Here is a 57,112-nt window from a genome sequence, read left to right on the forward strand (position 1 = left end):
GGCCACCACCTGCTCCAGTTCACGGGCTTCGAAACGCACCACGTGGAGGATGGGACCGAAGTTTTCCTTCTTCAGTTCGTGAATGCCGCCGATTTCAAAGGCCACCGGGGCCACGAAGTGACCGTCCAGACCAGCAGGCAGCGCGGTTTCGGCAATCAGCTTGCCCTCGGCCTTGAGCTGGGTGATATGGGCCAGCAGGCCGTCCCGAGCCTCGGCGTCGATCACCGGGCCGACGTCACTTTCACGCAGATGGGTCGGACCAACCTTGAGCTCGGCCATCGCGCCCTTGAGCAGATCCAGCACGCGCTCGGCGATGTCGTTCTGCACATAGAGCACCCGCAGGGCCGAGCAACGCTGGCCAGCGCTGGTAAAGGCGGACTGCACGGCATCCTTGACCACTTGCTCGGGCAGCGCGGTGGAGTCAACGATCATCGCGTTCTGGCCGCCGGTTTCGGCGATCAGCGCGGCAATCGGCCCGGCCTTCTCGGCCAGCTGACGGTTGATGATGCGCGCGGTGTCGGTGGAACCGGTAAAGCACACCCCGGCGACGCGGGCATCGCGACAGAACACGCCGCCCAGGGTGGCACCGTCGCCAGGCAGGAAGGCGATCACATCCTGTGGCAGGCCAGCTTCGAACATCAGTTCCAGAGCGCGCGCGGCGATCAGGCTGGTCTGCTCGGCCGGCTTGGCCAGTACGCAGTTACCCGCAACCAGAGCAGCGGCGATCTGGCCCAGGTAGATGGCCAGCGGGAAGTTCCACGGGCTGACGCAGACGAAAATGCCGCGGCCTTCATGGAACAACTCATTGCGTTCGCCGGTGGGGCCCACCAGCTCTTCGCGGCCCAGACGCAGACGCGCCTGCTGGGCGTAGTAACGACAGAAGTCCACGGCTTCGCGCACTTCGTCGATGCCGTCCTGCATGGACTTGCCGGCTTCCACGGTACACAGCGCCATCAGCTCGGCGCGGTTGACTTCGAGCAGATCAGCCAGGCGCTCGAAGATGCTCGCGCGGCTGTCGATGGCGGTGGCATTCCAGCGCGGCCAGGCGGCATGCAGGGCATCCAGAGCCTGGGCGGCCTGGGCGGCGGTAGCGAAGTCGACGCTACCCACCTGCTTGCTCAGCTCATAGGGGCAATGCACGGCGCTGCTGGTACCGCTCAGGCGCTGGCCGTTGATGACCGGGGCGGCCTGCCATTGACGGGCCAGGTGCGGCTGATAGGCGAGCTCCAGCTCACTCCACGAAGTGTGAATGTTCATATTGAGGCCTTGGGAATTTTTCCGCGCAGGGCCAAACAGCGCCGGCGGAAGAGGGATTTTGTCATTACCGAGGGTTTTGAACTTGCGCAGTTGCGTCACCGGGTGATCGAGAAGGGACTCCACTGGCACGCTGGGGTCGACCAACTGGTGAACGAACGAGGAGTTCGCGCCGTTTTCCAGCAGACGCCGCACCAGGTAGGGCAGCAGATCCTTGTGCGCGCCCACCGGGGCATAGATGCGCACGGTCTTGGCGTGTTTTTCCAGCACGGTGTCGTACAGCGCATCACCCATGCCGTGCAGGCGCTGGAACTCGAACTCGCGCGGCTGCTTCTGCTCAGCGGCAATCGCCAGGATGCAGCTGACAGTGTGGGCGTTGTGGCTGGCAAACTGCGGATAGATCACCCCGCGGGTGAACTCCGACAGCAGGAAACGCGCGCAGGCCAAATAAGAGGTGTCGGTGCCTTCCTTGCGGGTAAATACCGGGTAGCCGTCCAGGCCCTGAACCTGACACTGCTTGATCTCGGTGTCCCAGTAGGCCCCCTTGACCAGACGCAGCGGCATCTTCTCGCCGAGCTCTTTACCCAGCAGGGTGAGCCACACCAGCACCGGCAAGCAGCGCTTGGAATAGGCCTGTACCACCAGGCCGAACTCGCCCCAACCCTTGAGGGCCGGGTCGCGCATCAGCTTTTCGTAGAGTTCCAGAGACAGCTCGAGGCGATCGGCCTCTTCGGCGTCCACCGAAATGCCCACGCCCAGCTTGCGCGCCCGCACCGCCAGTTCCAGCACATTGGCGAACAGTTCGCTGAGCACGCGCTCGCGCTGGGCCACTTCATAACGCGGGTGCAGGGCCGACAGCTTGATCGAGATCGACGGCTTCGGCCCCGGGCCGACCTGCGGCTCGGCACCGACGGTGTCGATGGCCTTGCGGTAGTCGGCCATGTACTTCTCGGCATCTTCGGCGGTCAACGCCGCTTCACCGAGCATATCGAAGGAGTAAGTGTAGCCTTTTTCGCGCTCGCCACGGCCGTTCTTCAGGGCCTCGGCGATATTGCGGCCAAGCACGAACTGCTTGCCCATCAGCTTCATGGCCTGGTTCATCGCGGCGCGGATCACCGGCTCGCCGGAACGCTTGATCAGCTTGCCGAGGACGTTTTTCGGCCGGCCATCGGCGGTATCCGGATCGACCACCTTGCCGGTCATCACCAGGCCCCAGGCGGCAAAGTTGACCAGCACGCTATCGCTCTGGCCGAGGTGACGCTCCCACTCGGCGGCGCTGAGTTTGTCGCGGATCAGTGCATCGGCGGTGGCGGCGTCGGGTACACGCAGCAAAGCCTCGGCCAGGCACATGAGCATCAGCCCTTCCTGGGTGTCGAGGCTGTACTGACGAAGAAGTGCGTCGAGGGTATCGACGGCGTTGTCCCGGCTACGTACATCCTGAATAAGGGTACGGGCACCGCGGCTGATGGCCGCAATGCCGGTCTCGCCGGGGTCGGCGAGCTGCAAGAGCTCAGTGAGATAGGCTGCCTCGTCAACGCTGTAGTTAGCGCTGATGACAGGGAAAAAATCGGCGGCCTTGGCGGCAGAGATCCGGTTAAGGAACTCGTCCTGCAAGACGTGACTGGCTTTAAACATCACGCCCATCCTCTTGTGGAGACTGTTTGTTATGGGTCTAGCGCAACATGGCTGATCTGACCAATGACAACTGGGCCAAAACCTGCGCACCGCGCCAGTGGATGGACGAATTTAGTTGCAGAACCATGAACGCTTCTTGCTGAAAGCTCTGGAGTTTTTGCGGAATACTCCAAGTACGGGAACTAATCGCGAACGGTTGTTTGAATAACCAGCGAAAGCTGGGCCAGCTGATGATACCGGCCGTACCGGCTGCGTCACCGCAGCTTGCCTTCCGGCCGCATAGATGCCTGCCATGCATCCGCAACGAACCGACCGGCACAATGAATTGCACGGCAGCCCTCGCTGTATTTCAACGAGCCGGCCTATGTCGTCCCGGCCACTGATCGCCTGCACTACCCGGCACCATCGCACTGCCTACACTGACGACATACCGGCGGGGAGCAGATCATGTCGAGCCATGAAGTATCCGAATATGCCATCTACCGCCAGGTGGTTTCACAGCTGATGCAGGGCGAAGAGCAATTACCCAGCCTGCCTACCATCACCCTGGACATTCGCCGGGCGCTGGTCGAACCCCAGACGACCGTCACACAGCTGGCCAGGCTGATCAGCCGCGACCCAGCCCTGAGCGCTCTGCTGATGAAATATGCCTGCAGCACGCTGTACCGACAGAGCCGGCAGCCGCAAAGCCTGCACGAGGTAATTCAGCTACTGGGCATGCGCGAGGTGGATCGCATAACCATGGCGCACAGCATCAAGAGCCTGTTTACCCTGCACAGCCCGACGCACAAGCAACTCTTTATCGACTCCTGGCAGCGCCTGGTGCTCAAGGCCAGCATCTGCTCCATGCTCGCCCGCCTGCTTAGCCGCATTGCCCCGGAGCACGCCCTGCTGGCCAGCCTGCTCAGCGAAGTGGGCACCCTGGCAGTGCTCTCAGCTTTCAAGGATGAGGATGCCATTCCCTCCAGCGAGCTGTACTTCAAGCTGTGCCGCGAATACAGCAAGCCACTGAGCATCATCGTGCTGAAAAAATGGGCCGTTGATAATGAGTACATCGATGTGATCCGCAGCACCGGCCACTGGCATATCAGCCGTGGCCAGAGCCTGAACCTCACGGACCTGGTCAACCTGGCGCTGTATCACGCACTCAAGGAGCGTGATGCCGCGAGCCATCTCCCCCCACTGACAGAGCTTGCCGCCTACCAGAAGCTATTCCCGCCCCAGGACTTTATCGGCGAGAACGGTGAACTGAGCCTGGTGATCCAGCACCGGGGCGATATTCAGGCCATTGCCCAGACGCTGCACTGACCCCAGTCGATCTCTGCCACAAACCGCCACATGCTTGGCCTAGGCTACGAACTCGATGTCCCGGGGAGCCCCCTTGAACCGTTCGCACCCCACCTGCGCAAGACCTTGGACACGGTTGCCGCCAACAACGAATCCGCCGCCATCGCCGCGATGCGCGCCGCCGAACGCATCAGCGATAAACGGTTCATTGCGACCCAGCGCATACCTTGGATGTTGTCCAGTTGCGCTACGCCCGGCCAGCAATCTGCGCTGCTAACGATCAATAATCTGCCCGCGCATGGGTGCCAGCCTGGCCAGTAGGCGGTTCTGTGCGGGAATGGCAACGCCCTGCTCGGTCATGGCGGCCTGCAGGTTTTCCACCAGGGCGTTGAAGTCGCTGGGGGTGAGGTTCAGGCCGGTGTGGCTCTCCTCCATACTGTCCCCCGTGTAGGTGCAAGGCCCGCCGGCCTCCATGCAAAACTGCTCCACCAGCTTGTCGCGCACGCGCTGGATATCGACATCCTCAAAGTGATGGACGATGCGCTTATCGCTGGCGATCTTCAGCAGCATGCTCTCCACCACCGTTTCGATCCCGGCCTGCTCACCCAGGGCACGGTAAAGGCTGTCGTCCTTGGGCGGTTGCTGGGCGCAGGCGCTGAGGGCCAGCAACAGGGCAATAAACGACAGGCGCATGTTCAGAAACTCCCCTGTACGGACAGATAAATCCCATCCTGATTATCCAGCGTGGCGATTTCACCCAGGCGGGCATAAGCCAGCACCACGGCCAGGTTCTTGTTGGGGAAGTAACCGAGAAACAGATCAGCCCAGTCGCTTTCGCCGGCAAAGCCCAGGTTGTCCGGCTTCTCTCGGTACTCCACGCCCAGGGCCCAGTGCGGATTGAGCAGCACGGCGATTGAGCCTTCCTTGAGCACCGAGTGGCGATCGCGACGGTCACCGCCGAAACCCAGCAGGCCCTGCTCGTTGGCCCGGCTATAGCGCAGGCCGCCGTTGAGCAGCAGGTTGTAGCCGAAGGCACCGCCGAGAATCAGCCGGCTGGCCGTCAGATAGCCTTCTGTATCCGAGCTGCGCTGCGCACCCACCAGGCTGGGAATCAGAAAATTGCGCTGGCGCTTGTGCTGCACGCCCAGGGATACCTGGGGCAGCGGATCGTAGATCAGATCGCCAAACAGGCGCACCTTGAGGCCGAAGATGTCTTGGCTGAGGCTGCTTTCCGGCAGACTCAGGTTGCGCGCCAGGGTGCCCAGATCGAAGCGCTGACGGGCATAGGATAGCTCGATGCGGTTATCGAACGAGGCGGCGAGACCGGCCACATCCAGACGGTAGTCGCCGGTCTCGACACGGGTTGCGAATACATCCGCGCCCCATTCGCCACGCTCGCCATAACCGGCCAGCACCGCCCAGGGGGTGATGCCGCCACCGGCGCTGCCGTCAATGCTGCTGGCACCACCGGTAGCTAGCAGGCGGCCATCAGCCAGGCTTAGGCAGGAGAACAGGCCAAGGCCCAACAGGCTGAGTATTCGCATCATGACTGAACCTCGCGGTTGGCTGCCTCGCGGTATTGCTCCAGCCAGCTTTCAAAGGCCTTGGCCGCCAGAGGCCGGCTGATCAGATAACCCTGGGCGGTGTCACAGCGCCAACGCTGCAGCAGGTGCAGGCAACGCTCATATTCAACACCCTCGGCCACCACCTTAAGGCCCAGGCTGTGGCTCATGTCGATGGTGGAGCGGACGATCACCGAGTCTTCGCTGGCCTCGTCCAGATCGCGGATAAACGACTGGTCGATCTTCAGTTCCTGCACCGGCATGCGCTTGAGCTGCGCCAGGGAGGAGTAGCCGGTGCCGAAGTCGTCCACCGACAGGCTGATGCCCAGCCCATGCAGCTCGTGCAAGACCTGCAGAGCCAGCTCGGGGTTGCGCATCATGCCGCTTTCGGTAATCTCGAAAACCAGTTGCTCGGTCGGCACCTTGTAGTGCGCCAGCAGCTGGGCCACCCGCTGCGGCAGTTGTGGGTCGATCAGATCGGCGGTGGAGATATTCAACGACACCTGCACCCGCAGGTTGCGGGCGCTCCACTCACGGAGCTGACGCATCACCTCTTCAATCACCCAGTTGGTAAGTAGCTGGATGCTGCCGGTGTGCTCGGCCAGGGGAATAAATTCCGCCGGCGAGACCATGCCCAGCTGAGGGTGCTGCCAACGCAGCAGCGCCTCGGCCTGCCGCACCCGGCCGGCGGCGATATCCAGCTTGGGCTGGTAGTGCAGCAGCAGCTCGCCACTTTCCGGGGCGCGGCGCAGATCGCGGATCAGCAGCATCTGCCGCTGCCGGGCATCGTCACGACCACGCTGATAGAGCTGCATGCGCCCCGGCTGCTGAGCCGCGTCCTGCATAGCAATGCCGGCACGGCGCAGCAGGTCTTCGACATTATCGCCATCGCTGGGGAAGGCGGCGATGCCGAAGCGGCAGTCCAGGGCCACCTCCTGTGCGCTGATGTGCAGCGGTTTGAGCAACAACTGCTGGAGTTTGTCGGCAATGCCCACGGCACTTTCACTGTCACAGTTATCTAGCAGTAGGAGAAACTCGTCCGCCACCAAGCGCGCCAGGCTGTCTCCGGGGCGCAGTACGCCCTGCAGGCGCTGACCCAGCTGCTGCAAGACTCGATCACCGCCCTCCTGACCGAGGCTGTCGTTAACCGTGCGGAAATTGCCGATGCCGATATGGATCAGCGCGGTGCTGCGTCCGGCGGTGATGGCGCTGCCTAGCCGCTCCAGTGCCAGGGTGCGATTGGGCAGGCCGGTGAGGGCATCATGCAGGGCGTTGTGCGCCAGTTGCCGCTCGCGCTCGGCGATCCCCGTCTGCATGGTTTGCAGGGCCTTGGCCAAACTGCCCAGCTCATCGCTGCGCTGCATGGCAATCGGCACCTGATAGTCGCCCTGCCCCACCCGCTCGGCCACTGCTGCCAGTTGCTGCACCGGCTGCGACACATTGCGCGCCAGCAACAGGGCACCGCCGAGGGACGCCAGCAAGGCCGCCAGGGCAATCAGCAGGATATTGCGATCCAGCCCGGCGAAGGCCTGTTCGGCCTGAGTCAGGGATTTGTGCAACACAGCCTGGACAACAAAACCTTCACCTTCGGCGAGCAACAGGCGCTCGCCCAGGTACTGCTGTTCGGCCAGGGTCTGTACCTGATCGAAGGACGGTGCCTGCAATACGGCCTGCAATTGCTGGCGCTGCGGCCCACTCAGTGTACTGATCCAGATATCCGCCTGGTCTGGCTGGCTGGCCACCAGGGTCAGGTCCAGATGGGTCAGCTCACGCAGCTCCGCGGCAAAGGCCTCATCCACCTGAAAGCCCATCATCACCCGGGCAATCGGTACGGGAGCATTGACCGTGGCCTGCACCAGCAGATAGAGGCGCGCGCCCATGGGCATCAGAAACACAGCTCCCCCTTCACGCTGACGCTGCATCATCTGCATGCTTAGCCATTGCGCGGTCTGCGGGCTGATCTGGCGGTCGGTACTGACCTCAAGGCTGCCATCCAGGCCGAGCATCATCACCGCCCCGGCATTGATCCGCGCGCCGTGGTTGGCCAAGGCCGAGCGGATGGTGTCGCTATCGCCGCTGGCCACAGCGTCCTTGAAGCCGAAGTCGGCCACCAGCACCTGCACCGCGTCGTGCAGCTGGCGCCCGCGCACCTCCAGCAGCTGTTGAAACACCAGGCTGCCGACCTCCAGCTGCTCGCGCGCCTGGGCCCGCACCGCCGCATTGGTGGCCGTCTGCACCGCGACATACAGCGCGGCGATCACCACCAGCAGCAACAGCACCAGTACGCTGGCGATCCGCCCCTGGAAACTACTGCGCAGCATCGCGAGCCTTCTTGAATGCATCGCCAAAGGCATTTTTCGGCGCACTGGCTGGGACGACCTCGGCGGGCTGTACGGCCAGGCTAAAGCGCTGCTGAGTGCCCGCCTCGCCCAGTTGCAGTTCACCGCCGGGCTGGCTCAGCATATCGGTCAACTGCGGGTGCCAGAGGCTGACCTGATAGCGCCCGGCTGGCAGCCCTTCGAGCTGCACGCGGCCCTGCTCGTCACTGACGGCAAACCAGGGATCATCAGTGACATACACATAACCCAGCATCCAGTCATGGATATTGCAGCCCAGCGCCACCACCCCCGGCGTATCGAACAGCACCGGCTCACTGGGCGTGCCCTTGTACAGGCGCAGCTCAAAGCGCTTGGCCGGGGAGAAGGAATAGACGTGATGACGGATATCGTCGCTATTGGGGAAACTCACCGCGCTGCCGCTGCGCACCGCCAGCACATGGGGCATAAATTGCTGAGCCAGCTGATCCATCACCCCGGCCGCTGCCGGCGGCGCGCCATCCAGCGGCCCCTGCAGGGTCAGCACGGCGTTGGCCAGGGGCTGACCCGCAGCATCGACCAGCTCAGCCTGCAGGTTGGCAGCCCAAAGCGGAGGCGCAGCGAGAACCAGCAGGCCCAACCATAACGGTCGGAAAACGGACGTACTCATAGACGGTACTCATATGGGACGCAGGCTGGCTTCAAGCTCGCGGCTTGCCCCCACCACTTCATGCGCCGGTGCCATGCAGCTTAGCCGGGCAACCACGGAACTGCACCCAAGCAATAGCGCCCGAAAGCCATTAAGCAGGCGCAAGCCTGATATAGCAGGGCTGTCGATACTGCAGGAATATGTTGCGGGTTTTTACTCGGCACCGCGCAAGCGCTTTGGCGTCAGCCCCAGGTAACGGCGCATGGCCGTGGTCAGGGCGCTCTGGCTGGAAAAACCGCACTCTTCGGCGATACGAATCAACGGCAAGCCGCTTTCACGCAACAGCCTGGCGGCGCGATCCAGCCGGGTTTTCAGCAGATACTGGTGCGGCGTCAGGCCCACACTGTCCTTGAACTGGGCATGAAAATGACTGGGGCTGAGGCAGGCCACCTGGGCCAGTTCGGCGACGCTGATACGCCGCGCCAGGTGCTCACTGATATAGCCGTCCAGACGCTCCAGGTTCAGCGGCCCCAGCACCCGCGCATGCTGCTCGCCAAACAGGCGCAGGTGCAGGGCACGCAGCAGAACGCCGCCCAGGGCACGTGCCAGCAGGGGGTCGGAACCGTAGCGGTCCAGTTCGGCCCCGGCGTAGTTCAGCAGGTTCTGGAAATCGGCATCCAGTTGCGGGTAACGCGGGGTTTCAAACAGATGGGTGAGAAATTCCAGGTCTTCGCTGGAGGTGCCCTGCTCGTTCAGGTCGATGATCAGCATGCGGTTATCGCCGATGCCGGCGAACTGATGATCAGCATCACCCGGCACCAGGCAGGCCCGCATGCGACATACCTCGCCGCCACGGCCATTGACCTCAAATTCCGCACGCCCAGCCAGCGACAGCACCAACTGGTGGTGGTCGTGGGTATGTTCGTGGGCCTGATCATCCAGGCACAGCAGACGGGCTTTGAGCATCGCTACGGCAATCCGCGGTGGTGTGCTGGCACTTTAACCAGTTGCGCGGCCTGCTGTAACCCCCACTGACCAGCGGCTGGCCGGGGTTGCCGAGCGCCAGCGACCCGACTCGTCAGACCTGGAGCACAGTTCGGGGGCAACCCAGCAGAAAACATGCACTAAATTAGCCACACACAGCCATCGACGCACGAAAATAGCGCGACTACAGCGCACATTGCCGGCTCCAAAGCCCGCTGCAGCGCGGTTTTGCCCAACTGGCAGGAGAGTTGCAGGCCCGCCATGCACGCTTTTCGTGCTGCCTGCCGATTCGAGGAGTCCTGCCATGGAACTCAGCATTGCCGTTGCACTGGCATTGGGCCTTTATCTACTGGGCCAGTGGTTGCACAGGCGCGCCAGCCAGCGCCATTACCAGCACCTGAACACGCTACAGAGCGCCACCCTGCAGCGTGCCCTCGAACTGTTGCAGCACCTGCAGAAACACCGCGGTCTGGGGGCGCAACAGGATATCGTCAGCGTCAGCCAACGTAACGCCATCGCCCGCCAACTCGATCAGCTCTGGCTGAACTGGCCCGGGCCCAGCCTGCAGCTGGCCCCACTGCAGGAAGACTGGCCCAGGCTGCGGCGCAATCCAGCCGATTTTTCCGCCCACTGCCAACTGATTGAAGGCCTGCTGAAAGTTATCGACCAGCTCGAGGAACGCCTGTGCCTGGCCGCGGGCGAACTGGGCGGCCTCGGCCAGGCCTGCCGGATACTCGAAGACCTGGCGCGCCTGCGCGGTCTGGCCGTACGGGCGAGCAACTACAAACACTGCCCGACAGGGCTGCAACAACAGATGCGGCAGCTCTGCCAGAAGCTCGACCAACCGCACAATACGGCCCCATTGCAGCAACTCCTGCAACGCATCGAGCACGATCTGATCGCAGCCCCACAGGTGCAGCTTGCCCCTGGTGAGTGCTTTGCGTTATTCGCCCCAGCGATTGAGGAGTGCGCCCAGCGCCTGCGTCTGCCCAGCGGAGCCCTTGGTCAGGGCTAGGGTTACGCCCGCCAATCTGCACAGCTATGCTGGCAAGCACTGACCACCGCCTGGAGTTGACCATGACTGCCCTCCGCTTGCCGTTACTACTCGGCCTTGCCCTGTTAAGCGCCTGTGCGCAGAAGCCCAGCAGCGTGACCCTGCAACAGAACCAGCAGAGCAAATGCCCGCTGACCCTGTACAGCGGTCAGCAGATGATTCTGCATATGCCGAGCAACCCCACCACCGGATTTCGCTGGCTGATCCGCGATTCCGCCTCCAACGTCCTGCAGAGCCTTGGTCCCGAGGTCTACAGCAACCCGGAAGACGCCGGCCTGGTCGGCAGCGCCGGGCGCTCGACCTGGCGCTTCCAGGCCAAGCAGCCCGGCGAAGGCCGCCTGCTACTGACCTATCAGCGCCCCTGGGAAGTGGGTGTGGTACCGGCGCAAAAATTCGACTGCACCATCAAGGTCAAGTAACCCGGCAGCGCGGGCGCGGCCCTATGGGTTATCGCGGCCGCACCGTTGCCAGGCCCCACGCCAGTGACGGTCGCGGCCGCCGCTAATCAACCGCAGCGCTGTGACCGGCTTAACAAGCAGAGCGGCAAGATATCGACTATAGAAGAGAGACACCCCTTCACTCAGGAAAACCAACATGACGGACACTGGGTATGCAGTTGGCCTATTCCTCATGCTGACCTTGCTTGCAGGCTGCAGCAGTCTTCTGCCCAGCGAGCAGGAAGAAGCCCTTTCCCCATTCGACGACTACCTGGATGCAGAAATCCGCTACGCCCAGGCCATCCCGGGAAAAACCACCCGCGCCGAGCTGTTCGCCCTAGGCTTTGACCCCTTGGCGGAGGGTAACGGCAAGATGCTCTCCTTTATCGACATCCGCCTGATGTTCGTGCAGCCCAATGTGCCCATCGACTACCTGCCCGAAGGCCTGCTGCACTGCCTGGAAGCCAAGGACCGCTGCGTCGGCTACTCCTTCGAGTTCAACAAGACCGACACCCAGCGGGTGGGTAACTTCTGGGCCGACGCCTTCAATTTCCGCAAGAAGAGTGAGCTGCAAGGCTGGATCTTCCGCTCGGTCTTCGTGCTGGTGGATGAGGTGCTGGTGCACAAACTCAGCAACGGCGAGCCGAACATCCGCCGCTACGAGGTCAAGCGCAATCCACTGGGGCCGCTGCAGGGTGCCGGCGAGTTCTTTTCCGACCAATTGAAGTAATCATGGTTTGGCTTGAGGCCGCACTTGGCTAAAATGCCGGCCTTTCTCGACCAGTGCGCAGCCACCGTGACCAAACAGCCCGACCGCCTCTTCGCCCAGCCCCTGGCCCAGGTGCCCGACTTCGCCTTCAACGAGGATGTGGTGCGGGTGTTCCCGGACATGATCAAGCGCTCGGTGCCGGGTTACCCGACCATTGTCGAGAATATCGGCGTGCTCGCCGGCCAGTTCGCCCAACCACACAGCGTGCTGTACGACCTGGGTTGCTCCCTGGGCGCGGTGACCCAGGCCCTGCGCCGCCATGTGCAGATCGAAGACTGCCGGGTGATTGCCGTGGACAACTCCAGCGCCATGGTCGAGCGCTGCCGCGAATACCTGCATGCGCAGGATTCGATGTTTCAGGAGCTGCTGCCGGTTGAAGTGATCGAGGCCGATATTCTCAGCCTGGAGTTTCAACCCACCTCGCTGGTGGCGCTGAATTTCACCCTGCAATTTATCCAACCCGAACAACGCCTCGAATTACTGACGCGGATCCGCCAGGCCCTGCTGCCCGGCGGCGCGCTGATCCTCTCGGAAAAGCTGCGCTTCGAGGATCAAGCGCAGCACGACCTGCTCGGCGAACTGCATATCGCCTTCAAGCGCGCCAATGGCTATAGCGAACTGGAAATCGCGCAGAAACGCAGCGCCATCGAGAAGGTCATGCTGCCGGACAGCCTGGAACAGCACCGCGAGCGCCTGCTGGCCGCCGGCTTCAGCCAGGTGGTGCCCTGGTTCCAGTGCCTGAACTTCGCGTCACTGGTTGCCCTGCCATGATCCATCGCCTCGACCTCGACGCCCTGCAAGCACAACTGGCCGGCACCCCGCTGCAGGACTGGGCAGCCGACCTGCCCGGACAGATCGACGCCAAGCTGGCGGTCGGCCATGGCGACCTGCCGCGCTGGTACGGCGCAGTACAGGCGCTGCCGCAACTGAACGTCGAACAGCTCGAACTGCTGCACAGCTTCAGTTTCAACGGCCACTGCGACGAGCCGACCCGCGCCGCATTGAAAAGCGCTTTGCAGGGCCTGATCCCGTGGCGCAAGGGGCCTTTTCATCTGTTCGACGTGCATGTCGACACCGAGTGGCGCTCGGACTGGAAGTGGCAACGGGTCGCCCCGCACCTGGAGCTCAAGGGCAAGCGTGTGCTGGATGTGGGTTGCGGCAACGGCTACTACATGTGGCGCATGCTCGGGGCCGGTGCTGACAGCGTGGTGGGCATCGACCCCAATTGGCTGTTTCTCTGCCAGTTTCTGGCGATGAAGAACTACCTGCCCGACCTACCGGCCTGGCACCTGCCGCTGGCCTTCGAGGAATTACCCGGCAAGCTGCAGGGCTTCGACACGGTGTTCTCCATGGGCGTGCTGTACCACCGCCGCTCGCCCATCGATCACCTGATCGACCTCAAGGACTGCCTGGTCAAGGACGGTGAACTGGTGCTGGAAACCCTGGTGGTGGAAGGCGACGCCCAGCAGGTGCTGGTACCCGAGGACCGCTACGCGCAAATGCGCAACGTCTGGTTCCTGCCCTCGGTGCCCGCGCTGGAACTCTGGCTGCGCCGCGCCGGCTTCGTCGACGTGCGCTGCGTGGATGTCAGCACCACCAGCGTGGACGAACAGCGCTCGACCGAGTGGATGCGCTTTCAATCGCTGCCCGAGTTTCTCGACCCCGCCGACCACAGCCGCACCGTCGAAGGGCTGCCGGCCCCCTGCCGCGCGGTGCTGGTGGCGCGCAAGCCCTGATCACTGTTGTCCGTCGTCACCGCGACGTCGGGCCGCCCTGCGCGCGGCGATTTCCCGCAGAGGCGCTGCCGCCCCCTGACTGACCGCATCCCGGGCATCGCCCAGGCGGGCGAGCCCACGGGCTTCGAGCTGCAGCAAATGGCGCATCTGACGCCGCCAACGCCACGCGCCCAGCCAGTCGACGATGGCATTCTGCAGGTCCATCGGCCACATGGCCGGCATATAGAACTCCGTCTCGCGCAAATCGTAGGCGCGGCGGTTGACGGGTACTTTGCGATCCTCTGAATCGGTCATGGCTGACCCTCCCTATAAATGACAGCCGCACCTGAACCTGCTGCATGCAGGTATCGACACGACTTGAATCAAGGGTGAATCGCGCCTATCGTTCAGACAAACGACAATTTCATAACACTAAGTTAATAAATACTTAAGGCTTAAGATGAGCATCCAACCTATCGCATCCACGCCAATGTCGCTGCCGTTACTGGAAAGCGATGTGCTCAGGACCTTTGTCGGCATCGCCGAAAGTGGCAGCTTTACCCGCACCGCCGCACAGGTTTACCGCACCACCGCGGCCGTCAGCATGCAGATCAAGCGCCTGGAAGAAACCCTGGGGCGCAATCTGTTCGTGCGCGAACCCAGGCGGGTCCGCCTGACCCCGGACGGGGAAATGCTGCTGGGTTATGCGCGGCGTCTGCTCAAGCTCAACGAGGAAGCGGTCGCCCACTTTCTCGCACCGGCACTGGCCGGCCGCGTCGGTTTCGGCAGCCCGACCGACCTCGGCAGCCGTGTACTGCCTGGGGTTCTGTCGATGTTCGCCCGCAGTCATCCAGCCGTGCAGGTGGACGTCGCGGTCGGCCGCAGCGCCGATCTGATCGAGAAACTGGACGCTGGCGAGCTGGACCTGATCCTGATCAACGCTGGCAACGACGGCCAGGACGACTCACGCGGCGAAATCATCTATTCCGAGGCGCTGGTCTGGGCTGGGCGCGAAGGTGGGTTGGCGGTACAGCGCTCGCCCCTGCCGCTGGCCCTGGCGTATCCGGGCTGCGCCTGGCGCAGGACCGCACTGGACGCCCTCGACCGGCTCGACCTGCCTTACCGCATCGCCTATTCCTGCGAACAGTGTGCCGGGCAGGAATCGGCCATGATCGCCGATCTGGCCGTGGCCCCCTTTCCCCGCAGCCTGGTCAAGTCGCCACTAAGGCGCTTGGGCGAAGAACACGGCCTGCCGCCGCTGGGCGACTATCACATCAAGCTGCTGCGCGGCAGCAACCGGGGCGATGCGGCGGCTGCGCTGGCCGTCCAAGTGCTGGCGGCGTTCCGCGATCAGCACAATTGAGTGAGCTCATGGCGTGCCGATCGTGCGTAAACCCTTATCGTAGGAGCGGCTGGGCGGCACTCCGCCATGCCTGCGAACCGCATATCGCGGGCATGGAGCTAGGCGTCGCCCCCGCCCCTACAGGGGATGTAATCAGCCGCGCCCTGACGCCGCAACAATCAGCTGTTTCATCTCAACCACCGCCTGCTTAAAGCCGACGAACAAGGCGTGAGCCACCAGAGCGTGGCCGATATTCAGCTCGTTGATCCCGGCAATCGCCGCCACTGGCTCGACGTTGTGATAATGCAGGCCGTGGCCGGCATTGACGATCAGGCCGTGCTGCAGACCGCAGGCCACACCATCGCGAATCCGCGCCAGCTCGCGCGCAGCTTCCTCTGGCGTATGGGCATCAGCATAACGGCCGGTATGCAATTCGATAGCCGGTGCGCCGACGCGCTTGGACGCCTCGATCTGCTGCAGGTCCGGGTCGATAAACAGCGACACTTCGCAGCCGATCTTGCTTAGGCGCTCGACCGCCGCGCGAATCCGCGACTCCTGCCCAGCCACATCCAGTCCACCTTCAGTGGTCAGCTCCTGACGAGTTTCCGGCACCAGGCAGACGTGTTCGGGGCGAATGCTTTCGGCGAAGGCGAGCATCTCCTCGGTCACGCCCATCTCGAAGTTCATCCGCGTCTGCATAACCTCCTTGAGCAGGCGTACATCGCGCTCCTGGATATGCCGGCGGTCTTCACGCAGATGCACGGTGATGCCATCGGCACCCGCCTCTTCGGCATCCAACGCGGCCTTGACCGGGTCCGGATAACGGGTGCCACGGGCCTGGCGCAGGGTGGCCACATGGTCGATGTTTACACCCAGCAGAATACGATTGGCATCAGTCACGGCTTGGCTCCTTGAGCGTCATAAACAGTTCGCGGCTGACCAGCGGTCGGCCACCTAAATGGGGGGCTAGAGCCTGGCGCATCAAGCGCTTGGCAGCGGCCAGGGCACCGGGCGCAGTCCAGTCCGCTTCGGCCATGGCCAACAACTCAGCCCCTTGAAAAGCTCCGGATTGCAACTGGCCAATCGGCACCAGCCCGGTTTCGGTATGCAGGCGATACAAACCAGCCGGGGCGATGGGCTGGCCTTCGCTGTCCAGATCCAGGGCGAAACCATAGCCCAGCTCATCGAGCAGGCGCCATTCAAAAGAGCGCAATAAAGGCTCTAGGGCACGGCCTTCGGCCAGCGCCAGCACAGTCATGGCGTAATGTTCGAAGACGGCGGGGTGGGGATCTTCGGCGGGAAGCAGGCGAATCAGCAGTTCGTTGAGGTACAGGCCGCTGAACAGCGCCTCGCCTACCAGCAGGTTGGGGATACCAGCAGGATCGAGGCGGCCGACATTCTTCAGCTCGCCACGCCCGCGAAACTCGGCTTCCAGCGGAATAAACGGCCGCGCCAGGCTACCAGCTTTGCCCCGCGCCCCGCGCAATACCGCACGCAGGCGGCCTTGCGGGGTAAGAAAGTCCACCAGCGCGCTGCTTTCACGGTAAGCGCGGCTGTGTAGAACATAGGCAGGCTGGCCAAGGGCAAGCATGGGGCTTACTCACAAAAGCGGGCGCAGGGCGCGCCCGAGGGCAACTCAGATGTTGTCGTAACCCAGGGAACGCAGCGCGCGCTCGTCATCCGACCAGCCACTTTTGACCTTGACCCAGAGGTTGAGCATGATTTTGGAGTCAAACATCACTTCCATATCCTTGCGCGCTTCCTGGCCGATGCGTTTGATCCGCTCACCCTTGTCGCCAATGATGATTTTCTTCTGGCCATCACGCTCGACCAGGATCAGGGCGTGGATATGCAGGATGCGCCCGTCGCGCTTGAACTCCTCGATTTCCACGGTGATCTGGTAGGGCAACTCGGCACCCAGCTGACGCATGATCTTCTCGCGCACCAGTTCAGCGGCGAAGAAGCGGCTGGAGCGGTCGGTAACCTGGTCTTCCGGGAAGAAGTGCACACCTTCTGGCAGACGCTCGCCCACCAGCTTTTCCAGAGTGTCGAGGTTATGCCCATGCTGCGCGGAGACCGGCACGATCTCGGCATTCGGCAACTGGGTGGCCAGCCACTCCAAATGCGGCATCAGCTCGGCTTTATCTTCAATGCGGTCGGTCTTGTTGATCGCCAGAATCACCGGGCCTTCGACGTACTGAATGCGCTCCAGCACCATCTGGTCTTCATCGGTCCAGCGGGTACGGTCGACCACAAAGATCACCACGTCGACATCCTTCAGCGCCGACGAGGCGTTTTTGTTCATATAGCGATTGAGCGCTTTCTCGTTGTTCTTGTGCAGGCCGGGGGTGTCGACATAGATGGCCTGAACCTCGCCCTCGGTCTTGATGCCGAGCATGTTGTGGCGGGTGGTTTGCGGCTTGCGCGAGGTGATCGCCAGCTTCTGGCCGAGGATGTGGTTGAGCAGCGTCGACTTGCCCACGTTGGGCCGGCCAACGATGGCGACATAGCCACAGCGTGTAACAGGTGTATCAGTCATTGCCATTCTCCACACCCAGGGCGATCAGCGCGGCAGCGGCCGCAACCTGCTCGGCGATACGCCGGCTGGCCCCCTGCCCCAGGGTTTTGTCATTTAATAAGGTGATCTGACATTCGACCACGAATGTCCGACAGTGCGGCTCGCCCTGGATATCCACCACCTCGTAACGTGGCAGCTCACAGCCGCGTGACTGCAGAAATTCCTGCAGGCGGGTTTTCGGGTCCTTGTTGGTATCGACCAGGGTCAGGCTGTCCAACTCGGTGGTCAGCCAGGCCAGCACCCGCTCACGGGCCGCATCCATACCGGTGTCCAGGTAGATGGCACCGATCAACGCTTCCAGGGCGTCAGCCAGGATCGACTCACGGCGAAAGCCACCGCTCTTCAGCTCGCCGGAGCCCAGGCGCAGGTACTCGCCTAGATCAAAGCCGCGGGCCAGAATGGCCAGGGTCTCGCCCTTGACCAGACGCGCACGCAGACGTGACAGCTGCCCTTCGCGGGCCAACGGAAAGCGCTGAAACAGCGCCTCGCCAGCGACGAAATTGAGGATGGCATCGCCGAGAAACTCCAAACGCTCATTATTGCGCCCGGCAAAACTGCGATGGGTCAGGGCCAGGACCATCAGGTCCTGGTCTTTGAAGCTGTAACCGAGCTTACGCTCAAGACGGGCCAGGGAATCACTCACGGCATGCGCACACGAAATTCTTTATCGAAACGCACCACCAGATCGATATTCTGGATCAGTGGTTCACGTTTTTCGTACTTCAGGTGGGCGCGGAATTCGTTGTTTTCCAGCTTTACCTTAAGCGCCTCACGCAGGTCCAGGTCGCGAATACTGTTGACCTCCATGCCTTTTCCGACATGGCCGTAGAACGCGCCAACACTACTAACTTCCATGGATGGGTCAGCGTCCACCGAGGTAATAATTTTTTCCAACGACATATAGTCGAGGTAGTGCGGAAGCATTTTAAACACCGCACTAGCAAAGAACGCGATGAACGCCAGCACCATCAGCCAGCCCAATATCGACATACCTTTTTGCGAACGCGCAAATTTCATATTTGACCCCAAGTATTTGAGTTATCCGATAGCCATCAAGGCTGGAGACAAGACTATATATAGCCTGCGACGCTGCATTTAACAGCGTCGCAAAATTATCAGCGGGTCAGTGAATCAGACCGACGCGGGAGAAATTGGGCAGGTTGCGCGACTTGGGATCGGGCCAGCTCATCCATACCGCGAAGGCTTTGCCGACGATATTCTGATCCGGCACCATGCCCCACAGGGGTCTTGGAATAGCCGGATCATTCCAGTAGCGACTGTCGTTGGAGTTGTCGCGGTTGTCGCCCATCATAAAGTAATGCCCTTGCGGCACGACCCACTCGCGACCCGGTTCAACCCGGTAACGCTTCATTTCCTTACGGATCTGGTGCTCGGCCTCGCCCAGTTTCTCGCTATACAGCACTGCGCTGCCCAGGCTACCCGGTTCTTCGCCCAGTAATTGCTGGGCCACCGGCTCACCGTTGATAAACAGGCGCTTATCGCTGCTGTAGGCCACATGGTCGCCAGCCAGGCCGACTACACGCTTGATGTAGTTGATATTGGGCTCGCTGGGGTAGCGAAACACCATCACATCGCCGCGCTGCGGGTCACCCACCTCGATCACCTTGGTATCAAGCACCGGCAAGCGGATGCCGTAGGCGAACTTGTTGACCAGGATAAAGTCGCCCACTTCCAGAGTCGGTTTCATCGAACCCGAGGGGATCTGGAACGGCTCGACCAGAAAGGAGCGCAACACCAGGACGATGGCCAGAACCGGGAAAAAGGACTTGCCGTACTCGACCAGCAACGGCTCCTTGTTCAGCCGATCCACCACCGCGTCATCGGGCTCGCCGACCTGCCCATGGTAGTTAGCAATGGCTGCTCGCCGGCGCGGGGCCAGAAAGATCAGATCGAACAGCGCCAGCGCGCCACAGACAGCGACAGCGATAACCAGCAACAGCGGGAAATTTAGCGACATAGGACCTAACTATCCAACCTGAGCACGGCGAGGAAGGCTTCTTGTGGAATTTCCACGTTACCGACCTGCTTCATCCTTTTCTTACCGGCCTTCTGCTTTTCCAGCAGCTTGCGTTTACGGCTCACGTCACCGCCGTAGCATTTGGCCAGCACGTTCTTTCTGAGCGCTTTGACAGTGGTCCGCGCCACAATTTGCCCGCCAATGGCGGCCTGGATTGCCACATCGAACATCTGCCGCGGGATCAGTTCTTTCATCTTCTCGGTCAACGCACGACCTTTGTAGTGCGCGTTGTCACGATGCACGATCAACGCCAGGGCGTCGACCTTCTCGCCGTTGATCAGCACGTCCAGCTTGACCAGATTAGCCGACTGATAGCGATCAAAGTGATAATCCAGCGAGGCATAGCCACGGCTGGTCGACTTCAAGCGGTCGAAGAAGTCCAGCACCACCTCGTTCATCGGCAGGTCGTAGGTCACCTGCACCTGGGAGCCGAGGAACAGCATGTCGTGCTGTATGCCACGCTTCTCGATGCACAGGGTAATCACGTTGCCCAGATGCTCCTGCGGCACCAGGATATTGGCGCGCACGATAGGCTCGCGCATATCTTCAATCGACGAAAGATCCGGCAGTTTCGATGGGTTATCGACGTAGATCGTTTCGCCAGTCTTGAGCAACAGCTCGAAAATTACCGTCGGCGCGGTGGTGATCAGGTCCAGGTCGTATTCGCGCTCCAGGCGCTCCTGGATGATCTCCATATGCAGCATACCGAGGAAGCCGCAGCGGAAGCCAAAGCCCAGTGCATCCGAACTTTCCGGGGTGTATTGCAAGGATGAGTCATTCAGCGTGAGCTTTTGCAGGGCTTCGCGGAAGTCTTCAAAATCGTCGGAGCTGACCGGAAACAGACCAGCATAGACCTGTGGCTGAATACGCTTGAAACCCGGCAACACATCGACATCAGGTGTGGCAGCCAGGGTCAGAGTGTCGCCCACCGGCGCGCCATGAATATCCTTGATACCGGCGATGATAAAGCCCACTTCGCCGGCCTTCAGATCAACCGTGGCGCTGTGCTTGGGATTGAACACACCGACGCTGTCCACCAGGTGGATCTTGCCGGTGGATTTGACCAGCACCTTGTCGCCCTTCTTGATCCGCCCGTGGCGTACCCGTACCAAAGACACGACGCCGAGGTAATTGTCGAACCAGGAGTCGATGATCAGGGCCTGCAGCGGTGCCTCGATATCACCGGTTGGCGCGGGAATGGTCTGCACCAGGCGCTCAAGCACCTCATCGACACCCAGGCCGGTCTTGGCGCTGCAGGTCACCGCATCGGTGGCATCGATACCGATGATCTTCTCGATTTCTTCTTTAACCCGGTCCGGGTCGGCCTGAGGCAGATCGATCTTGTTCAACACCGGCATGACCTCGAGGCCCTGCTCGATGGCGGTGTAGCAGTTGGCGACCGACTGCGCCTCGACACCCTGACCGGCATCGACCACCAGCAAAGCACCTTCGCAGGCCGCCAGAGAACGGCTGACTTCGTAGGTGAAGTCGACGTGCCCTGGGGTGTCGATAAAGTTCAGCTGGTAGGTGATGCCATCTTTGGCCTTGTAGTAGAGCGTAACGCTATGGGCCTTGATGGTGATGCCGCGTTCACGCTCCAGGTCCATGGAGTCCAGCACCTGGGCCTCCATTTCACGGTCGGCCAGGCCGCCACACATCTGGATAAAACGGTCAGCCAGAGTCGACTTGCCATGGTCAATGTGGGCAATGATGGAGAAATTGCGGATATGACTCAAATCACTCACGGGTCAACACTCAAAAAGGCCGCAGGCGACTGCCCGCCGAAAATAGCCGCGAATTGTACCCGATTGGCGGCTGGCGGTCACCCGGCGAACAATTGCGCACCATGCAAAAGGGGCGGCCTAAGCCGCCCCTCCCGTTCAGGCACTGGGTAATCAGTCAGCCAGCTTGAAGGTGATAAAGCTGGCGCGCCCCTGACGCAGAACACGCATTGATACCGAGCGATTCTTTGGCAGCGCCTGGGCAACGGCGGCAAAAGTTTTCGCCGAATCGATGGCCTGATTGTTCAGGTGGGTGATCACATCCCCCGGACGCAAGCCGATCAGGGCCGCAGGCCCCTCCTGCACTTCGGAAATCACCACACCGCCTTTCAGATCCAGACTCTTCTTCTGCTCGGCGGTCAGCTCGACAACCTTGACACCTAAACGGTTACTGCTGCGCTCGACACCCGGAGCGGCAGCACTGGCCAGGGCTTCACCATCTTCCGGCAGCGCCCCCACCGCCAGCTTGAGCTTCTTGCGCGCGCCATCACGCACCACATCCAGCTCAGCCACGCTACCAGGTTTCAAAGCCCCCACACGGTGTGGCAGGTCCGCCGACATGATGATCGGCTTGCCATCCAGATTGAGGATCACATCCCCCACCTGCAGGCCACCCTTGGCTGCCGGACCATCTTCCAGCACTTGGGCGACCAGGGCACCGGCTGGCCGCTCCAGCCCAAAGGACTCGGCCAGGTCCTTGTTCACTTCCTGAATCACCACACCCAGCCAGCCGCGACTGACCTTGCCATCGCTCTTGAGCTGATCCGCCACATCCAGCGCCACACTCATGGGAATGGCGAAAGACAGCCCCATAAAACCACCGGAGCGGGTGAAGATCTGCGAGTTGATACCCACCACTTCACCGGACAGATTAAACAGCGGACCACCGGAATTACCCGGATTGATCGCCACATCGGTCTGAATAAAGGGCACATAGCTTTCATTGGGCAGGCTGCGCCCCTTGGCGCTGACAATGCCGGCCGTCACCGAGTGATCGAAGCCGAAGGGCGAGCCGATCGCCAGCACCCACTCGCCGACTTTGAGGTCTTCCGACTTGCCCAGCTTGACGGTTGGCAAGCCCTCACCCTCAACCTTGAGCAAGGCCACATCGCTGCGCGGGTCGGTACCAACCAGCTTGGCCTCCAGCTCGCTGCGATCAGACAGGCGCACGATGATTTCATCGGCATCGGCAATCACGTGGTTATTGGTCAGCACATAGCCGTCGGCCGAAATGATAAAGCCCGAACCCAGGGACTGGGCCTCACGCTGGCGGCCGCCACCGGGGCTGCGCGGCACCTGCGGAATATTACGCTCGAAGAACTCGCGAAACATCGGCGGCAGTCCTTCCAGATCAGGCACATTCAACTGCCCACTCCCAGCCACCGCCCGCTCCGACATTTTCTGCCGGGTACTGATATTGACGACCGCTGGCGAAGCCTGCTCAACCAGTTCGGTAAAATCAGGCAGGTTCGCCTGCGCGACCAGCGCCTGCCCCATCAACAACAAAGCGCAAAGCGCGGTAAACGACGTTTTCAAGCCAGGCATCGACATACAACTCCCCATCGAAACAAGCAAAAGACCTAAGACGTGACGGCGGCACCTGCCAGCAAGGCACGCAGCACCACCGGCTGCAAAGCCGGATCACCAGCCGTATGACGACTGCGCCAGCGCACCGCCAGACAGGCAAGGAAAAGACCGAACAGGGCACTGAAAATCACCAACGGCTCACTCAAGGCCAGCTGTTCGGCCAGCACCCCGGCCGCGAACAGACCCAACAAGGGCACCAGATAGACCAGCAAGGAGCCCCGCACCAGCAGATCCTCGCGGACACCTATAACCACGGCATCCCCCACCTCAAGACGCAGGTCGGACAATGCCCGGACATAGCCGCGCCGACCACCCGCACCAAGCTGATCAAGCAACCCCTGGCCGCAACCGGCCTTGACCGAACAACTGGAGCAGGTGCTCTTGCGCAGGGTTTCCACCCATACCGCACCGGCCTCTACGGCCACTACCCGCCCCCGCTCTTCGATCACGGCTCAGCCTGCGACTCGGTCATACGCATCGACAAGGCAATACGCTCGGCCGTACCCAGGGGAATCTCGCCCACCACGGTAACCATTACATCGCCATCACTGGTTTTCAAGCGCCGAGAAACGGCAACGGTGGGGCCAAGCTGAGTACGCAGGTCTTCAACCGCCGCACCACGTAGCGGCTCCATAAACACCGAGAAGCGCGCCAAACCATCACCATAAACCTGACAGGCCACGGGCTCATCGGAGGCCGGGCTGCGCCGTACGGTGGTGGAGTTCAGGCTGAAACCTGGCGGCAACCATTCGGAGGTCCAGGCATCGGTAGTTACCGGCTGCGCCGCAGGCAAGCGCACAGGCCGACAGCCAACACCCGGCTCGAGCATCTCGGCGACAGGCGCAGCGGTATCAAAATGAGTGAACTGAAAACGCTCCAGCAACTGCCCCTTGTCATTCAGCAGCAAGGATTTCAAGGGCAGCGCCGTCTTCTGATCGAGGTGCAGTTCGATGCCGTAGCGATGCTGATCCCGCGGCACCAGAGCCAATACCACGGTAGCGCGGCCAGCCACGCGGGACTTGCCCAGTACGCTCAGGGTGTACCACTGCCCCAGCTGCTCGGCATTCAGCTCACGCGCCGGCCACAACTGACTGTCCACTAGCTGATCGGCCAGAGCACCGCTGGCGCAGCTAACACGCCCATCGACCCGCAGCACTTCCTGCGCAGAACCATCGAGCTGCAACAGACGCTCACGCAGCGTGCCGCCCTCCTCAACCCGGTGCCAGATGCTGTGGGTTGAAAAACTGCCGTTACGCTCGTAGACAAAGGCTCCCTGAAAGTTCTGGCTGCGTTCAGCTGCGGCCAAACGCTGCAACCAGGCCTGCGCATCGGTAGCAACAGCAGGCAACGCCAAGCAACTGCCGATCAACAGGACGGCAAAGGGGACAAAGCGCATGCGCCTCCTTAACGACTTTCCAGGCTCGCCGCACGCGCATAGGGCAGCGCGCTATCAGTCGATTTCATCGCAGCCTGCTGGGCATGCTGACGCAGATATGCCGGCAACCGCTGCTCATGCCAGCCAGGCTGCCCCTGACCAACTGCACTGGCAGCCGGAGCGGTCTCATCCGCCGCCGTATTGAAGCCCGCCAGCATGGCGGCCCCACTCACTGGCGGCACCAGCGATGGCTGGGTAGCCTGCTGCGCCAACTGAGCCCCGGCCAGTTCATCCTGATTGTACAAGCGCACACCAGCCAATACGGCCAGGGTAACCGAAGCAGCGACCGCAAGGCGACCGATAGAACGCCACGAACCAGCAGGTTTGGCAGCCGTCACTGGCAACGCCTCATCGGCCAATGTGGCAGAAACCGCGGCAGCGATATCAAGGTGCGGCTCTAGCAACTCCTTGTGCATCACCGCCCGGGCAATCTGGTAACGCGACCAGGTTGCACGCAACTCGGGATCATCACTGGCTGCAAGGACCCGACGCACTTCCAGTTCGTCGGCTTCGTTATCCATTACCGCGGACAGTGATTCCTGTAAGGTTTCACGACTCATAGCGGTTCCTCTCTTTGGCTGACGCCGCTGTCTCAGGCATCCTGCAACAAGGGCTGCAGGGATCTGTCGATGGCCTCGCGAGCGCGAAAGATCCGCGATCGCACAGTACCAACTGGACACTGCATCACGCTCGCAATGTCTTCGTAACTCAGACCATCAAATTCACGCAAGGTTAGCGCCGTACGTAAATCTTCTGGCAACTGCTCAATACTGCGATGCACTGTGGCCTCTATCTCATCACGTAGCAAGGCGCGTTCCGGTGACTCGATATCCTTGAGGGCATGATCACCATCATAGAACTCGGCATCCTCGGCGCTCACATCACTATCAGGAGGTCGCCGACCGCGCGACACCAGATGATTTTTCGCCGTGTTAATGGCGATGCGGTACAGCCAGGTATAAAAAGCACTGTCTCCGCGAAAGTTCCCCAACGCCCGATAGGCCTTGACGAACGCCTCCTGCGCCACATCCTGTGCTTCATGGGTGTCATGCACGAAACGCACGATCAACCCGAGAATCTTGTGCTGATACTTCAGCACCAACAGATCGAATGCTCGCTTGTCGCCACGTTGTACGCGCTCAACAAGCTGCTGATCCTCTTCCTGGGCTAGCATGAATACTCCTCGTTAGGTTCGAAGGAGCGTAACGCCAACCAGCGAATCGGTCTGCCAAAGTAGACCCGGGCTTTACGCAAAAGTTCTCTCCTTCAAACGGGTGTCCTGGAGGACTCTTTTCAGTCCTGCACGGAACAGCGCAGCAAGAGGCCTCCCCTGCTGCGCGGATAGTCTGAATCATCTGCAGGCCACATATGGAACTGCAGACCCGTTACGCAAGCGCCTTGCTGCAGGCCGGCTTGCGCTCTAACGACCTACAATGGAACCTGAAATAGCAAAAAAGTTCCCGAGTATCACACTTGGTCATAAGCCGGCTATTGTGCCGTCGCCCCCCTCTATATACTAGAGGCCGCCTCTTGCGGAATCCGGACATGAGCCAACACTACCAACACGACGTTCTGGTCATCGGCAGCGGTGCAGCCGGCCTTACCCTGGCCCTGACCCTGCCAGCCGACTTGCGTATTGCCGTACTCAGCAAAGGCAACCTGTCCAATGGCTCGACCTACTGGGCGCAAGGCGGCGTAGCTGCCGTGCTGGACGACACCGACACGATTGAGTCCCACGTCGCCGACACCCTCAATGCAGGTGGCGGCCTGTGCCGCGAAGATGCCGTGCGTTTTACCGTAGAACATAGTCGCGAGGCCATCCAATGGCTGATCGACCAGGGCGTACCCTTCACCCGCGACGACCAGACCGCCCGCGAAGACGGCGGCTTCGAATTCCACCTGACCCGCGAAGGCGGTCACAGCCACAGGCGCATTATTCATGCCGCCGACGCCACCGGCGCGGCGATTTTCAACACCTTGCTCGAACAGACCAGGCAGCGCAGCAATATCGAACTGCTGGAACAACGGGTGGCGGTCGACCTGATCACCGAGCGCAAACTCGGCCTGGAAGGCCAGCGCTGCCTGGGAGCCTACGTGCTCAACCGCGCCAGCGGCGAGGTCGAGACCTTCAGCGCACGTTTCGTGATTCTTGCCACTGGCGGCGCGGCCAAGGTCTACCTCTACACCAGCAATCCCGACGGAGCCTGCGGCGATGGTATCGCCATGGCCTGGCGCGCCGGCTGCCGGGTCGGCAATCTGGAATTCAACCAGTTCCACCCGACGTGCCTGTACCACCCCCTGGCCAAGAGCTTTCTGGTCACCGAAGCCCTGCGCGGCGAAGGGGCGCTACTCAAGCTACCCAACGGCGAGCGCTTTATGCCACGCTTCGACGAGCGCGCCGAACTGGCTCCGCGCGACATAGTCGCACGCGCCATCGACCATGAGATGAAGCGCCTGGGCGTGGATTGCGTCTATCTGGACATCAGCCATAAACCCGCCGATTTCATCAAGACGCACTTCCCCACCGTTTATGAGCGCTGCCTGGGCTTCGGCATCGATATCACCCGCCAGGCCATTCCGGTGGTACCCGCCGCCCACTACACCTGTGGCGGGGTATTGGTCGACCAGCAAGGGCGCACCGACGTGCCAGGCCTCTACGCCATAGGCGAAACCAGTTTTACGGGCCTGCACGGGGCCAATCGCATGGCCAGCAACTCGCTGCTGGAGTGCTTTGTCTACGCCCGCTCGGCAGCGGCCGATATCCTGCAGCAACTGGAGCAGATCCAGCCGCCCGGCGACCTGCCCGGCTGGGATGCCAGCCAGGTGACCGACTCGGATGAAGACGTGATCATTGCGCACAACTGGGACGAACTGCGGCGTTTTATGTGGGACTACGTTGGCATCGTGCGCACCAACAAGCGCCTGCAGCGGGCCGAGCACCGCGTGCGCCTGCTGCTCGACGAAATTCACGAGTTCTACAGTAACTACAAGGTCAGCCGCGACCTGATCGAGCTGCGCAATCTGGCCCAGGTGGCCGAACTGATGATTCGTTCGGCCATGCTCCGCCACGAAAGCCGCGGCCTGCATTACACCCTCGACTATCCGCAGCTGCTGCCCGAAGCCCACGACACTATATTGGTGCCGCCCACCTACGGCGACTGAACTTCAGGCGCACGCGCAAGCGCCGGTGAGTATCAGCCGGCAAGCTGTCCCGAGCGATGCACAGCGCCCGCACCCGACGCTGCCCGGCCAGACGAAAGCGCAACACGATAATCAGTGGCAACGCCAGGCTGTCCGGGCGCAGCTGGATGGGCTGCCAACCCGCGGCGTCGCTGTATAGCTGCCAACCCTCGGCAACATGGCGCAAAGCGCTGTAGCAACCAGGGCCACGCAGCAACAACTGCCGCGGCACAACCCAGCCGGCATGGGCCAGGCAACACGCCATGCCGAGTCCACGCGCCCACAGCGGTATATCTACCAACCACAGGCTGAGCAGGGCCAGCAGCTGAATCAGGACATAGAAGGCCAGCAACAGCCGCGAGGGCTGCCAGCTGCACTCGAAGACCTCACTTGGGCTGGACACGATCCAGAATCATCCGAACCATGCGCTTGAGATCGGCGTCCTCAGGTTCGTTGCGCTGCATAAACCAGCCGAACATATCCTGATCCTCGCACTCGAGCAGCTTGCGGTAACGCTCGCGATCCTCGGCGTCCAGGTTGGGATAAACCTCCTTGACGAAGGGCACCAGCAGCACATCCAGCTCCAGCATGCCGCGCCGGCTGTGCCAAAAAAGACGATTGAGTTCAACCGAGTCGACCATGGGACTGCTCCTTCAATAAGGCGCGCAGTATAACAGTCCGCCGCACCCTGCCCAGACAGGCGTACGCCGGCGCGCCGTGAGCTTTTTCTTGGCTTTTACTTAAAGCTTGTAGCTTGAGCCTTGCGGCTGCTTTTATGATGGCCCCTAACTTTTAGCCAGCGACCCACTATTGCCCATGGCCGATCCCGCATTTTTCTGCACCCTCAGCCACGAAGGCATCCTCGCCGTGCGCGGCCCGGACGCCAACAAGTTCCTGCAGGGGCAAGTCACCTGCAACCTCAACTATCTGCACGACAAGCACTCCAGCCTGGGCGCACGCTGCACCCCCAAGGGGCGCATGCAGTCGAGCTTTCGCATCGTCCAGGTCAGCGATGGCTACCTGCTGGCGATGGCCGGCGACCTGCTGGCGGCGCAACTGGTGGACCTGCAGAAATATGCCGTATTCAGCAAGTCCAAGCTCGGCGACGAAAGCCCCGCCTGGGTACGCTTTGGCCTGAGTGGCGCAGATGAGGTGTTGCGCGACTTGGGCCTTGACCTCCCCCTTGAGACCGACAGTGTGGCCCAGGCCAACCAGCTGCTGGCCCTGCGCCTGGCCGATGGCCGCGCCGAACTCTGGGCTCCGGCCGAACAGGCCTCTGCCCTGCAGGCGCGACTGGCCAACCAGTTAGCCGAGGCACCGCTCAACGCTTGGCTACTGGCCCAGGTACGAGCCGGCATCGGCCAGGTGCTGGGCAGCACCCGTGAACTGTTTATTCCGCAGATGCTCAACCTGCAGGCCCTGGGCGGCGTCAGCTTCAAGAAAGGCTGCTACACCGGCCAGGAAATCGTCGCGCGCATGCAGTACCTGGGCAAGCTCAAGCGCCGCTTGTACCGCCTAAGCCTGGCCGGCGAACAGCTGCCCGAACCGGCCACTGCACTGTTTTCCCCGGTGCACAACTCCAGTGTCGGCGAGGTCGTGCTGGCCGCCCGCAGCGACAGCGGCATCGAACTGCTCGCGGTGCTGCAGGAAGACGCGGTACAGGATGGTCGCATCCACCTCGGCACGACTGAGGGCCCAGCCCTGAGCCTGCTGGATTTGCCCTATACATTGGATACAAATCGCGAGATTCAGCGCTGATCGTCGCGCGGCACACGTTCTGCGACCCGCTTACTACACTGATTGATAGTCTTTAAAAGAGAATTGCCCATGAGCAAGCTTGCCGAGAAAGTCCAGAGGGAACTGATCCAGGCCATCGACAACGATGAACTGGTGCTGCCGACCCTGCCGGAAGTCGCGCTGAAGGTTCGTGAGGCCGCCGAAGACCCGGATATTGGCATCGCCCAGCTGAGCAAGGTGATCGGCAACGATGCCGCGCTGACCGCGCGCATCGTCAAGGTGGTCAACAGCCCGTTGCTGCGCACCAACAAGGAAATCACCGACCTGCAGATGGCGGTGGCCCGCCTGGGCATCAACTACACCTGCAACCTGGCCACGGGCCTGGCCATGGAGCAGATGTTCCAGGCCACCAGCGACGTAGTTGACCGCAAGATGCGCGAAGTGTGGAACAAGAGCACGGAAATCGCCGGCATCTGCCACGTTCTGTGCAAACACTACACCCGCCTGCTGCCGGACCAAGCGACCCTGGCCGGCCTGGTCCACCAGATCGGCGTACTGCCAATCCTGACCTATGCCGAAGACCACAGCGAACTGCTCGCCGACTCGATCAGCCTCAACCATGTGATCGAGCAGATTCATCCGATCATCGGCGACCGGATCCTGCGTACCTGGGAGTTCCCCGAGCAGATTGCCATGATTCCGAGCCAGTACCTGGACTTCAGTCGCGACAGCGCCAAGGTCGACTATGTCGACATCGTCCAGGTCGCCACCCTGCAGAGTTACCTGGGCAGCGAGCATCCCTACACTCAACTGGACTGGAGCCAGATTCCGGCCTTCCGCAAATTGGGCCTGGACCCGAGCCAGAACCTCAATGACGATGAGGACCTGTCGGCCGCCATGGAAGCTGCCATGAGCATGCTCCAGTAACCCCTCACGCGCATGTAGCCGAATGCAACTAGACTGAGCGCAGTCCCCGCACTTCTGGCATACGGCTTATGCGCACACTGCTGTTATCCGCCCTATTTAGCCTGTTTTTCGCTGGCTTGGCCGCCGCCGAGTCAGTGCGCCTGACCAACGGTGAATGGCCGCCTTACCTAGGCGAACAGCTGCCGCACAAGGGCGTGGCTTCACGCATCGTCGCCGAAGCCTTTGCCCTGCAAGGTGTGACCGTCGATTGGGAGTTCCACCCTTGGGTGCGCTCCCTGCAACTGGCCGAACGCGGCAAACGCGACGGCAGCGCCGTGTGGCTACACAGCGCCGAACGCGAAACGAAATTCTTTATCAGCGACCCCGTGGTGGAAAGCGGTTACTACCTGTTCCACCGCAAGGGCTACAGCTTTGACTGGAAGCAGGTTAGCGACCTGCAAGGCCGGCGCTTGGCTGGCACCCGTGGCTATGACTACGGCGCAGCCTTCCAGCAGGCCGAAGCCAGCGGACAACTGCGAGTCAACCGGGTCACCAGTGATGAAACCGCCTTTCGCCAGCTTCTGGCTGGCCGCGTCGACCTGTTCCCGATGGACAAGGTGGTCGGCTTCGACATGCTGCATCAGCACTTCAGCGCCGCCGAGCGCGCGCAACTGAGCTTTCACCCCACGCCCCTGCGCAGCGACAGCCTGCATCTGCTGCTCTCGCGGCAAGTACCCGGCAATGCCGAGCTGATTGCACGCTTCAACCAGGGCCTGGCGCAACTGCGCGAAAGCGGCAAGGTCGCCCAGTATCTGCTGGAGATCCAGCAGCCGCTCAGCCTGGCACCTTGATTCAAATCCCTGCGCTGACGAATTCGACACGCACCAGCAAGCCCTGCGGCTGCGCCTGATGCAGGCTGATTTCGGCCTGATGCGCCCGGCAGATCTCACCGACAATCGCCAACCCCAACCCCGCCCCTGAGCCTTTGTTGCTGCGCCGATAGAAGCGCGCAAAGACCTTCTCATGCTCATCCGGCGGTATCCCCGGGCCATCGTCCTCAACCTCAAGTACCCCGGCCGGCAAGACCCGCAGAATCACATTGCCGCCTACCGGAGTATGGGCCAGGGCGTTATCCAGCAGATTGCACAGCAGCTCATTGAGCAGGGTCGGCTCGCCGCTGACCCACACCGGTTGTTCGGCTTCCAGCGCCAGGGCGATACCCCGCGCATGCGCCAATGGTGCCAGCGCCATGCCCAGCTCACGGGCCAACTGGCTTAGATCCAGGCGCTGCGCGCCGCCCTCGGCAATCGCCCGCGCGCCACTCTCGATACGCGCCAGGGACAACAGCTGGTTGGCCAGATGGGTGAGCTTGTCAGTGTTCTGCGCAGCCTCCTCCAGGGTGCTGCGCCAAACCTGCGCCTCCTGCGCGCGCAAGCCTAGTTCAACCCGCGCCTTGAGCGCCGCCAGTGGGGTGCGCAGCTCATGGGAGGCATCGGCGATAAATTGCGACTGCCGCTCGAACAAACCGCGCAGACGATCATTGAACTGGTTGAGCGCATCGATCAGCGGGCGCAACTCCCGCGGCATCTGGGTATCCGGTAGCGGCCGCAGATCGTCGCTGGCGCGCGCCGCCACGGTGCGACGCAGGGTTTCCAGCGGGCGCAAGGCGACGGTGACCGCCAGCCACACCAGCAGTAACGCGCTCAAGGACAGCAAGCCCATGCGCAGCAGGGTGCCGAGCAATAGTTCCTGGGCCATGCGCTCGCGCGCGCCCTGGGTCTCCGCCACACGGATCTCGGCCACACCGTTAACCCCCGGCTCGCTGACCGGTTGCAGCAGGCTGACCACCCGCACGCCCTGGTTGCGATATTCGGCATCGTAAAAGTGCGCCAGCGCCGGGTAATCCTCGGTGCGTTTGGTCCCCGGCGGCGGCGGCGGCAGGTCTTCATAACCGGAAACCAGCGCGCCCTGCACATCCAGCACCTGGTAGTAGATGCGCCCAGCACTGTCATAGGCGAAGGTGTCCAGGGCCACATAGGGCACATTGGCGTTCAGCCGCTCGGCCGTGGTGTACAGACCATCGGCAATCGCCCGCGCCGAGGCCAGCAGGGTGCGGTCATAGGCGGTATCGGCGGCCTGCCGGGCGCTCCAGTAAGCACTCAGACTGCTGAGCATCAGGATCAGCGCCAACAGCACCGCCAGCCGCCGCAACAGGCGACCGCGCAAGCTGCCCGACTCGTTGGCCGAGCGCAGCCAGTGCTCACTCACTGACCGCCTCCAGTAGATAGCCGAGACCGCGGAAGGTGACGATCTTCACCCCGCCGCCTTCCAGTTTCTTGCGCAGGCGATGCACGTAGATCTCGATAGCGTCGCTGCTGGCGTCCTCGTCCAGACCAAACACCTGGGCGGCCAGCTGTTCCTTGCTCATTACCCGCCCGGGCCGGGCGATCATCGCCTCCAGCACGGCCTGCTCGCGCGAAGTCAGGGTCAGCAGCGCATCGCCCAGGGTAAAGCGCCGGGTGTCCAGGTCATACAGCAACCTGCCGCAACGCTGCTGCCGCTCGCCGCCGAGCACGCTGCGGCGCAGCAACGCCTTGACCCGCGCTTCCAGCTCACTCAGCTCAAAGGGTTTGGCCAGGTAATCGTCGGCCCCCAGATTGAGGCCATGGACCCGGTCCTTGACCTCGCCGCGGGCCGTCAGCATCAGCACCGGCAAGGTCTTGCCGCGTGCGCGCAGGCGCGCCAGCACCTGAAAGCCATCGAGGCGCGGCAGGCCGATATCGAGGATCGCCAGGGCGTAATCCTCGCTGCTAAGGGCTAAATCGGCGGCCACGCCGTCGTGCAGCATGTCCACGTTCAGCCCGATGCCACGCAGGGCCTGGGCCACGCTTTCAGCCAGGGGCAGATGGTCCTCGACCAGCAGGATTCGCACGGTAATGACACTCCACGAACTTGTTGTTATGTGCCCAGTGTAACGGGGCAAAGGCCGCTACGAACGCCCCAGCAATTTTCTTTCAAGCTGAAAGCCTGGCGAAAGCTTGCACGCCTAGGATCGGTTTCAGGTGGCTCGATCCACCGACCAGAACGGCTAGCGCAGTGGTGCGCCGCCGTGACAAAAACAACAATGGAGACCACAAGATGCTCAACGCATCCCGTCAGGCCCTGGCACCTGCTCACCTGCTCAGCCTAGCCGTAGCCACGGCCCTGCTTGCTCCTGTCGCCCATGCCGACTTCGTGGCTGACAGCAAGGCCAGCCTGACCACCACCAATATCTACCTGAACCGCGATTTCCGCGAAGGTGACGGCCAGAACAAACGCGAAGAATGGGGCCAGAGTTTCTGGCTCGACGTCCAGTCAGGCTACACCGAAGGCACGGTCGGCTTCGGCCTCGATGCTTTGGGCCTGGTTGGGGTCAAACTGGATTCCGGCGGCGGCCGCACCGGCACCGACCTGCTGCCGGTGCAGGACGATGGCGGCACCCCGGATCAGTTCGGCCGCCTGGGCCTGACCGCCAAGGTCAAGCTGTCCGATACCGAGTTCCGCTATGGCTCGCATGTCCCCGAGCTGCCGGTGGTCAAGGCCAGCGACAGCCGCCTGCTGCCCCAGGTGTTCGAGGGCGGCCTGCTGACCTCCTCCGAGATTGACGGCCTGACCTTTACCGGCGGGCGCCTGGACAAGGTGATCGACCGCGCCTCGACCAACTCCGAAGATATCGTCCTCAACAGCAAGAACCGTCGCTTCACCGCCGGCGTGAGTGCCGATCACCTGGACCTGGTCGGCCTCGACTACCAGTTCAACCAGAACCTCAAAGGCCGCTACTTCCATGCCGAGCTGGACGACATCTATCGGCAGAACTTCTTCAACCTGCTGGCCAGCTACCCCATGGGTGGCGGCACCCTGGCCGCCGACCTGCGCCTGATGCTCAGCGACGACTCAGGCCAGGCCAATGCCGGCAAGATCGACAACCGCGCCTTGGGCGGCATGCTCAGCTACGCCCACAGTGGCCACAAACTCAGCCTGGCCTACCAGAAGATGAGCGGCGACACCGGCTACGCCTATATCGACGGCAGCGACCCCTACCTGGTCAACTTCGTGCAGATCAACGACTTCGCCAACCCCGACGAGAAGTCCTGGCAGGCCCGCTACGACTACAATTTCGCCAGTCTCGGCCTGCCCGGCCTGAGTGTCCTCGCCCGTTACATCCGCGGCGACGATGCCACCGTGATCGGCAGCGACAAGAGCGGCGGCGAATGGGAACGCGATCTGGAGCTCAAGTACGTGGTGCAGAGCGGCCCCTTGAAAGATGTTTACGTACGCCTGCGCAACGCCAGCTTCCATTCCGACTTCGCCCGCGATGCGGACGAGAACCGCGTCATCGTCGGCTACACCCTGCCGATTTGGTAAACCACAATAAGAGTTCAGAGGAATACAGCATGAAAACTGCCTTTACCCGTATCGCCCTGGCTACCGCCTGCATGGCCTTCGCCGGCCAACTGCTGGCCGCCGAACCCAAGCGCCCTGAATGTATCGCACCGGCCAAGCCCGGCGGCGGTTTCGACCTGACCTGCAAACTGGCGCAGAGCGGCCTGAAAGACAGCGGCCTGTTGAAAGCACCGATGCGCGTCACCTATATGCCCGGCGGCGTCGGCGCGGTGGCCTACAACGCAGTAATCGCCCAGCGCGCAGATGATCCGGGCACCATCACCGCGTTCTCCAGCGGCTCGTTGCTCAACCTGGCGCAAGGCAAGTTCGGCCGCTACGACGAAACCGGCGTGCGCTGGCTGGCTGCCGTGGGCACCGACTACGGCGCGATCACCGTACGCGCTGACTCGCCCTACCAGAACCTCGATCAGCTGGTACAAGCGCTGAAGAAAGACCCGTCGAGCATCGTCTTCGGTGCCGGTGCCACCATCGGCGGCCAGGACTGGATGCAGACCGCGCTGATCGCCCGCCTGGCTGGCATTGATCCGAAAAACCTGCGTTACGTGGCCTTCGAAGGCGGCGGCGAGACCCTCACCGCCATGCTCGGCGGCCATGTCCAGGTCACCTCTAGCGGCCTGGGCGAAGTCACTCCGCAGCTGGCGGCGAAGAAAGTACGCATCCTCGCCGTGCTCTCCGATGAACGTCTGCCAGGCAAGCTGGCCGATATCCCCACCGCCAAGGAACAGGGCTACGACATCAGCTGGCCGGTGATCCGCGGCTTCTATATGGGCCCAGAGGTCAGCGACGAGCAGTACAACTGGTGGAAACAGCAATTCGACAGCCTGCTCGCCCGTGAAGACTTCGCCACCCTGCGTGAACAGCGCGACCTGCTGCCGCTGTCGGTCACCGGCGACGAGCTGAAAGCCTTGGTCTTCAAGCAAGTTGAGGAATACAAGGCGCTGGCTGGCGAGTTCGGCCTGATGCAGTAACGCGCACGCCGCAATTCGTAGGATGGGTTGAGCGCAGCGATACCCATCAATGGGGGCTGTGCGATGGGTATCGCGATGCTCAACCCATCCTACGGTTCCACGGTCTTTCCCTGACCCTCGACTAGGTAATCCGCCATGTACGTTCGCCTGTTCGCCGCGAGCTGGCTGCTGTTTTGCGCCGTTCTCGCCGTCATTGCCTGGGGCTTCCAGGCACCCTTCGCCTATGACCCGGTAGGGCCGCGCGCCTATCCGTTGCTGCTGCTCAGCCTGATGGCCGCTGGCAGCCTGTGGTTGGTATTCAAGCCCGGCCTGCTTGAGCAGACGCTGAATACCCACGCTGCCGTGCGCGCTGTGCTGTGCGTGCTAGCCCTGCTGGCCTATGCGCTACTGTTCGAAGTGCTCGGCTTCGTCATCAGCACCACGCTGGCCACCTTTGCCCTTGGCCTACTGTTTACCGGTCGCCCGCTGCCCTGCGCCATCAGCGCCGTGCTGATGGGTGTGCTGCTGTACAGCCTGTTTGATTATCTGCTGGATGTGCCGCTGCCCCTCGGCCTGTTCGAAGCCTTCGTGGAGAGCTGAAAATGGAAACCCTGAATTTCTTGATGCAAGGCTTCGAAGTCGCCACCCGACCGGAAAACCTTTTGGTGGCCTTGTTCGGTGCCTTTGTCGGCACCATCGTCGGCTTATTGCCTGGCCTGGGCCCAATCAATGGCGTGGCGCTGCTGCTGCCGCTGGCCTTTGCCCTTGGCCTGTCACCGGAAACCGCACTGATCCTGCTCGCCGCCGTGTACCTGGGCTGTGAATACGGCGGACGTATCTCCGCGATTCTGCTCAACGTACCGGGCGACGCCGCAGCGGTGATGACCACCCTCGACGGCTACCCACTCGCCCGTCAGGGCAAGGCCGGCATCGCCCTGTCGCTGTCGGCAGTCAGCTCGTTTATCGGCAGCATGATCGCCACCTGCGGCGTGGTGCTGTTCGCCCCAATCCTGGCGAAATGGGCGGTGGCCTTTGGCCCGGCCGAATATTTCGTACTGATGATTTTCGCCATCGCCTGCCTCGGCGGCATGGTCGGCGACAAACCGGTAAAAACCCTGATGGCCGCCTTGATCGGCCTGGCCCTGGCCACGGTTGGGGTGGACTCGACCACCGGCGTCTACCGCTTCACCTTCGGCAGCGTCAGCCTGTCTGACGGTATCCAGTTCGTGATCGTGGTGATCGGCTTCTTCAGCGTCAGTGAAGTGCTGCTGATGCTGGAAAAAACCCACAACGGCCAGAAAGCCGTGAAGGCCAGCGGCCGCTTGCTGTTCAACTTCAAGGAGTTCTGCTTCACCTTCTGGACCATGGTGCGCAGCGCTGTAGCCGGTTTTGTCATCGGCGTACTGCCAGGTGCCGGTGCCACCATCGCCAGCGCCATGACCTATATGACTGAAAAGCGCATGGCCGGCCCAAGCGGCAAGTTCGGCGAAGGCGACCTGCGCGGCCTGGCCGCACCGGAAGCGGCTAACAACGCCTCGGCCTGCGGCTCGTTGATTCCCATGCTGACCCTCGGCGTACCGGGCTCGGGCACCACCGCGGTAATGATTGGCGCACTGACGCTGTACAACATCACCCCTGGCCCGCTGCTGTTCGAACAGCAACCGGACGTGGTCTGGGGCCTGATCGCCTCGCTGTTTATCGGCAACGTGATTCTGCTGGTGATGAACATTCCACTGGTTGGCCTGTTCGCCCGCATGCTCAGCGTACCCAACTGGGTGCTGGTGCCGGCGATCACCGTGATCAGCATGGTCGGCGTCTACGCGGTGCACAGCACCACCTTCGACCTGGTGCTGATGATTGGCCTCGGCGTATTCGGCTATATCCTGCGCAAGCTGGACTTCCCACTGTCAGCGCTGATCCTCGGCTTCGTCCTTGGTGAGCTGATGGAAGACAACCTGCGCCGCGCCCTGTCGATCTCCGCTGGCGAGCTGAGCATCCTCTGGAACAGCCCGATCAGCCTGTGCCTGTGGGCACTCACCGCGCTGATGCTGGCTCTGCCGGGCCTACGCTGGTGGCGTGCGCGTCGTGCCACGCAGCTGGCCAATGCCTAAGCTGCCTGTGCTCACCAGCTGGCAAAGCTGGTGGGCCACGCCCCTGGTCGGCCTGTTAGGCGGCTATCTGGCCAGCCTGATCGGCTGGCCTTTGCCGTGGATGATCGGCTCGCTGCTGGCGGTGATCGCCGTACGCTGCAGCGGCTGGCTGGTGACTGAAATACCGGGTGGGCGTAAGACCGGCCAGTGGCTGGTATCCAGCGCCATCGGCCTGCACTTTACCGGCGAGGTCATGGGCCAGTTGCTCGACCACTTCGGCGTGATCATCGCCGGAGCCCTGGGCACCCTGCTGCTCAGCCTGATCGGTATTCTCATCCTGCGCCGGGCCGGCCTGGACCGCGCCACGGCATTCTTTGCCAGCATGCCCGGCGGTGCCAGCGAGATGGTCAACCTGGCCCTGCGGCATGATGCCGAAACCGCCAAGGTCGCCGCCGCCCACAGCCTGCGCTTGCTGATGGTGGTGCTGCTGATTCCGGCGATCTTCACCTGGAGCCTGCCGCCCATTGCACCACCAGAGCCGGCAGCAGTGAGCTGGCCCTGGCTGGCACTGCTGCTACCCGCCGGCGCGCTATTGGCCTGGTTGTGGGGGCGGTTGGGTCAACCCAACCCGTGGATGCTCGGCCCACTGACCGTCTGCGCAGTAGCCAGCGTGACCTTCGACCTGCACCTCGGTTTGCCCGACGGCCTCGGCCAGCTTGGCCAATGGCTGATCGGCTGCGCCCTGGGCTGTCACTTCGACCGCGCCTTCTTTCGCAACGCGCCGGGGTTTCTCGCCCGCATTGTGCTGTTCACCCTGCTGGCCATGCTCAGCGCCGCCCTGCTGGCCGAAGGCCTGGGCTGGCTGGCCAGCGAGGATCAGACCTCACTGACCCTGGGCATGATGCCCGGCGGCATCACCGAGCTGTGCCTGACCGCCGAAGCCCTGCACCTCTCGGTGGCACTGGTCACCGCGCTGCAGGTGCTGCGGCTGTTTCTGGTGATGTTTCTCGCCGAGCCCTTGTTCAGGCTCTGGCAACGCAGCGGATAACGCAGGCATGCCCACGTCGCTATGCGACTATCAGGTTAATTTCGACCACGTTTAGCCCGCCTTGTGCGGGCTCTTTTTGCCTGTAGCGCGGCAGTTTTTGTTTAACAGATATGTCCGCGGCCACGCAGACGCATGCCTCAGAGGTACTCTCAGGCCTGGTCTAACAGGCTGTTGAAAAACGTAGGCGAGGCAGGCAAGACAAGGCAAAAACGGCCGAAAAAGCGGAGTTTACGTGCTGTAAATGAGCATTTTGAGGCCGTTTTTAACGCAGTATTGCCAACGCAGGTAGTTTTTCAACGGCCTGCTAACGAGGTATCCAACATGAGCACACTGCGCTGGCCCACCGTGAAACCCCTGCTGCTATTGCTCTGCCTGAGCCTGCTGGTCACGGCCTGCAGCCGCATCGGCCTGGCCTATCGCAACCTGGACTGGCTGGTGCCCTGGCGGCTCAACGACTACCTGAGCCTCGACAGTCAGCAGCAGGCCTGGCTCAAACCCCGCCTGCAAGCGCATCTGCAATGGCACTGCAGCGCCGAGTTGCCGCGTTATATCGACTGGCTGCAAACCACCGAGAGCATCCTCACCCAGCCGCAGCCGGACAGCGCTCAGCTGCTTGAGCAATTTGCCCAGTTCGATGTCGCACTCAAACGCATCAGCGTCGAGATCACCCCCACCGCCATCGAACTGCTGCAGGGCCTGAGCGAGCAGCAGGTCAGCGAGTTCTACGCCGCCCTCGACGAAGACAATCAGGAAGATCGTCAGGACTTTCTCGACCCGCCCCTGGCCACCCAGATCAGCGAGCGCCAGACGCGCATGCAGGAACGTCTGCGACCCTGGCTCGGTCGTCTGAACAGTGCCCAGACAGCGCATATCGCCGACTGGGCCAATGGCCTCGGCGAACAGAACCGTCTGTGGCTGGAAAACCGCCAACTGTGGCAGACGCAGCTGCGCAAGACCCTCGCCGAACGCGACAGCGCCGACTTCGCCGAACAGCTGACCCGCCTGCTGCAACAACGCGAGCGCTTTTACAGCGCTGAGTACCGCGCCAGTTATGGCCGCTCACGCCAGGCGCTGGCCACGCTGTTCAGCCAGCTACTCAACAGCAGCGACGAGGCCCAGCGCGAACGCCTGAATCACCGCCTGCGCGACCTGCGCAGAGACCTTGCCGAGCAGCAGTGCAACGCCGCTTAACAGCCTGTTAGGCCTCGGGTAAGCGCCAATCGATCGGGCTTAGCCCGTGCTGCTGGAGAAACTTGTTGGTACGGCTGAAATGGCCGTTGCCGATAAAGCCGCGGTGCGCCGATAGCGGCGAAGGGTGCACCGATTTCAACACCAGGTGCTTGCTGACATCGATCAGTTTTTCCTTGCTCTGGGCATGGGCACCCCAGAGCAGAAACACCAGGCGTTCCTGCTGCTGGCTGGCCACCTCGATCACCTTGTCGGTAAAGGTCTGCCAACCGATCTTGGCATGGGAGCCGGCGATGCCGTGCTCCACCGTCAATGAGGTGTTGAGCAGCAGCACGCCCTGCTCCGCCCAATGCTGCAGGTTGCCGTGGCTGGGGATGTCGATATTCAGGTCGCGCTTGAGCTCTTTATAGATATTCACCAGCGACGGCGGGGTCTTCACCCCAGGCTGCACCGAGAAGCACAGACCATGGGCCTGACCCGGCCCGTGGTAAGGGTCCTGACCAATCACCACCACCTTGGTCTGGGCCAGCGGAGTGGTGTTGAGCGCATTGAAGATCAGCGAACCGGGTGGATAAATCTCCTTACCCGCCGCCTTCTCGCTACGCAGGAAAGTCCCCAGCTCACGCATATAGGGCTTCTCGAACTCTTCATGCAGAGCGGCCTTCCAGCCGGCTTCGAGTTTGACGTTATCTGCGGCGCTCATGCCTGTGTCCTGCTTAAACCAACGAAGACGGCACGCTAAGGAAGGCGACTGGGCAAGTCAAGGCTGGTGGTGCGTGGCCGCGTAGGTTGTGGTTGAGCACAGCGAAGCCCAACGGTGGGGTTGTGCGGGCGTGTGAAGAAAACAGGGGATATACCACGATTAATGCTCCCGAAAACCGTGGTCTATTATTTTATATACCCTATTGTTTTCGGTTTTCTCAAACATCAACTTTTTCAAAAGAACCGACTAAAAGCTGTCAGTCAGAATGAGTAGGGAATCAGGTTTTTTTAGTTGAGAACCAAGCCCCCTCTAGATCTTCAGAGTAATCATCCGCAAATGACATCAGTGCCTTTCCGTGCTTACCTGAAGTTACCAGCATTTTTGTAGAATTCGGAATTCTTTTAACTTGATAATCAATTAGGTCGAATCTAGTTGGGATTTTGCAAAGCTCTTGGCCGAAAAGATTAAACGTTATGATCTTCATGCCAAAAAGCGAAGTTTTTTTGGATGATTCAATTTTTTCACTTGGCTCAAGCTCTATCGAAAGAGAAGAAAGTGCTTGTTGTTGATCGCCTCGAAGCAATAAAAAGGCACAATTAATATTGTTAATATCTGCTCGTGATATCAAAAATTCGCTCGGAACACGGAGTTTCGACCCAGTGGTTCTTGCTATTAAATGAATTTTCCCTAGGGTGTGAGCCAGATGTATAAATTCCATGGCCGACTCTTGAATTTCCGCCGGAAAGGGTAGCGGAAGCCTTTGCCCCGATATTTCCACCTCTAAAGTAAAGCTCCTGCGAGCTAGAGCCTGCTCTGCCCATAAATGAACGTGACTTAGATAGTCCACATCTTTTATTGGCATATCGGAGATATGGGGCATTCGAAAGCTAAATCTAGCGTTTGGTGTGAGGCTGTTGTTTTTATTGATCTTAAAGCGAACACAAATATCTAGAATGCTGGCCTTTTGCTCATTGGTTATAGCAGCCCCAAGGCTTCCATTAAACAGCTCGGCGTCAATCGATAATTCTGTCGTGGTGATTGAGTGTTTATGGCCAGGTATAAGTCGAATTTTTCCGGCCGTAGAGCCGAGGGAATTTATTGATATAACTCCTTTTCCAAATTCTTCATAAGGGTTGTTGAGCGAAGGAGGTACAGATATGTTAAATTTCTCGACCTCAAAAGTTCGCGGCAAGCCAAAGAACAACGCGTCCTTGAGCTTTTCTAAGTTTTCTGGATTTTGAGTAGGAGTGAAGGTAAGTTTACTGATAAAGCCTTCTGACACCTCAGACTCTGCCAGAAAATCAAGAGCCTGCTGAGTATTAATACTTGATCGACTATTTAGCGACTCAGGAAGTAACACTTCACCCTGCGCTTCGCGGCCAGTAACTGTTAGTACTGATTTTAGGTAGTATTCAAATTCTGAGCGATGATCGAGGGATTGTGTGCTTTCGAACTCAATGCTTATATTTCCACTACCTAACAGTCGATGCTCATTTGCCCGTGTCCAAGGTTGAGCGTGAAGCCAGTAGAACCTGCCCTCAGGTGTCACACGAATAATAAATACAGGAATGATAGATTCTGCATACTGGCGGAGTCTGCTTTTCGAAACGGGGGCGCGAACAGAGTTTTTACCAGTAGTCTTTGCTGTGCCCTTGATTTGGACAAGGAATCGACCGCCATTATAAAGACTATGACTTGGAGTTACGAATAAGTCGTATCCTATATCAATTTGATCTTGCCCTACGTTCCAGCTCCAAGATAGAAATAGCCGTGCCACGTCAAACTCGGCTAAAGTTCCTGTTCTTTGAGTTTCTGGAAAATTCATCAAATCGCTTGATTACTTTAACGGTTATGTTTTAGATGCCATAGCCTCTGCGGCTATAGCTTTTAAGAGTCAACTTTTAATACGCCGTAATTAAAATATTTAGTTTCCACTCGCCAATTAAAATCGCAGGTTGATGTAGGTGGCAAGATCCAGTCAATCGCAAGCTACCGCTTTGTCGGTTGTGTGTCCACCGGCTGCTTTTGGCCGAATACCCCCGAAAACGTCTGACTTAGCCCTGATGCAGCGCCCGATAATGACTCGGTGCCATACCCACCACCTTGCGAAACAACCGCGAGAAGTAATACACGTCCTCGTAACCCAGCTGTTCAGCCACCTGGCGGATGCCCTGCTCACCTTCATCGAGCAAGCGGCAGGCGTGGGCCATTTTTAGTTGGATAAAGTCCTGAATCGGCGCATGCCCGGTCAGGGCGCGGTAGGTCTTGGCGAAGTGAAAGCGCGACAGCTTGAACTGCGCGGCCAGCTCGTCGAGGTTTAGCGAATCATGCAGATGGGCGCGCATCACCGCCTGCACCGCGTCCACATCCAGCACCCGCCCGGATTTCAAGGTGGTGCGCGCCGGCAGCACGGCCAGGGAGGTGAGCAGCACCTGCAACTGGTGCGCGGCATGAACGAAGTGCGCCAGGTTCAAGCCCTGCTTGCGCAGGTTGAGCAAGGCATCGAACTCGGCCAGCAGGCGTGGCTGCACGCCAATGCGCCACAGCGGCCCCTTGCCCAGGGGCTTGAGAAAGTCCGCTACCAGCTCGCCATCAAAATGCACCCAGTACAACGTCCAGGGCTTGTCCACGTCCGCGCCATAGGCGTGCATCACGCCTTTTGGCAACAGCAGCAGATCGCCACCACTGACAGCTAATCGTCCATCCGCTGTCTCCAGCCAGCCCTGCCCTGCACGGCAATAGATCAGCAGGTGATCCTCCGGCTGCGGGCGATGCATGCGGTGGCCCAGCGCCTCGGGATAGTACCCCAGGGCCAGGGGATAACAGCCCTGCCCCAGGGGATGCTTTGCCAGCAGGCGGCGCAGCCTGGGTGGCGTGATAAAGCGCACGCCATTGGCCGGCAAAGGCCAGTTGGAAGTATCGACAAAAGCGCGCATTGGGGTACTCAAGTAGCCCGGATGAAATCCGGGGGAAAGGGTCCCGGACTTCATCCGGGCTACAAATTAAATCCCAAGATAGTCCATCCGCAGACCAAGATCGTCAATCCACAAAACCGCACAGGGCAGCTATAACACTGACCAAACAATAAGCACCTTCGTGGAGAGAACAATGGCCAAGGCAATCGCGCAGTTGATCGACGGTGAATGGCGCGAAAGCCGCGCCCGTGAATTTATCGAAGTCACCGACCCGGCGACCCAGGAAGTTCTGGCCCTGGCCCCCAAGGCCACCGCCGAGGAAATCGAAGCTGCGATTGCCAGTGCCAAGGCGGCCTTTGTCACCTGGCGCGAAGTGCCCGTTTCCGACCGCGCGCGGGTGATGCTGCGTTATCAGCATCTGCTCAAGGAACACCATGACGAGCTGGCGGAAATTCTCGCTGGCGAAACCGGCAAGACCCTGGCCGATGCCAAGGGCGATGTCTGGCGCGGTATCGAGGTGGTCGAGCAAGCCTGCAATATCGCCAGCCTGATGATGGGCGAGACCATGGAGAACGTGGCCCGCGATATCGACACCGCCAGCTGGATTCAGCCGCTCGGCGTATGCGTGGGCGTCACTCCGTTCAACTTCCCGGCGATGATTCCGCTGTGGATGTTTCCCCTGGCCATCGCCGCCGGCAATACCTTTATTCTCAAGCCGTCCGAACAGGACCCGCTGACCCCCAACCGCCTGGCCGAACTGTTTATCGAAGCCGGCGCACCCAAGGGCGTATTGCAGGTGCTGCATGGTGCCCGCGAGGTGGTCGACAGCCTGCTGACCCACCCGGATATTCGCGCCATCTCCTTCGTCGGCTCGGTGCCGGTCGGCCAGCATATCTACCGCACCGGCACCGCTCACCTGAAGCGCGTGCAGGCGTTTGCCGGGGCGAAGAACCATATGGTGATCATGCCCGACGCCAACAAGCAGCAGGTGCTGAGCAACCTGGTCGGCGCCAGTTGCGGCGCAGCCGGACAGCGCTGCATGGCGATCAGCGTGGCGGTGTTTGTCGGCGATTCAAAGCAGTGGATTGATGAGCTGCAGGCGCAGATGGCCGACCTGCAACCCGGCTACTGGACCGATGGCCACGCCGCCTTCGGCCCGCTGATCAGCCAGCAGGCCAAGCAACGTGTGTTGCGCCTGATCGCCGAAGGCAAGGCCGAAGGTGCCGAATGCCTGCTGGACGGCTCGCACTGCGCGGTCGAGGGCTACCCCAACGGCAACTGGATCGGTGCAACGCTGTTTCGCGGCGTAACCAGCAAGATGAGCCTGTACCGCGAAGAGATCTTCGGCCCGGTGCTGGTGTGCATGGAGGTCGATACGCTGGAACAAGCCATCGAGCTGGTCAACGCCAGCCCCTACGGCAACGGCACCTCAATCTTCACCCGCTCCGGCGGCGCGGCGCGGCATTATCAGCACGCGGTGGAAGTCGGCCAGGTCGGCATCAACGTACCGGTGCCGGTACCGCTGCCGTTCTTCTCCTTTACCGGCTGGAAGGGTTCGTTCTACGGCGACCTGCATGCCTACGGCAAACAGGGCGTGCGCTTCTTCACCGAAACCAAGACGGTCACCAGCCGCTGGTTCGATGAAGATTCGGTGGCCGGAACCAATATGACCATCCAGCTTAAATAAGGCCAACTGAGGTGCCGTGCACAAGACGCAAGAGCGCGGCGACTTTCAACTATCTGTTAGACCAAAAGACAATCTCAACAGAAGGTCTAATGGCGTAAAACTCTCTCAGCCATAACAAAAACAAGGAGAGCCGCCATGCAACGACTAACCGCCACCCTGGCCCTATGGGCCGGAATTACTGCCTGTGCGCAGGCCGCTGAGCCGATCACCCTCGGTCTCAACTACCCGCGCACCGGCCCTTATAAGGAAGAAGGTTTGGCCCAGATGCGCGGTGCCTTGCTGGCCATAGACGAGTTGAACGAGCGCGGCGGCGTGCTCGGACGGCCGTTGCGCCTGTCCAGCAAGGACACCGCCTCGCGCCCGGCCAAGGCCGAGCGCAATGTCGACAAACTGGTCGCCGAAGGCGCGGCCATGCTGTTCGGCGGCTCCTCCAGCGCGGTGGCCATCGCCGCCGGCAAGCGCGCCGCGGAACATGGCCTGCTGTACTTCGGCACCCTCACCTATTCCAACGACACCACCGGCAAGGACGGCCACCGCTATATGTTTCGCGAGTGCAACAATGCCTGGATGAGCGCCCACGCCCTCGGCGGTTACCTGAGTAAACACCTGCCGAACAAGAATTACTTCTACGTCACCGCCGATTACACCTGGGGTCACACTTCGGAAAGTTCGCTGCGCCAGACCACCGGCAGCACAGACCTCGGCAAGCACCCCGGGGTCAAGGTGCCCTTCCCCGGCGCACGCATGGCCGATTACACCCAGGCCCTCAAACAAGCCGCGACGAGCAAGGCCGAGGTGCTGGTATTGGTGCTGTTCGGCGAGGACCTGGTGCGCGCCATGCGCATCGCCCAGAACCTGGGCCTGACCAAGGGCATGCAGATCGTCGCGCCGAACCTGACCCAGCATATGGTCGAACAGGCCGGCCCGGGCATCATGCAGGGCGTACTCGGCACCGAACCCTGGACCTGGCGCGTCCCGGCCCTGGAGAAATCCGCCCGCGGCGAAGCCTTCGTCAAGGATTTCAGCCAGCGCTACGAGATGTATCCCTCCAGCTCCGCAGCCTCGGCCTACAGCATCGTCTACCAGTGGGCTGATGCCGTGCAGCGGACCAAGAGCCTGGACAGCGAAACGCTGATCAAGGCCCTGGAAAACCACAGCTATCAGCTACTCAAGGACAAGCAAGTGTGGCGAGCCTTCGATCACCAGAACGCGCAGACGGTGTATGTCGTCCAGGTCAAGAGCCGCGCCGAGGTGATGAGCGACCCGCTCAAGCAGGACTACTTCAACATCGTCGACCGCCTCGACGGCTCCCAGACGACACCCAGCCTCGCCGCCTGGCAGGCCGAACGAAGCGCCGCCGGACAGCCCCCCACCCTGCAATGAGGACTTATGGATTTCGAACTCAGCGATGAACAACGCCTGCTGGTAGACAGCGCCCGCGCCTTTGCCGCGCGGGAGCTGGCCCCCCACGCCGGCGACTGGGACCGCGACCATCACTTCCCTGTGGACGTGATCAAGCGCGCCGCCGAACAGGGCTACCTGGCCCTCTATCTCAAGGAAGAGGATGGCGGGCTGGGCCTGTCGCGGTTGTCCTCGGCGCTGATATTCGAACAGCTGGCGACGGGTTGCGTCGCCACCACCGCCTTTATCACCATCCATAACATGGCCACCTGGATGCTCGCCTCTTTCGCCGAGCAGGCACTCAAGGATGCCTGGCTACCGCGCCTGGCCAGCGGCGAACTGCTGGCCTCCTATTGCCTGACCGAGCCGGATGCCGGCTCCGACGCCGCCCACCTGCGCACTCGCGCCCGCCGCGATGGCGAGGACTATGTGCTCGATGGCAGCAAATGCTTTATCTCCGGCGCAGGCTCAACCGATGTGCTGATCGTGATGGCGCGCAGTGGCGAGGATAGCGGTGCCAAGGGCATTTCCTGCTTTCTGGTGCCGGCCGATGCCGAGGGGGTGAAATACGGCCGCAACGAATTGAAGATGGGCTGGCGCGCTCAGCCGACCCGCACCATCAGCTTCGAAGGCGTGCGTATTCCCGCCGGCAACCGCATCGGCCCCGAGGGCCAGGGTTTTGTCTACGCCATGAAGGGCCTGGATGGCGGGCGGATAAATATCGCCAGTTGCTCCCTCGGCGCTGCCCAGGCGGCGCTGGAACAATCGCTGCGCTACGTGGAAGAGCGCAAACAGTTCGGCAAGCCGCTAAGCGAGTTCCAGGCCCTGCAGTTCAAGCTGGCCGATATGCTCACTGATCTGACGGCGAGTAGGCAGATGGTGCGCCTGGCCGCGCACAAGCTCGATCAGGGCCACGGCGAAGCCAGCCTGTACTGCGCCATGGCCAAACGCTTTGCCACCGACCACTGTTTCAACCTGTGCAACGAAGCGTTGCAACTGCATGGCGGCTACGGTTATCTCAATGACTACCCGCTGGAGCGCTGGGTGCGCGACAGCCGCGTGCACCAGATACTGGAGGGCACCAACGAAATCATGCGGGTGATCATCGCCCGCCGCCTGCTCGATCAAGGCGGCATGCTGGATCGCCTGCTGTAGCTTTATTCCCTCGCCCCTCCGGGGAGAGGGTTAGGGTGAGGGGCGAAGTCGCCCTGCACACCTCACTTTCCCTCACCCTACGAGGGCCGCCCCTCTCCCGGAGGGCGAGGGAAGAAAAAACGACGAGGACACTTATGAGCCACGCTATCGAAGCCTACCACCCCGGCGTATTCGACCTGACCCACAAGCTCACCGTGGAAAAGCACGGCCATACCGCGCTGATCACCATCAATCAGCCGCCGGCCAACACCTGGGACCGCGACTCCCTGATCGGTCTCAAGCAATTGCTTGAGCACCTCAACCACGACGATGACATCTACGCTCTGGTGATTACCGGCCAGGGCGGCAAGTTCTTCAGCGCCGGGGCCGACCTCAAGCTGTTCGCCGATGGCGACAAGGCCCGCGCCCGCGAGATGGCCCGACGCTTCGGCGAAGCCTTCGAGGCGCTGCGCGATTTCCGCGGTGTATCGATTGCCGCGATCAACGGCTACGCCATGGGCGGCGGCCTGGAATGCGCGCTGGCCTGCGATATCCGCATCGCCGAGCGCCAGGCGCAGATGGCTCTGCCAGAGGCCACGGTCGGTCTGCTGCCCTGCGCCGGCGGCACCCAGGCGCTGAGCTGGCTGGTGGGCGAAGGCTGGGCCAAACGCATGATTCTCTGCGGCGAACGCCTGGATGCAGAAACCGCCCTGCGCATCGGCCTGGTCGAGCAGGTGGTCGATACCGGCGAAGCCCGTGGCCATGCCCTGTTGCTGGCGGCCAAGGTGGCGCGGCAGAGCCCGGTGGCGGTGCGCACCATCAAGCCGCTGATCCAGGGCGCGCGCGAACGCAGCCCGAACACCTGGCTCAGTGAAGAACGCGAGCGCTTTGTCGACCTGTTCGATGCCGACGACACCCGCGAAGGGGTCAACGCCTTTCTGGAAAAACGCGAGCCGCAGTGGCGCAATAAATAACCGTAGGGTGGATGTCGCTTTTCACATCCACCATAACCGCATGCGGTGGATGGATAAAACGCCATCCACCCTACGATGGGACCCACAATGAACGTGCAATTCGAAGAACGCCCGACCCAACAGGGTATGCGCATCGGCATCGCCAGCCTGGATGCCGAGAAGAGCCTGAACGCCCTGTCGCTGCCGATGATCGAGGCGCTGGATGCCAGGCTCAAGGCCTGGGCGGATGATCCGGGCATCGCCTGCGTGCTGCTGCGCGGCAACGGGCCGAAGGCCTTCTGCGCTGGCGGCGATGTGGTGCAACTGGTGCAGCAGTGTCGCGAGCATCCGGGTGAAGTGCCCCCCCTGGCGCGGCGCTTTTTTGCCGACGAATACCGCCTCGACCATCGCATCCATACCTACCCCAAGCCCTTTATCTGCTGGGCTCACGGCCATGTGCTGGGCGGCGGCATGGGCCTGATGCAGGGCGCGGGCATCCGCATCGTCACCCCCAGCAGCCGCCTGGGCATGCCGGAAATAAATATCGGCCTGTACCCGGATGTCGGCGGCAGCTGGTTCCTCGCTCGTCTGCCGGGCAAGCTCGGCCTGTTCCTCGGCCTCACCGCCAGCGGCATCAATGGCCGCGACGCCCTGGACCTGGACCTGGCCGACCGCTTCCTGCTCGACACCCAGCAGGACGATCTGCTTGAAGGCATGGTGCAGCTGAACTGGCTGGAACAGCCGCAACTGCAACTGCACAGCCTGCTCCAGGCCCTGGAGGCCGAGGCCCTCAACGAGTTACCGGCAGCCCAGTGGCTGCCGCGCCGCGCACGTATCGACGCCCTACTCGACCAGGCCGACCTGCCCCTCGCCTGGCGCGCGCTAAGCGCCCTGCAGGGCGACAGCGACCTGCTGCTGGCCCGCGCCGCCAAGACCCTGACCGGCGGCTGCCCAATGACCGGGCACCTGGTCTGGGAGCAGATCCGCCGAGCTAAACGTATGTCCCTGGCCGAGGTGTTCCGCATGGAATACGCCCTCAGCCTGAACTGCTGCCGCCACCCGGAATTCCCCGAAGGCGTACGCGCGCGGCTGATCGACAAGGACCAGACACCACGCTGGCATTGGCCGGATGTGGCGGCCATCCCGAATGAAGTGATCGAGGCGCACTTCGAGGCAGTCTGGGAAGGCGAACATCCGCTGGCGGATCTGTAACAGGTTGTAGTACGTAGGGTGGATGACGCCTTTTTCATCCACCGACAAGACCGCAGCCGGTGGATGGGTGAAGCGTCATCCACCCTACACCGCTGTAAGCCACCGCCTACACGAGAGTTATTCAGCGCGACAGGAGCATAACAATGACAACAATCGCTTTTATCGGCCTCGGCCATATGGGCCTGCCCATGGCGCGCAATCTGCTCAAGGCCGGCTTCAACTTGAAGGTCTTCGACCTGCTGCAAGCAGCCGTCGAGGACCTGGCCAAAGACGGCGCGCAAGCTGCCAGCAGCGCGTTGGATGCAGTGCAGGACGCCGATGTGGTGGTCAGCATGCTGCCCGCCAGCCGTCATGTGGAGGGTCTGTACCTGGGTGATAACGGCCTGCTGGCCGCGCTCAAACCCGGCAGCCTGGTACTGGAATGCTCGACCATCGCCCCGGAGTCCGCGCGCAAGGTGCACCAAGCCGCCAGCGCCCGGGGCATCGAGATGCTCGACGCACCGGTTTCCGGCGGCACCGCCGGGGCCGCAGCTGGCACCCTGACCTTTATGATCGGCGGCGCGGCCGCCACCCTGGCCAAGGCTCAGACGATCTTCGCCGCCATGGGCAAGAATATCTTCCACGCCGGCCCCGACGGTGCCGGCCAAGTAGCCAAGGTGTGCAACAACCAGGTGCTGGCGGTGCAGATGATCGCCACCGCCGAAGCCATGGCCATGGGCGTGGCCAACGGCCTGGAGCCGGCGGTGCTGGCCGAGATCATGCGGCAGAGCTCGGGCGGCAACTGGACCCTGGAGAAGTACAACCCCTGGCCCGGGGTCATGGAAAACGCCCCAGCATCCAGAGGCTATTCAGGCGGTTTTATGGCCGAACTGATGGCCAAGGACCTGGGCCTGGCCCAGGAAGCCGCCCAGATCAGCGGCAGCAGCACGCCCATGGGCGCACTGGCCCTGCAGCTGTACCGCCTGCTGCTCAAGCAAGGCAAGGGCAAACAGGATTTCTCGGTGGTGCAGCAGCTGTTTGTCGAGTAGACCTACCGTAGGGTGCGCCGTGCGCACCAAGAGCATTCGGTAGCGCCTGGTGCGCACAGCGCACCCTACGTAGATCCGCCCTAGCGCTCGCGCAGGGCCTCGGCGCGGGCGCGGATAATCGGTTTGAGCAGGTAATTGAGCACGCTCTTCTTGCCGGTAATGATGTCCACCGAGGCGACCATGCCGGGAATGATCAACAGCGGATTGGCCTCGCTGCCCAGGTGGCTTTTGTTGGTGCGCAGCTTGATCACATAAAAGCTGTTGCCGTCATCGTCGGTCACGGTGTCGGCACCAATCTGCTCCAGCTCGGCCTTGAGCCCGCCGTAGATGGTGTAGTCATAGGCGGTGAACTTGACCATGGCCTCCTGCCCGGGGTGCAGGAAGGCAATGTCCTGGGGACGGATGCGCGCTTCCACCAGCAAGTTCTCGCCCAGCGGCACGATTTCCACCAGATCGCTGCCGGGCTGGATCACCCCTCCGATGGTGTTGACCAGCAACTGCTTGACGATGCCGCGCACCGGCGAGATCACTAGGGTGCGGTTGACCCGATCCTCCAGCGCCTTGCCGGTGGACTGGATCTTGCTCAGTTCGGTGCGCGCTTCGTTAAGCTGGGTCAGCGCGTCGCTACGAAAGCGCCCACGGGTTTCGTCAATCTTGCGCTGGACCTCCTTGATTGCCGCCTCGGCCCGTGGCATCGCCAGGGTGGTGGCGTCCATCTGGCCGCGGCTCTCAACCTCGGCGCGCTTGAGGCGCAACACCTCCACCGGGGAAATCGCACCCTCGGCCACCAACGGCTCAGACATGCGAATTTCCTGGCGCAGCAGTTCGAGGCTGTTGCGGAACTGCTGCTGCTTGGAGGCGAACTCGCGCAGTTCCTGCTGACGCTGAATCAGCTGCTCTTCCAGACCAGCCACCTCGTCGAGCAGTTGCTGTTTGCGGCTGTTGAACAGCTCGATTTCGTTATCGGCCTGACCAGGGGCCTTCTCGCGCACCTCGTCGCTGACCAGCAACTCGCGCCCCTGCACTTCCGCACTCAGACGCTCCACACGCAGCAACAGCGCCAGGCGGTCGGCTTCGGTTTCGCCGACATTGGAGGCGAAACGGGTGTCGTCAAGGCGCAGCAGCGGGTCGCCGATATCGACGATCTGCCCCTCGCGGACAAACAGCTCGGCAACAATACCGCCCTCCAGGTTCTGGATCTTCTGCAGACGCGAGGAGGGAATTGCCTTGCCATCGCCGCGGGTCACTTCATCGACCACGGCGAAGTTGGCCCACAGCAGGCAGAAGACGAAGAAGGCGATCAGGCTCCAGATGGTCAGACGCACCACCCGTGGCGCATCTTCGATCAACGCCTTGCTGACTTCCGGCAGGGGCTCGTCGCCCATGGCATCGTGACTGCCGAAATAAGCGCCGATAGATTGCCGCAGACCTTTGCCCGGTTGTTTAGCTGACACTGATCTGCCCCTTCTTCAGCGCTTCCATCACGCTCCCTTTAGGACCGTCGGCGATGATCTGCCCGCGGTCGACGATGATCAGACGATCCACCAGGCTAAGCATCGAGGCGCGGTGGGTCACCAGCAGCAGAGTTTTGCTGCCGATCACCGCAGACAAGCGCTGCTTGAGGCGTTCTTCGCCGCTGTTGTCCATGGCGCTAGTGGGCTCGTCGAGGAGCAGGATCGGAGGGTCGAGCAACAGCGCGCGAGCCAGGGCAATATTCTGCCGCTGGCCGCCGGAGAGGTTCTGCCCGCGTTCGCCGACTTGCAATTCATAGCCCTTGGGGTGCAGGCGGGCGAACTCATGCACACCGGCCAGTTCGGAGGCCTGCAACACCAGTTCGTCCTCGACGTAACGGGCACCGGACACCAGGTTGTCGCGCAGGGTGCCGCTGAACAGCTGGATATCCTGGGGCACATAGCCGATGTTGTAGCGCAGGTCGCTGACATCCAGCTGGCGCACATCGATGCCATCCACCAGCAGGCTGCCGCCGTCTGGCTGATAAAGGCCGACGATCAGCTTGGCCAGGGAGCTCTTGCCCGAGCCGCTGCGACCGATAATGCCGATCTTCTCCCCGGGCCGAACCACCAGATTGATCTTCTGCAGCGCGGCCTGCTGTTGATCGGGGTAATGGAAGTCCACCTGACGGAACTCCACCGCGCCCTGCAGCGACTGGCGCTTGAGCGGGCGCTCGTCCTCGTGGCGCTCCTGGGGCAACTCCATCATCTGGTTGACCGATTCCAGGGTCACCTTGGCCTGCTGGTAGCGGGTCAGCAATCCGGAAATCTGCGTCAACGGGCCCAGGGCGCGGCTGCTGAGCATATAGCAGGCAATCAGCCCGCCCATGCTCAGGTTGCCGGCCATGATCTGGTACACGCCGAGCACGATAACCACCACCCCGGCCAGTTGCTGCAGCAGCATGGTCGAGTTCATCGCCAGGCTGGACAGCATGCGCGCGCGCAGCTCCAGACGGCTGAGGGTGCCGATGGTCTGCTCCCAGATATATTGACGCTCGCTTTCGGCGTTGTTGACCTTGACCGCATCCAGCCCGGCCAGACTCTCGATCAGGCTGGACTGGCGTTCGGCCGCCAAGGCCATGCTGCGCTGCATGGTGTCGGCCAGGGGGCGCTGCAAGGCCCAGCCGATCAACGCCACCAGGGGGAAGGCGAGAATCGGAATCCACACCAGATGACCACCGATCATGGCGATTACCGCCAGAATCAGCAGGGTAAACGGCAGATCGATCACGCTGGCCAGGGTCAGCGAGGCGAGAAAATCGCGCAGGCTCTGAAACTCGTGGATGTTCTGAGCAAAGCTGCCGACCCGCGCCGGGCGAACTTTCATGGCCATACCGACGATGCGTTCGAACAGCGTGGCACTGATGATCAGGTCGGTTTTCTTGCCCGCCAGGTCCAGACACAGACCGCGCAGGGTCTTGAGCAACAGATCGAAGAAGAACACCCCAGTGATGCCGATGGCCATAACCCAGAGGGTGGCTTCGGCCTGGTTGGGCACAACCCGGTCGTACACGTTCATTACGAACAGCGGCGTGGCCAGACCGATCAGATTGATCAGAAAACTTGCGGCGATGGCATCGATATACAGCCAGCGCGAGCGTTTCAGGGTGTCGCGAAACCAGGACGTGGCACGCGGAATCAGCTCGCCACGGTTGAAGTCGAACTTGTGCAGCGGCTGAGCGAAGAACACCTGACCGCTGTAATCCTTGGCCAGCACCTCGGCATTGACCCGTACCTCGCCGCCCTCGCTCTCGCTGGGCATGACCCGGGCACGGCCCTGCTCGTCCCAGCCGAGCAGCAAGGCACTACGGCCCTCGCGCAGCAGCAGCAGGGCCGGCATTGCCAGTTCGGGAATCTTGTCCAGCCCGCGGCGCAACCAGCGCCCCTGCAAACCGGCACGCGCGGCAGCGCGGGCCAGCAGTTCAGGGTTCAGGCGCTGCTCCGGCAGCGGCAAGCCGGCCGTGAGCATGGCGCGGCTGACCGATTTCTGGTGCAGGCTGCACAGCGACAGCAGGCTGTCTAGCAGAGGGTCATCGTAGCGATCGCGCGGATCGCTACGGGTCTGGGTCTGACTAAGGTCTACTGCCACAGGCTTTACTCATCAACGACGGGGCTCAGTTGAGGCCGGGCAGACTGGCCTTGGCCTTGACTTCGTCCAGCGGTGCAGCGGCCATTGGCGCAACTACACCCTGGCTTTTGAGCAGGGAGCCCATGGTGGCCTTGATCCGGTATTGAGTAAACAACTCGGTGAAGCGCACTTCTTCAAGACGGCGAGCGGCGGTGAACAGTTCGTTCTCGCTGTCGAGCAGATCCAGCAGGGTACGGTCGCCCAGGCTGAACTGCTTCTGGTAGGACTCGCGCACCCGGCTGCTGTAATCGACGTACTGCTGAGCAATCGGCAGCTGCTGACGAGCGTTCTGCAGGGCATTCCAGGCCAGACCCAGGTCTTCGTTAAGCACGCGCAGGGCGTTGTTGCGAATGTCCATGGCCTGATTGACCTGGTGGGACTTGGACTGCAGATCAGCCTTGTTGCTGCCACCGGCGAACAGGTTGTAGCGCATGTTCACCATCGCCCGCCATTCGTTGCTGTGGCCTGCGGTACCGTCCAGATTGTTGTCCATGCTGCGCGACAACTCGGCATCGAAGCGCGGGTAGAAGGTCGACTTCGACGCTTCATACTGCTGCTCGGTGGCCTGCACATCGGCCTCGGCCGAACTGAGGAAGGGGTTGTTCTGGAGCATTTCCTCGCGGGCCGCCGGCAGGCTCTCCGGCAAGGTCGCGGTCAAGCTCTGGGGGACGCTCAGCTCACTGGCATCGCGGCCCACGGCGCTGAAGTAGTTGACCTGGGCATCGGCCAGGTTGGTCTGCTCGGTAATCAGGTTGTTGCGGGCCTGGGCCAGACGCGCTTCGGCCTGATCAAGGTCGGCCATACGCCCAACACCGCGCTGGCTGCGCAGGTTGATCTGATCGTAGATACGCTCGTGACTGTGCAGGTTATCTTCGGCCAGACGCACCATTTCCTGGCGCTTGAGCACCTCCAGATAGACCTCGGCCACGGTCAGCGCAGTGCGCTCGGAAGTCCCCAGCAGTTCATAGGCACGAGCATTGACGGTGGCACGCTGACGGCCCACTTCGCTGCTGGTGGCAAAGCCATCGAACAACATCTGCTGCAGGCGCAGGCTCGACTCGCCGCGGGTCAGGGTCTCGCTGTTGTGCGTGGTGCCGCGGGTGCCGGGGCTGTCGGTGTACTCGCGACCATAGCCGGCCAACAGGTCGACCTGGGGCAGGTAACCGCCTTTGGCCGCCTTCATCTGCTCCTCTACCGACAACCGCGAATTGATCCCAGCCTGGATTTCCGGATGCACCTCGATGGCGCTCTGCATGGCTTCAGTGAGGGTTTGACCATGGGCTGCCACGGAGACTGCCAGAGCAAGGGGAACGAGTACGAAAAAACGCATTGAATAAAATTCCTTTTCGGCAAGGCTGACTGCCAGATGACGGATTAGCGGCGCGCTAGAGCAGGACAGAGACGAACTGCCAGCCAGCACTTTTACCACGGCAGGAAGTCGGCTAAATATCAAAGTGACATCACGGCGCGCATTCTTTATTATCGCGAGCAACCGGTCAATAGTTTGGCACAGATCTAAATTCCAAAATGGAATAAGCCAAATTAATGGCGACAAAAGATTGTCGCGAAGACCCACCGAATTTGAACCTAATGCTTTATCGCCTCGCCACCCTATTTACGCACGTGTACACGGAGCAGTATCTATGAGCACTATCGTCGCCATCGTCAAAAGCCTTGTAGGTCAAGTGTTTGCAGTCTCTCTCGACGGCCTTAAGCGGCAGATCTTCGAGGGCGAGCGTGTGCTCCAGGGCGAACAGGTACTGACTGGCCTGGGCGGTGAAGTCACCCTGCAACTGGCCAATGGCGAAGTGCTCAGCGTTGCCCAGAACAGCAACTGGCAGGCAGGCCCGAACGAGCCGACCGAATCCGCGCAAGCGCCTGCATCCGAACTCGAACAAGCCATCGCCGCAGGCCTCGACCCCACCACCGACCTCGAAGCAACCGCGGCTGGCGCAGGTACCGGTGGTGGCACTGGCGGCGCAGCAGGCGGCGGCCATAGTTTTGTAATGCTCGACGAAACGGGCGGTCAACTGGAAGCCGAGATCGGCTTCGAAACCTCTGGCCTGGGCCTGGACGGCAGCGCTCAGGATGAAATCGACGGCCTGACCGGGGAAACCAGCGATGCAGACCTTGTCGACACCACGACCCCGACAATACCGGTGGATCCTGTAGAGCCCGTAGATCCTGTAGAGCCCGTAGAGCCCGTAGATCCTGTAGATCCTGTAGATCCTGTGGATCCTGTAGATCCTGTGGATCCTGTAGATCCTGTAGATCCTGTGGATCCTGTGGATCCTGTAGTCCCAACAGCCCCGACCCTGAACCTGCTGGTCGACAGCGGTGTCGCCGAAGACCTGATCACCAATGATGGCTCCTACAGCGTTGGCGGTGTCGAGCCTGGTGCTACCGTCGAATACAGCACCGACGGCACGACCTGGAGCACAACGCCACCCGTGGCACTGGAAGGCAGCAACACGATTCT

53 protein-coding genes (2 of these 53 cut by a window edge) are annotated in these 57,112 nt (G+C 61.6%); 24 read left to right on the top strand and 29 right to left on the bottom strand.

What is annotated here, in order from left to right; all coding sequences use genetic code 11:
• Positions 1–2,889: the 5' portion of a bifunctional proline dehydrogenase/L-glutamate gamma-semialdehyde dehydrogenase PutA gene (gene putA, locus VMP31_RS19855; RefSeq protein ID WP_325509416.1), read on the bottom strand. 288 nt of this gene lie to the left of the window's left edge; the window shows 2,889 of its 3,177 coding nt (coding positions 1–2,889); the start codon lies at positions 2,887–2,889; its stop codon lies off the left edge, out of view.
• Between the two features lie 447 nt (positions 2,890–3,336).
• Here putA and VMP31_RS19860 point away from each other — a divergent pair, with 447 nt between their 5' ends.
• Positions 3,337–4,197: an HDOD domain-containing protein gene (locus VMP31_RS19860; protein ID WP_325509417.1), complete on the top strand. Its 861-nt coding sequence runs from the start codon at positions 3,337–3,339 to the stop codon at positions 4,195–4,197.
• 252 nt (positions 4,198–4,449) lie between these two features.
• Here the strand turns inward: VMP31_RS19860 and VMP31_RS19865 are convergent, their stop codons facing one another.
• The 5 genes from VMP31_RS19865 to VMP31_RS19885 all read right to left on the bottom strand — a co-directional run bounded on the left by VMP31_RS19865 (position 4,450) and on the right by VMP31_RS19885 (position 9,668).
• Positions 4,450–4,869, bottom strand: a complete 420-nt coding sequence (locus tag VMP31_RS19865; protein ID WP_325509418.1) for a group 1 truncated hemoglobin — start codon at positions 4,867–4,869, stop codon at positions 4,450–4,452.
• A gap of 2 nt (positions 4,870–4,871) precedes the next feature.
• Positions 4,872–5,720, bottom strand: a complete 849-nt coding sequence (locus VMP31_RS19870; RefSeq protein ID WP_325509479.1) for a DUF3034 family protein — start codon at positions 5,718–5,720, stop codon at positions 4,872–4,874.
• Entirely contained in the window at positions 5,720–8,059 is a 2,340-nt protein-coding gene (locus tag VMP31_RS19875; protein WP_325509419.1) for a putative bifunctional diguanylate cyclase/phosphodiesterase, read from the bottom strand. Before VMP31_RS19875 ends, VMP31_RS19870 begins: the two co-directional genes overlap by 1 nt.
• Positions 8,046–8,723 carry a methylamine utilization protein gene (locus VMP31_RS19880; protein WP_325509420.1) on the bottom strand — a complete coding sequence of 226 codons (678 nt, stop codon included), beginning with the start codon at positions 8,721–8,723 and terminating at the stop codon, positions 8,046–8,048. Before VMP31_RS19880 ends, VMP31_RS19875 begins: the two co-directional genes overlap by 14 nt.
• A 192-nt stretch (positions 8,724–8,915) precedes the next feature.
• On the bottom strand, positions 8,916–9,668 hold the full coding sequence (locus VMP31_RS19885; protein WP_325509421.1) for an AraC family transcriptional regulator: 753 nt from the start codon (positions 9,666–9,668) through the stop codon (positions 8,916–8,918).
• Positions 9,669–9,990: 322 nt separating this feature from the next.
• On the opposite strand from VMP31_RS19885, the gene VMP31_RS19890 reads away from it, so the two are divergent.
• The 5 genes from VMP31_RS19890 (at position 9,991) to cmoB (ending at position 13,682) form a co-directional block, all read left to right on the top strand.
• Positions 9,991–10,701, top strand: a complete 711-nt coding sequence (locus VMP31_RS19890; protein WP_325509422.1) for a hypothetical protein — start codon at positions 9,991–9,993, stop codon at positions 10,699–10,701.
• Between the two features lie 62 nt (positions 10,702–10,763).
• On the top strand, positions 10,764–11,159 hold the full coding sequence (locus VMP31_RS19895) for a protease inhibitor I42 family protein (RefSeq protein WP_325509423.1): 396 nt from the start codon (positions 10,764–10,766) through the stop codon (positions 11,157–11,159).
• A gap of 175 nt (positions 11,160–11,334) precedes the next feature.
• The gene (locus tag VMP31_RS19900) at positions 11,335–11,907 is read left to right on the top strand and encodes a hypothetical protein (protein ID WP_325509424.1); all 573 of its coding nucleotides are present in this window, start codon (positions 11,335–11,337) and stop codon (positions 11,905–11,907) included.
• 33 nt (positions 11,908–11,940) lie between these two features.
• Positions 11,941–12,717, top strand: coding sequence for a carboxy-S-adenosyl-L-methionine synthase CmoA (gene cmoA, locus VMP31_RS19905; RefSeq protein WP_325509480.1), 777 nt, complete (start codon positions 11,941–11,943; stop codon positions 12,715–12,717).
• Positions 12,714–13,682 (top strand): tRNA 5-methoxyuridine(34)/uridine 5-oxyacetic acid(34) synthase CmoB, encoded by a 969-nt coding sequence (gene cmoB / locus VMP31_RS19910; RefSeq protein ID WP_325509425.1) that lies wholly within the window; start codon positions 12,714–12,716, stop codon positions 13,680–13,682. Before cmoA ends, cmoB begins: the two co-directional genes overlap by 4 nt.
• On the opposite strand, the gene VMP31_RS19915 is transcribed toward cmoB, so the two are convergent.
• Positions 13,683–13,976, bottom strand: coding sequence for a hypothetical protein (locus VMP31_RS19915; RefSeq protein WP_325509426.1), 294 nt, complete (start codon positions 13,974–13,976; stop codon positions 13,683–13,685).
• Positions 13,977–14,121: 145 nt separating this feature from the next.
• Here VMP31_RS19915 and VMP31_RS19920 point away from each other — a divergent pair, with 145 nt between their 5' ends.
• A complete protein-coding gene (locus VMP31_RS19920) occupies positions 14,122–15,024 on the top strand; it encodes a LysR substrate-binding domain-containing protein (RefSeq protein WP_325509427.1) in 903 nt (300 codons plus the stop codon).
• Between the two features lie 132 nt (positions 15,025–15,156).
• On the opposite strand, the gene pdxJ is transcribed toward VMP31_RS19920, so the two are convergent.
• The 12 genes from pdxJ to rpoE form a co-directional block, all read right to left on the bottom strand.
• Complete coding sequence (gene pdxJ / locus VMP31_RS19925) at positions 15,157–15,903, bottom strand: pyridoxine 5'-phosphate synthase (RefSeq protein ID WP_325509428.1); 747 nt, start codon at positions 15,901–15,903, stop codon at positions 15,157–15,159.
• A complete protein-coding gene (gene recO / locus VMP31_RS19930) occupies positions 15,896–16,594 on the bottom strand; it encodes a DNA repair protein RecO (RefSeq protein ID WP_325509429.1) in 699 nt (232 codons plus the stop codon). The genes pdxJ and recO overlap by 8 nt, the downstream gene beginning before the upstream one ends.
• Before the next feature lie 45 nt (positions 16,595–16,639).
• The gene (gene era / locus VMP31_RS19935) at positions 16,640–17,542 is read right to left on the bottom strand and encodes a GTPase Era (RefSeq protein WP_304864401.1); all 903 of its coding nucleotides are present in this window, start codon (positions 17,540–17,542) and stop codon (positions 16,640–16,642) included.
• Entirely contained in the window at positions 17,535–18,224 is a 690-nt protein-coding gene (gene rnc, locus VMP31_RS19940) for a ribonuclease III (protein ID WP_325509430.1), read from the bottom strand. Before rnc ends, era begins: the two co-directional genes overlap by 8 nt.
• Positions 18,221–18,598 carry a DUF4845 domain-containing protein gene (locus VMP31_RS19945; protein ID WP_325509431.1) on the bottom strand — a complete coding sequence of 126 codons (378 nt, stop codon included), beginning with the start codon at positions 18,596–18,598 and terminating at the stop codon, positions 18,221–18,223. The genes rnc and VMP31_RS19945 overlap by 4 nt, the downstream gene beginning before the upstream one ends.
• 106 nt (positions 18,599–18,704) lie before the next feature.
• The gene (gene lepB, locus VMP31_RS19950; protein ID WP_325509432.1) at positions 18,705–19,559 is read right to left on the bottom strand and encodes a signal peptidase I; all 855 of its coding nucleotides are present in this window, start codon (positions 19,557–19,559) and stop codon (positions 18,705–18,707) included.
• Between the two features lie 5 nt (positions 19,560–19,564).
• Entirely contained in the window at positions 19,565–21,364 is a 1,800-nt protein-coding gene (gene lepA, locus VMP31_RS19955; RefSeq protein ID WP_325509433.1) for a translation elongation factor 4, read from the bottom strand.
• A 150-nt stretch (positions 21,365–21,514) separates the two neighbouring features.
• Positions 21,515–22,945 (bottom strand): DegQ family serine endoprotease, encoded by a 1,431-nt coding sequence (locus tag VMP31_RS19960; RefSeq protein ID WP_325509434.1) that lies wholly within the window; start codon positions 22,943–22,945, stop codon positions 21,515–21,517.
• A 35-nt stretch (positions 22,946–22,980) separates the two neighbouring features.
• Entirely contained in the window at positions 22,981–23,436 is a 456-nt protein-coding gene (locus tag VMP31_RS19965) for a SoxR reducing system RseC family protein (RefSeq protein WP_325509435.1), read from the bottom strand.
• Positions 23,433–24,383 carry a MucB/RseB C-terminal domain-containing protein gene (locus VMP31_RS19970; RefSeq protein WP_325509436.1) on the bottom strand — a complete coding sequence of 317 codons (951 nt, stop codon included), beginning with the start codon at positions 24,381–24,383 and terminating at the stop codon, positions 23,433–23,435. Before VMP31_RS19970 ends, VMP31_RS19965 begins: the two co-directional genes overlap by 4 nt.
• A gap of 8 nt (positions 24,384–24,391) precedes the next feature.
• On the bottom strand, positions 24,392–24,982 hold the full coding sequence (locus VMP31_RS19975; RefSeq protein ID WP_325509437.1) for a sigma-E factor negative regulatory protein: 591 nt from the start codon (positions 24,980–24,982) through the stop codon (positions 24,392–24,394).
• Between the two features lie 32 nt (positions 24,983–25,014).
• Positions 25,015–25,596 carry an RNA polymerase sigma factor RpoE gene (gene rpoE, locus VMP31_RS19980; RefSeq protein WP_325509438.1) on the bottom strand — a complete coding sequence of 194 codons (582 nt, stop codon included), beginning with the start codon at positions 25,594–25,596 and terminating at the stop codon, positions 25,015–25,017.
• 371 nt (positions 25,597–25,967) lie between these two features.
• Between rpoE and nadB the strand changes: the two genes are divergently transcribed.
• Positions 25,968–27,584 (top strand): L-aspartate oxidase, encoded by a 1,617-nt coding sequence (nadB, locus tag VMP31_RS19985; RefSeq protein ID WP_325509439.1) that lies wholly within the window; start codon positions 25,968–25,970, stop codon positions 27,582–27,584.
• Here nadB and VMP31_RS19990 read toward each other — a convergent pair.
• Positions 27,553–28,005, bottom strand: a complete 453-nt coding sequence (locus tag VMP31_RS19990) for a protein YgfX (RefSeq protein ID WP_325509440.1) — start codon at positions 28,003–28,005, stop codon at positions 27,553–27,555. The genes nadB and VMP31_RS19990 overlap by 32 nt on opposite strands.
• Positions 27,989–28,243 carry a succinate dehydrogenase assembly factor 2 gene (locus VMP31_RS19995; protein WP_325509441.1) on the bottom strand — a complete coding sequence of 85 codons (255 nt, stop codon included), beginning with the start codon at positions 28,241–28,243 and terminating at the stop codon, positions 27,989–27,991. Before VMP31_RS19995 ends, VMP31_RS19990 begins: the two co-directional genes overlap by 17 nt.
• Before the next feature lie 175 nt (positions 28,244–28,418).
• Between VMP31_RS19995 and VMP31_RS20000 the strand changes: the two genes are divergently transcribed.
• The 3 genes from VMP31_RS20000 (at position 28,419) to VMP31_RS20010 (ending at position 31,096) form a co-directional block, all read left to right on the top strand.
• Complete coding sequence (locus VMP31_RS20000; RefSeq protein WP_325509442.1) at positions 28,419–29,360, top strand: folate-binding protein YgfZ; 942 nt, start codon at positions 28,419–28,421, stop codon at positions 29,358–29,360.
• Positions 29,361–29,429: 69 nt separating this feature from the next.
• Entirely contained in the window at positions 29,430–30,266 is an 837-nt protein-coding gene (locus VMP31_RS20005) for an HDOD domain-containing protein (protein ID WP_325509443.1), read from the top strand.
• A 68-nt stretch (positions 30,267–30,334) separates the two neighbouring features.
• The gene (locus tag VMP31_RS20010; RefSeq protein ID WP_325509444.1) at positions 30,335–31,096 is read left to right on the top strand and encodes a substrate-binding periplasmic protein; all 762 of its coding nucleotides are present in this window, start codon (positions 30,335–30,337) and stop codon (positions 31,094–31,096) included.
• A 1-nt stretch (position 31,097) separates the two neighbouring features.
• On the opposite strand, the gene VMP31_RS20015 is transcribed toward VMP31_RS20010, so the two are convergent.
• Both VMP31_RS20015 and VMP31_RS20020 read right to left on the bottom strand, forming a co-directional pair.
• Positions 31,098–32,513 carry a sensor histidine kinase gene (locus tag VMP31_RS20015; protein WP_325509445.1) on the bottom strand — a complete coding sequence of 472 codons (1,416 nt, stop codon included), beginning with the start codon at positions 32,511–32,513 and terminating at the stop codon, positions 31,098–31,100.
• The gene (locus VMP31_RS20020; protein WP_325509446.1) at positions 32,506–33,177 is read right to left on the bottom strand and encodes a response regulator; all 672 of its coding nucleotides are present in this window, start codon (positions 33,175–33,177) and stop codon (positions 32,506–32,508) included. Before VMP31_RS20020 ends, VMP31_RS20015 begins: the two co-directional genes overlap by 8 nt.
• 206 nt (positions 33,178–33,383) lie before the next feature.
• On the opposite strand from VMP31_RS20020, the gene VMP31_RS20025 reads away from it, so the two are divergent.
• From VMP31_RS20025 to VMP31_RS20050, 6 genes are all read left to right on the top strand, one after another.
• A complete protein-coding gene (locus VMP31_RS20025; protein ID WP_325509447.1) occupies positions 33,384–34,649 on the top strand; it encodes an OprD family porin in 1,266 nt (421 codons plus the stop codon).
• A 29-nt stretch (positions 34,650–34,678) separates the two neighbouring features.
• Positions 34,679–35,656: a tripartite tricarboxylate transporter substrate binding protein gene (locus VMP31_RS20030; RefSeq protein ID WP_325509448.1), complete on the top strand. Its 978-nt coding sequence runs from the start codon at positions 34,679–34,681 to the stop codon at positions 35,654–35,656.
• Between the two features lie 135 nt (positions 35,657–35,791).
• Positions 35,792–36,235 (top strand): tripartite tricarboxylate transporter TctB family protein, encoded by a 444-nt coding sequence (locus tag VMP31_RS20035; RefSeq protein WP_325509449.1) that lies wholly within the window; start codon positions 35,792–35,794, stop codon positions 36,233–36,235.
• A gap of 2 nt (positions 36,236–36,237) precedes the next feature.
• Positions 36,238–37,746 (top strand): tripartite tricarboxylate transporter permease, encoded by a 1,509-nt coding sequence (locus VMP31_RS20040; protein ID WP_325509450.1) that lies wholly within the window; start codon positions 36,238–36,240, stop codon positions 37,744–37,746.
• Positions 37,739–38,773 (top strand): AbrB family transcriptional regulator, encoded by a 1,035-nt coding sequence (locus tag VMP31_RS20045; protein ID WP_325509451.1) that lies wholly within the window; start codon positions 37,739–37,741, stop codon positions 38,771–38,773. The genes VMP31_RS20040 and VMP31_RS20045 overlap by 8 nt, the downstream gene beginning before the upstream one ends.
• A 321-nt stretch (positions 38,774–39,094) precedes the next feature.
• A complete protein-coding gene (locus VMP31_RS20050) occupies positions 39,095–39,964 on the top strand; it encodes a DUF6279 family lipoprotein (RefSeq protein ID WP_325509452.1) in 870 nt (289 codons plus the stop codon).
• Positions 39,965–39,971: 7 nt separating this feature from the next.
• Here VMP31_RS20050 and ung read toward each other — a convergent pair whose 3' ends face one another.
• The 3 genes from ung to VMP31_RS20065 all read right to left on the bottom strand — a co-directional run bounded on the left by ung (position 39,972) and on the right by VMP31_RS20065 (position 43,600).
• Positions 39,972–40,664, bottom strand: a complete 693-nt coding sequence (gene ung / locus VMP31_RS20055; protein ID WP_325509453.1) for a uracil-DNA glycosylase — start codon at positions 40,662–40,664, stop codon at positions 39,972–39,974.
• 277 nt (positions 40,665–40,941) lie between these two features.
• Positions 40,942–42,489, bottom strand: a complete 1,548-nt coding sequence (locus VMP31_RS20060) for a DUF4365 domain-containing protein (RefSeq protein WP_325509454.1) — start codon at positions 42,487–42,489, stop codon at positions 40,942–40,944.
• A 229-nt stretch (positions 42,490–42,718) separates the two neighbouring features.
• On the bottom strand, positions 42,719–43,600 hold the full coding sequence (locus VMP31_RS20065; RefSeq protein ID WP_325509455.1) for an AraC family transcriptional regulator: 882 nt from the start codon (positions 43,598–43,600) through the stop codon (positions 42,719–42,721).
• A 172-nt stretch (positions 43,601–43,772) separates the two neighbouring features.
• On the opposite strand from VMP31_RS20065, the gene VMP31_RS20070 reads away from it, so the two are divergent.
• The 6 genes from VMP31_RS20070 to mmsB all read left to right on the top strand — a co-directional run bounded on the left by VMP31_RS20070 (position 43,773) and on the right by mmsB (position 50,994).
• The gene (locus tag VMP31_RS20070; protein ID WP_325509456.1) at positions 43,773–45,266 is read left to right on the top strand and encodes a CoA-acylating methylmalonate-semialdehyde dehydrogenase; all 1,494 of its coding nucleotides are present in this window, start codon (positions 43,773–43,775) and stop codon (positions 45,264–45,266) included.
• Between the two features lie 135 nt (positions 45,267–45,401).
• On the top strand, positions 45,402–46,649 hold the full coding sequence (locus VMP31_RS20075; protein WP_325509457.1) for a substrate-binding protein: 1,248 nt from the start codon (positions 45,402–45,404) through the stop codon (positions 46,647–46,649).
• A 6-nt stretch (positions 46,650–46,655) separates the two neighbouring features.
• Positions 46,656–47,822, top strand: coding sequence for an isobutyryl-CoA dehydrogenase (locus VMP31_RS20080; RefSeq protein ID WP_325509458.1), 1,167 nt, complete (start codon positions 46,656–46,658; stop codon positions 47,820–47,822).
• Positions 47,823–47,956: 134 nt separating this feature from the next.
• Positions 47,957–48,775: an enoyl-CoA hydratase gene (locus tag VMP31_RS20085; protein ID WP_325509459.1), complete on the top strand. Its 819-nt coding sequence runs from the start codon at positions 47,957–47,959 to the stop codon at positions 48,773–48,775.
• A gap of 87 nt (positions 48,776–48,862) precedes the next feature.
• Positions 48,863–49,966: an enoyl-CoA hydratase/isomerase family protein gene (locus tag VMP31_RS20090; protein ID WP_325509460.1), complete on the top strand. Its 1,104-nt coding sequence runs from the start codon at positions 48,863–48,865 to the stop codon at positions 49,964–49,966.
• Positions 49,967–50,109: 143 nt separating this feature from the next.
• Positions 50,110–50,994 (top strand): 3-hydroxyisobutyrate dehydrogenase, encoded by an 885-nt coding sequence (gene mmsB / locus VMP31_RS20095; protein ID WP_325509461.1) that lies wholly within the window; start codon positions 50,110–50,112, stop codon positions 50,992–50,994.
• Between the two features lie 80 nt (positions 50,995–51,074).
• Here the strand turns inward: mmsB and VMP31_RS20100 are convergent, their stop codons facing one another.
• The 3 genes from VMP31_RS20100 to VMP31_RS20110 are packed head-to-tail and all read right to left on the bottom strand — an operon-like array spanning position 51,075 to position 55,963.
• Positions 51,075–52,379: an HlyD family type I secretion periplasmic adaptor subunit gene (locus VMP31_RS20100; RefSeq protein ID WP_325509481.1), complete on the bottom strand. Its 1,305-nt coding sequence runs from the start codon at positions 52,377–52,379 to the stop codon at positions 51,075–51,077.
• Positions 52,380–52,437: 58 nt separating this feature from the next.
• Entirely contained in the window at positions 52,438–54,594 is a 2,157-nt protein-coding gene (locus VMP31_RS20105; protein WP_325509462.1) for a type I secretion system permease/ATPase, read from the bottom strand.
• Positions 54,595–54,619: 25 nt separating this feature from the next.
• Positions 54,620–55,963: a TolC family outer membrane protein gene (locus VMP31_RS20110; RefSeq protein WP_325509463.1), complete on the bottom strand. Its 1,344-nt coding sequence runs from the start codon at positions 55,961–55,963 to the stop codon at positions 54,620–54,622.
• 313 nt (positions 55,964–56,276) lie between these two features.
• On the opposite strand from VMP31_RS20110, the gene VMP31_RS20115 reads away from it, so the two are divergent.
• Positions 56,277–57,112, top strand: part of the annotated coding region (locus VMP31_RS20115; RefSeq protein WP_325509464.1) for a retention module-containing protein (this coding region is incomplete at its 3' end). 838 nt of the annotated region lie beyond the right edge of the window; 836 of its 1,674 annotated nt are in view.

This window comes from Pseudomonas sp. (genome assembly GCF_035512415.1).
Lineage (GTDB): Bacteria > Pseudomonadota > Gammaproteobacteria > Pseudomonadales > Pseudomonadaceae > Aquipseudomonas.

What these genes read in the sequence shown, in the direction of transcription:
- recO (WP_325509429.1), bottom strand. Translation starts at nt 16,594, where the DNA reads ATGCTTGCCCTTGGCCAGCCTGCCTATGTTCTACACAGCCGCGCTTAC.
- VMP31_RS20050 (WP_325509452.1), top strand. Translation starts at nt 39,095, where the DNA reads ATGAGCACACTGCGCTGGCCCACCGTGAAACCCCTGCTGCTATTGCTC.
- VMP31_RS19860 (WP_325509417.1), top strand. Translation starts at nt 3,337, where the DNA reads ATGTCGAGCCATGAAGTATCCGAATATGCCATCTACCGCCAGGTGGTT.
- VMP31_RS19995 (WP_325509441.1), bottom strand. Translation starts at nt 28,243, where the DNA reads ATGGTCGACTCGGTTGAACTCAATCGTCTTTTTTGGCACAGCCGGCGC.
- VMP31_RS20065 (WP_325509455.1), bottom strand. Translation starts at nt 43,600, where the DNA reads ATGCGCGCTTTTGTCGATACTTCCAACTGGCCTTTGCCGGCCAATGGC.
- lepB (WP_325509432.1), bottom strand. Translation starts at nt 19,559, where the DNA reads ATGTCGCTAAATTTCCCGCTGTTGCTGGTTATCGCTGTCGCTGTCTGT.
- VMP31_RS19890 (WP_325509422.1), top strand. Translation starts at nt 9,991, where the DNA reads ATGGAACTCAGCATTGCCGTTGCACTGGCATTGGGCCTTTATCTACTG.
- cmoB (WP_325509425.1), top strand. Translation starts at nt 12,714, where the DNA reads ATGATCCATCGCCTCGACCTCGACGCCCTGCAAGCACAACTGGCCGGC.
- VMP31_RS20100 (WP_325509481.1), bottom strand. Translation starts at nt 52,379, where the DNA reads ATGGGCGACGAGCCCCTGCCGGAAGTCAGCAAGGCGTTGATCGAAGAT.
- VMP31_RS19885 (WP_325509421.1), bottom strand. Translation starts at nt 9,668, where the DNA reads ATGCTCAAAGCCCGTCTGCTGTGCCTGGATGATCAGGCCCACGAACAT.
- VMP31_RS20000 (WP_325509442.1), top strand. Translation starts at nt 28,419, where the DNA reads ATGGCCGATCCCGCATTTTTCTGCACCCTCAGCCACGAAGGCATCCTC.
- VMP31_RS20040 (WP_325509450.1), top strand. Translation starts at nt 36,238, where the DNA reads ATGGAAACCCTGAATTTCTTGATGCAAGGCTTCGAAGTCGCCACCCGA.
- VMP31_RS19875 (WP_325509419.1), bottom strand. Translation starts at nt 8,059, where the DNA reads ATGCTGCGCAGTAGTTTCCAGGGGCGGATCGCCAGCGTACTGGTGCTG.
- cmoA (WP_325509480.1), top strand. Translation starts at nt 11,941, where the DNA reads ATGCCGGCCTTTCTCGACCAGTGCGCAGCCACCGTGACCAAACAGCCC.
- VMP31_RS20085 (WP_325509459.1), top strand. Translation starts at nt 47,957, where the DNA reads ATGAGCCACGCTATCGAAGCCTACCACCCCGGCGTATTCGACCTGACC.
- VMP31_RS20010 (WP_325509444.1), top strand. Translation starts at nt 30,335, where the DNA reads ATGCGCACACTGCTGTTATCCGCCCTATTTAGCCTGTTTTTCGCTGGC.
- VMP31_RS20030 (WP_325509448.1), top strand. Translation starts at nt 34,679, where the DNA reads ATGAAAACTGCCTTTACCCGTATCGCCCTGGCTACCGCCTGCATGGCC.
- VMP31_RS20025 (WP_325509447.1), top strand. Translation starts at nt 33,384, where the DNA reads ATGCTCAACGCATCCCGTCAGGCCCTGGCACCTGCTCACCTGCTCAGC.
- mmsB (WP_325509461.1), top strand. Translation starts at nt 50,110, where the DNA reads ATGACAACAATCGCTTTTATCGGCCTCGGCCATATGGGCCTGCCCATG.
- VMP31_RS20070 (WP_325509456.1), top strand. Translation starts at nt 43,773, where the DNA reads ATGGCCAAGGCAATCGCGCAGTTGATCGACGGTGAATGGCGCGAAAGC.
- VMP31_RS19870 (WP_325509479.1), bottom strand. Translation starts at nt 5,720, where the DNA reads ATGCGAATACTCAGCCTGTTGGGCCTTGGCCTGTTCTCCTGCCTAAGC.
- VMP31_RS19970 (WP_325509436.1), bottom strand. Translation starts at nt 24,383, where the DNA reads ATGCGCTTTGTCCCCTTTGCCGTCCTGTTGATCGGCAGTTGCTTGGCG.
- VMP31_RS20045 (WP_325509451.1), top strand. Translation starts at nt 37,739, where the DNA reads ATGCCTAAGCTGCCTGTGCTCACCAGCTGGCAAAGCTGGTGGGCCACG.
- rpoE (WP_325509438.1), bottom strand. Translation starts at nt 25,596, where the DNA reads ATGCTAGCCCAGGAAGAGGATCAGCAGCTTGTTGAGCGCGTACAACGT.
- VMP31_RS20035 (WP_325509449.1), top strand. Translation starts at nt 35,792, where the DNA reads ATGTACGTTCGCCTGTTCGCCGCGAGCTGGCTGCTGTTTTGCGCCGTT.
- nadB (WP_325509439.1), top strand. Translation starts at nt 25,968, where the DNA reads ATGAGCCAACACTACCAACACGACGTTCTGGTCATCGGCAGCGGTGCA.
- VMP31_RS19915 (WP_325509426.1), bottom strand. Translation starts at nt 13,976, where the DNA reads ATGACCGATTCAGAGGATCGCAAAGTACCCGTCAACCGCCGCGCCTAC.
- VMP31_RS19865 (WP_325509418.1), bottom strand. Translation starts at nt 4,869, where the DNA reads ATGCGCCTGTCGTTTATTGCCCTGTTGCTGGCCCTCAGCGCCTGCGCC.
- VMP31_RS19945 (WP_325509431.1), bottom strand. Translation starts at nt 18,598, where the DNA reads ATGAAATTTGCGCGTTCGCAAAAAGGTATGTCGATATTGGGCTGGCTG.
- VMP31_RS20075 (WP_325509457.1), top strand. Translation starts at nt 45,402, where the DNA reads ATGCAACGACTAACCGCCACCCTGGCCCTATGGGCCGGAATTACTGCC.
- VMP31_RS20090 (WP_325509460.1), top strand. Translation starts at nt 48,863, where the DNA reads ATGAACGTGCAATTCGAAGAACGCCCGACCCAACAGGGTATGCGCATC.
- ung (WP_325509453.1), bottom strand. Translation starts at nt 40,664, where the DNA reads ATGAGCGCCGCAGATAACGTCAAACTCGAAGCCGGCTGGAAGGCCGCT.
- VMP31_RS20060 (WP_325509454.1), bottom strand. Translation starts at nt 42,489, where the DNA reads ATGAATTTTCCAGAAACTCAAAGAACAGGAACTTTAGCCGAGTTTGAC.
- VMP31_RS20110 (WP_325509463.1), bottom strand. Translation starts at nt 55,963, where the DNA reads ATGCGTTTTTTCGTACTCGTTCCCCTTGCTCTGGCAGTCTCCGTGGCA.
- VMP31_RS19880 (WP_325509420.1), bottom strand. Translation starts at nt 8,723, where the DNA reads ATGAGTACGTCCGTTTTCCGACCGTTATGGTTGGGCCTGCTGGTTCTC.
- VMP31_RS19920 (WP_325509427.1), top strand. Translation starts at nt 14,122, where the DNA reads ATGAGCATCCAACCTATCGCATCCACGCCAATGTCGCTGCCGTTACTG.
- era (WP_304864401.1), bottom strand. Translation starts at nt 17,542, where the DNA reads ATGACTGATACACCTGTTACACGCTGTGGCTATGTCGCCATCGTTGGC.
- VMP31_RS20080 (WP_325509458.1), top strand. Translation starts at nt 46,656, where the DNA reads ATGGATTTCGAACTCAGCGATGAACAACGCCTGCTGGTAGACAGCGCC.
- VMP31_RS19895 (WP_325509423.1), top strand. Translation starts at nt 10,764, where the DNA reads ATGACTGCCCTCCGCTTGCCGTTACTACTCGGCCTTGCCCTGTTAAGC.
- VMP31_RS19975 (WP_325509437.1), bottom strand. Translation starts at nt 24,982, where the DNA reads ATGAGTCGTGAAACCTTACAGGAATCACTGTCCGCGGTAATGGATAAC.
- VMP31_RS19960 (WP_325509434.1), bottom strand. Translation starts at nt 22,945, where the DNA reads ATGCCTGGCTTGAAAACGTCGTTTACCGCGCTTTGCGCTTTGTTGTTG.
- VMP31_RS20005 (WP_325509443.1), top strand. Translation starts at nt 29,430, where the DNA reads ATGAGCAAGCTTGCCGAGAAAGTCCAGAGGGAACTGATCCAGGCCATC.
- VMP31_RS19900 (WP_325509424.1), top strand. Translation starts at nt 11,335, where the DNA reads ATGACGGACACTGGGTATGCAGTTGGCCTATTCCTCATGCTGACCTTG.